Genomic DNA, 55937 nt, shown 5'->3' with positions numbered 1-55937 from the left:
AGACCCTCGCCCCCGAGGCGATCACCTCGGGCACCACCTTCCCGCAGGACCACAAGTGCGACCTGTGGGACGCTCCCACCGCCTCCGCGACCCGGTAGCCCGCGACCACGCGGAAGGGCAGCGCAGACGCCCCGCGCGCCCCCGCTGCCCTTCCCGGACGCCCGGACCGGGATCCGGCGGGACCGGCGTCAGCCGCCCCTGGGCCCCTCGCCCGGGTCCCGGTCCTCGCCCGTGTCCCTGTCCCTGTCTCCGTCGCCGTCCCCGTCCCTCTGCTTCTCCTCGCCGAGGGACTTCAGGAACTCGGGGTTGTCGTCGGGCGCGACCCACTGGCGGGACCGGGCGGTGGCGCCCCGCACACCGGACCAGCCCTCGGCGGCCGGGCTGCGCCGCTTGCCGGCGATGATCCAGGAAATCGAGCCCACCAGCGGGAACAGCAGCACGAGGATCGCCCACAGCGGCTTGGGGATGTGACGGACGTCCTCGTCCTTCGTGCTGATGCAGTCGATGAACGCGTAGACGCTCAACGCCAGCGGCACGAGGAACATCAGCACCCGGAGCATGGGGCCTCTCCAGCGAAGGTCGTCGGGGCCGGGGGCACGGCCCCCGGGTACAGGGTCAGGGTAACCGCTCGGGGATACTGGACCCCATGGCTTACGACGATCTTCGCTCCCTGCTCAGGGCACTGGAGCGCGAGGGGGACCTCAAGCGCATCAAGGCCGAGGTCGACCCGTATCTGGAGGTCGGGGAGATCGTCGACCGGGTGAACAAGGCCGGCGGCCCCGCCCTGCTCTTCGAGAACGTGAAGGGCTCGTCGATGCCGCTGGCGATGAACGTCTTCGGCACCGACCGGCGGCTGCTGAAGGCGCTCGGGCTGAAGTCGTACGGCGACATCTCCGACAAGATCGGCGGGCTGCTGAAGCCCGAGCTGCCGCACGGCTTCGTCGGCGTGCGCGAGGCGTTCGGCAAGCTCGGCGCGATGACGCACGTACCGCCGAAGAAGGTGAAGTCCGACAGCGCGCCCGTGCAGGAGGTCGTCCTCACCGGCGACGACGTCGACCTGGAGAAGCTGCCCGCCCTGTTCACCTGGCCCAAGGACGGCGGCTCCTTCTTCAACCTGGGCCTGACCCACACCAAGGACCCCGAGACGGGCATCCGCAACCTCGGGCTCTACCGCCTCCAGCGCCACGACAAGCGCACCATCGGCATGCACTGGCAGATCCACAAGGACAGCCGCAACCACTACCAGGTGGCGGCCCGGCGCGGCGAGCGCCTGCCGGTCGCCATCGCCTTCGGCTGCCCGCCCGCCGTGACCTACGCCTCCACCGCCCCGCTCCCCGGCGACATCGACGAGTACCTGTTCGCCGGTTTCGTCGCCGGCAAGCGGATCGAGATGGTCGACTGCAAGACGGTCCCGCTCCAGGTCCCGGCGCAGGCGGAGGTCGTGCTGGAGGGCTGGCTGGAGCCCGGCGAGATGCTGCCCGAGGGGCCGTTCGGCGACCACACCGGCTTCTACACCCCGCAGGAGCCCTTCCCGGCGCTCACCATCGACTGCGTGACCATGCGCAAGCGCCCGCTGCTCCAGTCGATCGTCGTCGGCCGGCCCCCGACGGAGGACGGCCCGCTCGGCCGCGCGACCGAACGTTTCTTCCTCCCCCTGCTCAAGATCATCGTCCCGGACATCGTGGACTACCACCTGCCCGAGGCCGGCGGCTTCCACAACTGCGCGATCGTCTCGATCGACAAGAAGTACCCCAAGCACGCCCAGAAGGTCATGCACGCCATCTGGGGCGCCCACATGATGTCCCTCACCAAGCTGATCGTCGTCGTGGACAGCGACTGCGACGTGCACGACCTGCACGAAGTCGCCTGGCGCGCGCTCGGCAACACGGACTACGCCCGGGACCTCACCGTCGTCGAAGGCCCCGTCGACCACCTGGACCACGCCTCCTACCAGCAGTTCTGGGGCGGCAAGGCGGGCATCGACGCCACGAAGAAGTGGCCCGAGGAGGGCTATACGCGCGACGGCGGCTGGCCCGACATGGTGGAGTCCGACCCCGAGACGGCGGCCAAGGTCAGCCGCCGCTGGAAGGAGTACGGCCTGTGAGTTCGGCTTCCGCGGCGATCCCGCAGCCGGGTCGCACCAAGGCGTTCCTGCGCCTGGTCATGATCGAGCACTCGGTCTTCGCGCTGCCCTTCGCCTACATCGCCACCCTCACCGCGATGCACCAGTGGGACGGGAACATCCACTGGGGCAGGCTGCTGCTGGTCACCGTCTGCATGGTGGGCCTGCGCACCTTCGCCATGGCCGTCAACCGGATCATCGACCGCGAGATCGACGCCCGCAACCCGCGCACCGCCCACCGCGAGCTGGTCACCGGCGCGATGTCGGTCAAGCACGCCTGGACCGGCGCCCTGATCGCGCTCGCCGTCTTCCTGGGCGCGGCGGCCCTGCTCAACCCGCTCTGCCTCGCCCTCGCCCCCGTCGCGGTGATCCCGATGGTGGTCTACCCCTACGGCAAGCGGTTCACGAACTTCCCGCAGGCCATCCTGGGTCTCGCCCAGGCCATGGGCCCCATCGGCGGCTGGCTGGCCGTCACCGGCGAGTGGTCCTGGGACGCGGTGATCCTCGGCCTCGCGGTCGGCGTCTGGATCGGCGGCTTCGACCTGATCTACGCCTGCCAGGACGTCGAGACCGACCGGGAGATCGGCGTGAAGTCGGTCCCGGCCCGGTTCGGCATCCCGGCCGCGATCCGGGGCGCCCGCGCCTGCCACACCGTCACCACCGCCCTGTTCGTCTGGTACGCCCTCGCCACCGGCGCCGGGGTCTTCTTCTGGCTCGGCTTGCTGATCGTCGCCGGCGCCTTCGTCTACGAGCACTCCATCGTGCGCCCGCACGACCTGTCCCGCCTGAACCGGGCCTTCTTCTCCGTCAACGGATTCATCGGCATTGCCCTGTTCGTGTGCGCGCTGCTGGATCTCCTGGTGCGCGGTCTGACCGTCTGACCGGGCGGCGCACCGCAGGCGTGCGCAGGCCGGTCCGGGTCACCGGCCGCCTCCCCGGCCGCCCCACAGAGGGCCGAAGGAGGCGGACCGGTCCTGATCTCCGATCCCCCCACCGGTACGCTCAAGACGTGAACGCAGGGGAATCGCAGCGCACGCCTTGGATCGTGGGGGTTTCCGGAGCATCCGGCACTCCATACGCCGCCGCGGTGCTGCGTGCCCTGCTCGCCGCCGGCGAGAGCGTCGACCTCGTCGTCAGCCGGGCCTCGCGGCTCACCCTGCTCGACGAGACCGGCATCTCCTACCGGGACGCCCACTGGCGGGACGACCTGCGCACCTGGCTGTCCCGGGGGGCCGACGGCACACCGGACGCCTTCGACGCGGACCTCGCCGGTGTCCGGCACTGGAGCGCGGGCGACCTGGCAGCCGGGCCGTCCTCGGGGTCGTACCCGGCCAAGGGCATGATCATCGTGCCCGCCTCGACGGCGTGTGTGGCCGGGGTCGCCCTCGGGCTGTCGAAGGACCTGCTCCAGCGGGCGGCGAGCGTGACCCTGAAGGAGAGGCGCCCGCTCGTCGTGGCCGTCCGGGAGACCCCGCTGGACGGCCGGACCCTGCGGCACCTGGTGACGCTGGACGACGCGGGCGCGGCCGTGGTGCCCGCCTCCCCGGCCTTCTACGCGGGGGCGACGCACATCCAGGACCTGGTGGACTTCGTCGCCGGGCGGGTCCTGGACGCGGCGGGCGTCGGCCACCGGCTCTACCGGCGCTGGAAGGGCGACCTCGGCGGCGGGGCACGTACGGCGACCGGGGGCGGATCACCCACGACCGACTGAGCCCCACTCCACCGGCCCTCCATCCCACCGGGCCGCACGTCACCGGACCCCCACCCATCCCATCCCACCTCACCGAGCATCACGCACAGAGCACCAACCTCCCCCACACGTTTCAGGAACTCCTCAGGTCTCAGACGGACCTCTTCAGCGGAAGGCTTCGATCGCATGGACGCGGTGGACAGGCAGCTCATCCAGGCCCTGAGGGAGAACGGCCGGGCCTCCTACGCGGAGCTGGGGCGCCTCGTCGGCCTGTCGGGACCCAGTGTCACCGACCGCATCAACCGGCTCGAGGCGGCCGGGGTGATCACCGGCTACCGGGCCACCGTGGACTCCGCCTCGCTCGGTCTCGGCGTCACCGCCCTGATCGGCATCTCGCTCTCCGACGCCGCCGACCACGAGGACGTGGCGCGCCGGCTGAAGGACCTGTCGGAGATCGAGGACTGCTGGTTCATCGCGGGCGACGACTCCTACATGCTCAAGGTGCGCGCGACCGACGTGGACGGCCTGGAGAAGACCATCCGCCGGCTCAGCGGTACCCGGGGCGTCTCCCGCACCCGTACCACCATCGTGCTGTCCACCAAGTGGGAGAACCGGGTGGGAGAGCTGCCGGAAGAGGTGTAGGGGACGGGGCGCGGGGCGCCGTCGTGCGGGTCCCTCCCCCCGAAGGGCGGGGGAGTACGGTGGTCCGAGTCTGTCACGGGCTGTCACAGGAAAGAGGTAACGGCATGGACGTCGGGCTCAAGCGCGAGCTGGAGGAGAAGGTCCGCTCCGGTGAGCGGCTGACCCGCGAGGACGGCATCGCGCTGTACGAGTCGGACGACCTGGCCTGGCTCGGCGGCCTCGCGCACGAGGTGCGGACGCGGAAGAACGGCGACGTCGTCCACTTCAACGTCAACCGCCACCTCAACATGACCAACGTCTGCACGGCCTCCTGCGCCTACTGCTCCTTCCAGCGCAAGCCGGGGGAGAAGGACGCGTACACGATGCGCATCGAGGAGGCCGTGAAGCTGGCCAAGGCGATGGAGTCGGAGAACCTCACCGAGCTGCACATCGTCAACGGCCTGCACCCGAACCTGCCGTGGCGCTACTACCCGCGCTCGCTGCGGGAGCTGAAGGCGGCCCTGCCGAACGTGTCCCTGAAGGCGTTCACCGCCACCGAGATCCACCACTTCGAGACGATCTCCGGGCTGAGCGCGAGCGAGATCCTCGACGAGCTGATCGACGCCGGTCTGGAGTCCCTGACCGGCGGCGGCGCGGAGATCTTCGACTGGGAGGTCCGGCAGCACATCGTGGACCACCGCACCCACTGGGAGGACTGGTCCCGCATCCACCGCCTGGCGCACGAGAAGGGCCTGAAGACCCCGTGCACCATGCTGTACGGGCACATCGAGGAGCCCCGCCACCGCGTCGACCACGTGCTCAGGCTGCGCGAGCTCCAGGACGAGACCGGCGGCTTCCAGGTCTTCATCCCGCTGCGCTACCAGCACGACTTCGTCGACATGAAGGACGGCAAGATCCGCAACCGCCTCCAGGCCCGGACGCAGATGGCGACCGGCGCCGAGGCGCTGAAGACCTTCGCGGTCTCCCGGCTGCTGTTCGACAACGTGCCGCACGTCAAGGTCTTCTGGGTCATGCACGGCGTGCGGACCGCCCAGCTCGCCCTCCAGCACGGCGCCGACGACATGGACGGCTCGGTCGTCGAGTACAAGATCACGCACGACGCCGACAACTACGGCACGCCGAACAAGCTCACCCGCGAGGACCTGCTGGAGCTGATCCGCGACGCCGGTTTCCGGCCGGTGGAGCGCAACACGCGGTACGAGATCATCCGGGAGTACGACGGTCCGGACCCGGCCCGCCGCGACTCCCCGCAGCCGATGCGGGTGTGACGTCGGGACGGGCGCGGGGTACCCGGCGGGGATGACCCCCCGTACCTCCGCGCCCGAGGACGCCTACACCGCCGCGCCCTTCGTCCCGGACGGCGCCGGTCTCGCCGCGCTGCGCGAGGCCGCCGCCGGGTGCCGGGGCTGCCCGCTGCACCGGGACGCCACCCAGACCGTCTTCGGCGCCGGGAACACCGGCGCCCGCGTGATGCTGGTCGGCGAACAGCCCGGCGACCAGGAGGACCGGCGGGGCCGGCCGTTCGTCGGGCCCGCGGGCCAGCTGCTGGACCGCGCCCTGGCCGAGGCGGGCATCGATCCCGGTGAGGCGTATGTCACCAACGCCGTCAAGCACTTCAAGTTCACACAGGCCGAGCCCCGCAAGCGCCGGATCCACAAGGCGCCGACCCTGCGGGAGACGACCGCGTGCGGGCCGTGGCTCGCCGCCGAGCTGGCGCTGGTGGAACCCGAACTGATCGTGGTGCTTGGCGCCACCGCCGGCAAGGCGCTGCTCGGGTCGTCGTTCCGGGTCACCCAGGTGCGCGGCACGGTCCTGGAGGCGGAGATCCACGGCCGCCCGGAACGGCTGGTGCCGACCGTCCACCCCTCGGCGGTGCTGCGGGCGGAGGACCGGGAGGGCGCCTACCAGGGGCTGGTGTCGGACCTGCGGGTAGCGGCCCGGGCCCTGGGCTGAGGGTGTGTGAGGGACGCCATGGGGCCGGGGCCGGCGCGGGGCGCCGAACCCCTGGGGGCCTGACCAGGTAATGGCTACGATGGCCGTGTGTCCCTTACTTTCACTTTCGATCCGGCCCTCACGACCGAGTTGCGCGAAGGCGTCCTGGACCTGTGGACCGATGTCTCCAACGCGGGCGGCTCCGTGGGTTTCGTGCCGCCGGTGACGCGCGAGGACATCCGTCCGGAGCTGGTCAAGCACATGGTGGCCATGGCGGAGGGGCGGACCCGGCTGCTCGTCGGCCACGACGAGGCGGGCGAGGTGGCCGCCACCGCGTTCCTCACCTTCAACACGCACCGGCTGATGACCCACTGGCTGTGGCTCTACACGGTGATGGTGCACCCCCGCCACCAGGGCAGGGGGTACGGCCGGGACCTGCTGGCCGCCGCCGAGCGGGCGGCCCGCGGCCTGGAGGGGATCGAGGCGATCCGGCTGACCTGCCGGGGCGGACTCGGTCTGGAGCGGTTCTACGCGGCCTGCGGTTACAAGGAGGTCGGCCGCGTCCCCGACGCGATCCGGGTGGCGCCGGGTGACGACCGCGACGACATCACGATGCTGCTGCCGCTGACCTGAACCGCGCACCCCCACCGCATGATCGGGATCCCGGCGTGTTTCACTGGAGGCCGGGTGCCCCTTTGGGGACGTACGGACCCTTCGGAACGGAAGAGTGGATTGAGATGCTCCGCTACACGCTGAAGCGCCTCGGGATCTTCGCGGGCTGCCTCGTGGTCGTCTGGGGCCTCGTCTACTCCGGTGTCTTCCCCCGCGGACTCGGTGACTCCAACGGCATGTGGATCATCCTGCTCGCCCTGGTGATCTCGGCCCCGATCAGCTTCGTCGTACTGCGCCAGGAGCGGGACCGGGCCTCCGAGCAGGTGGTGCGCCGGGTGGACCGGATGAAGGCGAACCTGGAGGCCAACCGCAGCCAGGAGGACCTGGCCGACGACTCGGCGCGCGCGCAGGGCCAGACCTCGTGAGTGACCGTACGGTCCGTAGGGACCGCGAGGACCGCGAGGACTGTGTAAGGGCCGCGTAAGGTCCGTCACATACGCCGACGCCCCGGTTTCCGAACACCCCGGAAACCGGGGCGCTTTGCGTTCAATGGGCGGAATCGTCCCCGGCCTCTCAAAGCGAGGCTTTGGGGGTCTCAAAGGCCAAGTGTTAAAGTCTTGTGCATGTACTCAGCAGCCGCGCCCACCGCACTCCCGAGCGTCGCGCTCGTGGCGCGCCTGCACGTGGACCTCTGTCGGTGCGCGTCCGCGACCTGTCGTCCCTGACGTCGTTCCTCCTCCCGACCCGCCGTCCGCCACGTCAGTCTCTGCGCGTCCCCAACGGAGCTTGCCCGTGTCCACGAACACGAAGTCCTTCAAGGTGCCCTTCTGGGCCCAGATAATCGCCGGTCTCTTCCTCGGTGTCGCACTGGGCTGGATAGCCCGCAGCCAGGACGTGTCCTGGCTGGTCACCACCCTGGAGAAGATCGGCGACGTCTTCGTCGGCCTGCTGAAGCTGGCCGTCGCCCCGCTCGTCTTCTTCGCGATCCTCGTCTCGATCACGAACCTGCGGAAGGTCAACAACGCGGCCCGCCTGGCGAGCCGCACCCTCCTCTGGTTCATGATCACCTCGCTGATCGCGGTCGCCATCGGCCTCGTCATCGGCCTGGTCACCAACCCCGGCGCCGGCACCGGTCTCACCCCCAGGGACGGTGAGCTGCCGGAGAAGACCGGTTCCTGGCTCGACTTCCTCACCGGCATCGTGCCCACCGACGTGATCACGCCGTTCACCGAGCTGAACGTGCTCCAGATCGTCTTCATGGCCGCCGTCGCCGGTATCGCCGCCCTCCAGCTCGGCGAGAAGGCCCAGCCGATCCTCACCCTGAGCGAGTCCGTCCTCGAACTCCTCCAGAAGGCCCTGTGGTGGGTCATCCGCCTCGCCCCGCTCGGCACCGTCGGCCTCATCGGCACGGCCATCGCCACCTACGGCTGGGACCTGATCGGCAAGTACGCCACCTTCACCGCCGACATCTACGTCGGCTGCGCGATCGTCCTGTTCGTGGTCTACCCGGCGCTGCTCGCCACCGTCGCCAAGGCCAACCCGCTCCAGTTCTTCAAGGGCGCCTGGCCCGCGATCCAGCTCGCCTTCGTCTCCCGCTCCTCCGTCGGCACCATGCCGCTGACCCAGAAGGTCACCGAGCGCCTCGGCGTCCCGAAGGAGTACGCGTCCTTCGCCGTGCCGTTCGGCGCGACCACCAAGATGGACGGCTGCGCCGCGATCTACCCGGCGATCGCCGCGATCTTCGTCGCGCAGATCTTCGACATCCAGCTGAACGTCGGCGACTACCTGCTGATCGCGTTCGTCTCGGTGGTCGGCTCCGCCGCCACGGCCGGTCTGACCGGCGCCACGGTCATGCTGACCCTGACCCTGTCCACGCTCGGCCTGCCCATGGAGGGCGTCGGTCTGCTGCTCGCGATCGACCCGATCCTGGACATGATGCGCACCGCGACCAACGTCGCCGGCCAGGCCCTGGTGCCGGTCATCGTCTCCGCCCGCGAGGGCCTGCTCGACCGCGAGGCGTACGACAGCGCCCACAGCTCGCCGATCGACGAGCCGGAGCAGCGCGACCGGGAGCCGGTTCCGGCCGCCGCCTGAGGGCCGCCCGCCGCCGCCCGACGGTGTCCTGACGACCGCCGCACGGACCGTACGCTGATCCGCATGGGTGCCGGAAAGACCAAGCGGATGCCGCGTGCGGTCCGTGAGCAGCAGATGCTGGACGCCGCCGTACGGATCTTCGGGGAGCGCGGCTACCGGGCCGCGTCGATGGACGAGATCGCGGAACTGGCGGGCGTGTCCAAGCCGCTGGTGTACCTGTACCTGAACTCCAAGGAAGACCTCTTCACCGCCTGCATCCGCCGCGAGGCGCGGGCGCTGACCGAGGCCGTCCGCGCCGGGGTCCGCCCCGGTCTGCCCGCAGACCGCCGCCTCTGGGCCGGTCTGCGGGCCTTTTTCACGCACACCGCCCGGCACCCGCACGGCTGGAGGGTGCTGCACCTCCAGGCCCGTACGCACGGCGAGCCGTTCGCCGCCGAGGTCGCCGCCATGCGCCAGGAGATCGTGGCGTTCGTGACGCGGCTGATCGCCGCCGCGGCCCGGGAGGCCCCCGCCCAGGGGCCCGGCTCCGGCTGCGCCGCCCTGCCCGAGCGGGACGTCGCCGGGCTCGCCGAGGCCCTGGTCGGCGCCGCCGAGTCGCTCGCCGACTGGGCGGGCGGCACCGAGGGCGTCACCGCGAAGCAGGCGGCGGCGACCTTGATGAACTTCGCCTGGGCGGGCCTGGGCGACCTGATGGCGGGCCGCCCCTGGACCCCGCCGCGGGACGACGAGTACGAGGGCGAGGGCGAGGGCGAGCGGGAGGCCGAGGGCGCGCGGGTCGTCCTGGCCGGGTAGGCGTCCGGCACCGGGACCGGCCGTGACCGGCCCGGACCGGCGGGTCAGGCCGGGTCGACGGTCCCCGTCAGGTGCGGCCGGCCGCCCCGGCCGCGCAGCTCGAACCGCCCGTCCCGCGCCCCGTACGTCACCGTCCCCGGCAGCGGCACCGGGGCCCGGAACGCGGCCCGGACCGTCACCGCCTCGGGCGCGCCGTGCGCGGCGAGGCACCGGGCGAGGGTCCACATGCCGTGCGCGATGGGACGGGGGAAGCCGAACAGCCGGGCCGTGAGCGGATGCAGGTGGATCGGGTTCCGGTCGCCGGACACGGCACCGTAGCGGCGCCCCACGTCGGCGGCCAGCCGCCACTCGGCCCGGGCGGGCAGCGGCCGCTGCTCCTGCGCGCGGCGCTCGCCGCTGCCCGGCGCGGTGCGGTGCCGCGCCAGATACGTGCTCGCCGACTCCCAGACGACGGTCCCGCCCGCCCGCGCCTCGGTGACGACCGTGGCCTCGGTGCCCCGCCGGTGCGGCGCCAGCCCGGCGACGCGGACGGCGATGTCGTACGCCTCACCGGCCGGCATCGCCGCCCGCCGGGTCACGGTGACCGAGGTGTGGACGAGCCCGAGCAGCGGCAGGGGGAAGTCCCGGCCGCTCATCAGGCGCATCGCCAGCGGGAAGCCGAGTACGTGCGGATAGGTGAGCGGCAGGCCGCTCTCCCCGGCCGGGAAGCCGCACACCCGCTCGTAGGCGGCCAGCCGGGCGAGGTCCGCGCGGACCCGGGGCAGCAGCAGCCGGGTGCGGGGGAAGGCGGCGTCCGGGCGGGGCCGCTTGACGGGGGACAGCAGGGCCCCGCGGGCCAGCAGCGGCGGCAGGGCGGGCGCCCTGGTGAGGGTGGTGACCACCGTCGATGAGGACGACGAGGACGACGAGGACGACGACGAGGGTGAGGACGGCGAGGCGGGCGTGGTCATCAGGCCCCCAGCAGGCTCTGGCCGCAGACCCGGACGACCTGCCCGTTGACCGCGCCGGAGGCGGGGTGGGCGAGCCAGGCGGTGGTCTCGGCGACGTCGACGGGCAGTCCGCCCTGGGCGAGGGAGTTCATCCGGCGGCCGGCCTCGCGGATGACCAGGGGGATCGCCGCGGTCATCCGCGTCTCGACGAAGCCCGGGGCGACCGCGTTGACCGTCACCCCGTGCTCGGCGAGCGCGCGCGGCGCCAGCGACCGGACCAGCCCGACGACGCCCGCCTTGCTCGCCCCGTAGTTGGTCTGGCCCGCGTTCCCGGCCAGGCCCGCGATGGAGGCCGTCGCCACGATCCGCCCGCCCGGCCGGAGCGTCCCGGCCGCGAGCAGCGCGTCGGTGGTGCGCAGCACGCTCGCCAGGTTGACGTCGAGGACGGAACTCCAGCGCTCGGCGGGCATGTTGACCAGCCTCCGGTCCCGGGTGATGCCCGCGTTGTGGATGAGCAGGTCCAGCCCGTCGGGCAGGGCGCGGGCGATCCGCTCGCCCGCGTCGGCGGCGGTGACGTCGAGGGCGAGGGCGGTGCCGCCGAGCCGTTCGGCGACCCGGCGGGCGTCCTGCCCGGCCCCCGGCACGTCGAGGACGACGACCCGTGCGCCGTCCCGGGCCAGGGTCTCGGCGACCGCCTCGCCGATGCCGCGCGCGGCGCCGGTGACCAGGGCGGTGCGCCCGGCCAGCGGGCGTGCCCAGTCGTCCGGCGCGGTGACCTGCCCCGCGCCGACCTCGATGACCTGGCCGCTGACGTAGGCGGACTTGGGGGAGAGCAGGAAGCGGAGGGTCGACTCGGCGGACGCCGCGTCGGTGAGCCGGACCAGGTTGACGGTCCTGCCCCGGCCGATCTCCTTGCCGAGCGAGCGGGTGAAGCCCTCCAGCGCCTGCTGGGCGGCGGCCTGGTGGTGGTCGGCGGGGTCGGGCGGGGCGCCCAGGACGACCACCCGGCCGCTGTCCGCGACCGACCGCACCACCGGATGCAGCGCCGCGTGCACCGCGTCCAGCCCCGCCACGTCCCGCACCCCGGTGGCGTCCAGGACGACGGCGGCGGGCCGGCCGGTGTCCGCGCCGAGCCCGGCGCGGGCGAGGACGGCCGGCAGACCGGTCTCCGGCGCGTCCGAGGGCAGGGCGGACGCGCCGGCGGTGAGGTGGCGCAGGCCGCCGTCCAGCGCGGGCCGCTCGGGGGACCAGCGCCGCAGGGCCGCGGGCTGCGGAAGGCCCAGGCGGCGGGTCAGGAAGCGGCCGGGCGCGGTGCCGGTGAAGCTCAGATAGCGGTCGGCCATGTGCGTCTCCCAGACTGCCGAACGATGTCCATGTGCTTACTCTGGAGTAAGGTTACCGGAGGTAATCCCCCAGTCGGGCAACGGTGGAGGAGCAGGTCGAGATGAGCCCCCTTGAGCCGCCGCAGGCACGCCGCGTCGCGATCGTGGGCGGCGCCCGCATCCCCTTCGCCCGCTCCGACGGCCCGTACGCCACCGCCTCCAACCAGGAGATGCTGACGGCCGCCCTGGACGGGCTCGTCGAGCGGTACGGGCTGCGCGGGCCCGGCGCGGTGGGGGAGTTCGCCGCCGGGGCGGTGCTCAAGCACAGCCGGGACTTCAACCTCGCCCGCGAGACGGTCCTCGCCTCGCGGCTCGACGCCCGCACCCCCGCCTACGACGTCCAGCAGGCGTGCGGCACCGGCCTCCAGGCCGTCATCACCGCCGCCAACAAGATCGCCCTCGGCCAGATCGAGTCGGCGGTCGCGGGCGGCGCCGACACGGCGAGCGACGCGCCGCTCGGCGTCAACGACGCACTGCGCCGCATCCTGCTCGAAGTCCGCCGGGCCAGGACGCCCGGCGCCCGGCTCAAGGCGCTGGCCAAGATCCGCCCCGCCCAGTTGGTCCCCGACATCCCGCGCAACGCCGAGCCGCGCACCGGCCTGTCGATGGGCGAGCACGCCGCCGTCACCGCCCGCGCCTGGGGCATCACCCGCGAGGCCCAGGACGATCTGGCGGCGGCCAGCCACCAGCGGCTCGCGGCGGCGTACGAACGCGGCTTCTTCGACGATCTGGTCGTCCCGTTCCGGGGGCTGGACCGCGACCAGAACCTGCGCCCGGACTCGACACCGGAGAAACTGGCCGCGCTGAAGCCGGTGTTCGGGCTCGACCGCCCCGGACCCACCATGACGGCGGGCAACTCCACCCCGCTGACCGACGGCGCGGCGACGGTGCTGCTCGCGTCCGAGGAGTGGGCGGCGGCCCGCGGACTGGAACCCCTCGCCTATCTGACCGCCTGTGAGACGGCGGCCGTCGACTTCGTCTCCGGCGATGTCGCGGGCGGCGAGGACGGGCTGCTGATGGCCCCGGCCTACGCGGTCCCGCGCCTGCTGGAGCGGACCGGGCTCACCCTCGCGGACTTCGACTTCGTGGAGATCCACGAGGCGTTCGCCTCCCAGGTGCTGGCGACGCTCGCGGCCTGGGAGAAGCGGGGCCTGGGCCCGGTGGACCGCGCCCGCCTGAACGCGGCCGGGTCCTCCCTGGCCACCGGCCACCCCTTCGCGGCGACCGGCGCCCGGATCGTGGCGACACTGGCCGCGCTGCTCGCCGAACGCGAGCGCCCGGGGCGGGGCCTGATCTCGATCTGCGCGGCGGGCGGTCAGGGCGTGGTGGCCGTCCTGGAGCGCGCCTGACCGCCGCACCCGACCCGATGGCCGGAAACCGGCCGTACGCGGCTGGAACTGACCGCCCCGCGCGGCCGGTTGTGAGGGCCGTTCACAAGTCGACGCGGCGACTCGCCCGGTGCGAACCGGACTTACTCACGCGTAACCCCCGGAGCTGCACAGCCCCGCCGCCGGACCGTCTCCGAATTCGCACGAACTCCCCACGCGGGCGCCGTACGATCCCGTAGCCGACCGCCGGTAACCCCTCTCCCTCTCCTGCCGGTGAACGCCCCGCCGCGCGGGGCACGTTCGTACGCCATGCAGTACGGCGATGACGCCGCTGCACGTTCCAGGAGCCGCCCGTGTCCACCCCGCTTCCCTCCTTCGCGCCCTCCGCGGCCTACGACGACGCTCCCGGCCCCGTGCTGGTGGAGCCGGAGCTCCGGAGGCTCGACGGGGCGGTACGGGAGGCGTACGTGCCACCGCTCGCGCCACCCGTGCGGCACGGCTCGCTCGCCGACCTGCCCTTCGAGAACGCCGCCGCCGTCCCCGGCACGGTGGTGCTCAGCCGCAAGACGCGGGACGGGCACTGGACGGACGTCACGGCGGCCGAGTTCGCCGCGCAGGTGCGGGCGGTGGCCAAGGGCCTGATCGGCGAGGGCCTGAGGCCGGGCGACCGGATCGCCGTCATGGCGCGGACGCGCTACGAGTGGACCCTGCTCGACTTCGCCGCGTGGGCGGCGGGCCTGGTGACCGTCCCCGTCTATCCGACCTCCTCCGTCTTCCAGACCCGCTGGATCCTCCAGGACTCCGGCGCGGTCGTCCTCGTCACCGAGACGGCCGCGCAGGCCGCGGCGATCGGACCCGAACTCGACCGCCTCCCGGACCTGCGCCACGTGTGGACGATCGAACAGGGCCACGTGGAGCAACTGGCCCAGGCGGGCGCCCCGCTGCCGGACACGGAGGTGGACGTCCGCCGGGGCATGCTCGGCCCGGACACCCTCGCCACCCTGATCTACACCTCCGGCACGACCGGCCGCCCCAAGGGCTGCGCGCTCACCCACGGCAACTTCTTCGCCGAGGTCGACAACGCGATCGAACTCCTGTACCCGGTGTTCCGGGCCCAGTCCGGCGAGGAGCCGTCGGTCCTGCTTTTCCTCCCCATGTCCCACGTCTTCGGCCGCATGGTGGCCGTCGCCTGCGTCCGCGCCCGCGCCCGGCTCGGCCACGCGCCCAGCCTGAAGGCGGAGGACCTGCTGCCGGACCTGGCGGCCTTCAAGCCGACCTGCCTGCTGACCATCCCGTACATGCTGGAGAAGGTCTTCAACACCGCCCGCGCCAAGGCCGAGGCGGGCGGCCGGCTCACGGCGTTCGACCGGGCCGAGTCGGTCGCCGTGCGCTACGGCGAGGCGATGGAGGCCCGGCAGGCCGGCCGGAGCGGCGGCCCGGGCGGCACCCTGAAGACGGCCCGCGCCTTCTACGACCCCCTCGTCTACCGCAAGATCCGGGGTGCCATGGGCGGCCGGGTCCGTTACGCGATCTGCGGCGGCTCCCCGCTCGGCCGGCGCCTGGCCGCCTTCTACGCCGGGGCCGGCATCCAGATATTCGAGGGCTACGGCCTGACCGAGACGACCGGCGCGGCCACGGTGACCCCGCCGCTCCGACCGCGTCTGGGCACGGTGGGCTGGCCGCTGCCCGGCACCCGGGTCCGCATCGCCGCCGACGGCGAGATCCTGATCTCCGGGGGCCAGATCCTGCACGGCTACTGGGATCCGCAGGCCGGTGGCGTGGTCCCGGCCGCCCCCGACGGCTGGCTGGCCACCGGCGACCTCGGCAGCCTGGACGACGAGGGCTACCTGACCATCACCGGCCGCAAGAAGGAGCTGCTGATCACGGCGGGCGGCACCACCGTGGCCCCGGCGCCCCTGGAGAACTGGCTGCGCGCCCACCCCCTCATCTCCCAGTGCCTGGTCCTGGGCGACCGCCGCCCCTACGTCACGGCGCTCCTCACCCTCGACCCGAACGGCGTCAGCCACTGGCGCCGCATGAACGGCAAGCACCCGGTCCCGCCGGAACTCCTCGTCGACGACCCGGAGCTCCGGGAGGTCCTGCAACGCGCCGTCGACGAGGCGAACAAGCTCGTCTCCCGCCCGGAGACCATCCGCCGCTTCGCCGTCCTCCCCCGCGACTTCACGGAGGAGGCCGGCCACCTGACACCGTCCATGAAGCTACGGCGCGATCTGGTGCTACGGGACTACGCGGACGTGGTGGAGGGCTTGTACGAGGACTGAGGCGGGCCGACGCTCAGCCCGCGACGGGCTCCCAGCCGAGGAAGGCCGACCAGGCGGTGGGGGAGAGGGCGAGGCGGGGACCGGTGGGGTTCTTGGAGTCCCGGATGTGCACGGTGTGGGCGCAGGCGGCGATTTCTACGCAGTCGCCGCCTTCGCCGTCGCTGCGGGTGGACTTGTGCCAGGGGTAGGCGACCTCGACGCATTCGCCGCCCTCGCCACCGCTGTGGGTGGACTTGCGCCAGGGGTACCCAACCTCCAGGCATTCGCCACCAGCGCCACTGCTGTGGGTGGACTTGCGCCAGTGATAGGCCGCTTCCAGGCAGTCACCGCCTTCCCCGCCGCTGTAGCTGGACTTGCGCCAGGTGTAGGCGGCTTCCAGGCAGTCACCGCCCTCGCCGCTGCTGTAGCTGGACTTGAACCACATGAGTTCCTCGTTGCTCATAGCGCCTCCAGCTTCTGTTCGATCAACGCCCGGGATTCCCTGGGCGGGAGTGCCATCGCCCGCATGATCCCATAGCGATCGGCGATCTTGCGGACCTCTTCCGCATCGGTGATCAAGTTCGGAAATCCCTGTGCCTCGGTGTACGCAACTTGCGAATGACCCTTGGGAGTCAGCAGGTTGAACGCACTGTCCAGACTGGGATGCTCCTCCACGCGGGTCGGCATCACCTGAATTTCCACGTTCCGCATGCTGCTGACGCTCAGCAGGCGCCGTAGCTGCTCCGCATGGACTTGTTTCCCTCCGATGGGCCGGTCCAGCACCACTTCTTCGAGCACGTAGCTGACGGCGGGTGGCGGCCAGCGGTCGAAAATCTGCTGTCGGGAAAGCCGGTCGAGGACCCGCTTCTCGATGGTCTCCTCGCTCAGGAACGGACGCCGTTTGGCGAACACCGCACGTGCGTGGTCCTCGGTCTGGAGAAGCCCGTGCACGGCATGGTTGGAGTAGTGATGCAACTCCACGGCCTCCGCCTCCAGCACCGCATAGCCCCGGTACCACTCCGGATGCCGAGTCCGCGCCCTCTTCATCGCCTCCTTCACCTCGGGAATCGCCTGCTTCAGCAAACCCCCCGCGTCCAGGATCTCGTCCGCCTTCTCCAGCAGCTCCGGGCGCGGAACCCGCACCCCCCGCTCCATGGCCGACACCGCGTCCGGCCCGTACCCCACGAGCTGGCCGAACTCCTTCTGGGTGAGCCCCTTCCGTTCCCGCAGCAGCTTGAGCATCTTGCCCAGGGCGGTGAACAGCCCCGTCGTGCCCTCCGCCTCGGCCGGGGTCTCCGGCCTCCGCTCCCGTTCCTCCGTCACGCACCCACCGCCTTCCTGTCGTCGTGGTCACGCCCGACGCCCCGTACGCCTCACCCAGCGCAGGCGTACGACTACGTAACGTCGCGTCGTCGTGCCTGGTCAGAGTAGGGACAACCCGCCACGCTCAGTGCCGTGAACGCCGAAATCTCCACCCCCACCGACGAACTGGCCCAGCGCCTCAGCGCCACCCCGCGCGGCGCCCGCCTGGCCCGGCACCTGGCCGGGCAGCAACTGGACGCCTGGGGCTTTCCGTACGGCGGCGAAGTGAACGACGCCGCCCAGCACGTCGTCGCGGAGCTGGCCGCCAACGCCGTCACCCACGGCCGCGTGCCCGGCCGGGACTTCCAGTTGCGGCTGCTGCTGTTCGCGCCCGACGCCACCCTCCGTATCGAGGTGAGCGACGCCCGGGAGGACCGCCTCCCCGCCCCCGCGACGCCCGGCGACGGCGACGGTGAGGGCGGCCGGGGGCTGCACCTCGTACGCGCCTTCTCCCGCGCCTGGGGCGTCGCCGGGCGGAGTGTCGGCAAGACGGTCTGGGCGGAACTCCCGCTCAAGGGGCCGGGGATGGAGGACCACGATATTGGAACCATCGATCTAAAATCGTGTTAGTCTCCTGCCATGGCCCGACCGAGGACCTTCGACGAGGAGCGGGCCCTGGACGCGGCGATGCGCACCTTCTGGGAGAAGGGCTACGAGGCCACCTCGACCCAGGATCTGTGTGACGCCACCGGTCTGGGGCGCAGCAGCATCTACAACACGTTCAAGAGCAAGCACGACCTGTTCGAGCGGGCGCTCGCGCACTACCTCGACACCAAGCGCGCACCCCAGGAAGCCGTCCTGGAGGACGCCGGGCGGCCGGCCGCCGAGCGGGTCCGGGCGCTGCTCTCCGGTGTGGTCGAGGGAGAGACGGAGCACCGGGCGACCGCCGGGCGGGCGCTCGGCTGTCTCGGCGTCAACACCATCGTCGAGCTGGGTGAACGCGACGGCGGGGCGGCGTCGCTGCTGAAGCGGGACGCCGACCGCCGCCTCGCCGCCTACCGGGCCGTCATGGAGGCGGGCCGGCGGGACGGCAGCATCACCTCCACGCGCGACCCCGAGGCGCTGGCGCGCTTCCTCAACGCGGTCATCGCCGGACTGCGGGTCTCCAGCCAGGGCGGTGCCGACCGGTCCGTCCTGGAGGCCGTCGCCGACACCGCGATGGACGCGCTGACGGCCTGAGAAGCCCCCTCGTCCAGGGGGCGCTTCTCCTGCCCATGTTTTGCACTGATCGTTACAGAACCTCTGTGTCCCACGTTTCCGGCTTTTCGAGCGAACGACAGGAGTGGACCGTGCCCCGAGCCGTATACGTCCTGGCCCTTGGCATCTTCGCCATGGTGACCAGCGAGTTCGTCGTCGCCGGGCTGATGCCGCAGATGGCGGACGGCCTGAACACCACCGTCCCGCGGATCGGCTACCTGATCACCGCCTTCGCGGTGGCCATGGCCTTCGGCGGGCCGTTCCTGACCGTGGCGCTGATGAAACTGCCCCCGCGCAGAGCGCTGATGGTGCTGTTCGCCGTCTTCCTCACGGGCAACGTCCTGGCCGCCACCGCGACCGGTTACGGCGTGATGATGGCCGCCCGGATCATCACCGGTGTCGCCTCCCAGGCGTTCTTCGGCATCGGCATCTCGCTGTGCGCCCGGCTCACCCGGCCCGAGGTGCGCGGCCGGGCGATGGGCGTCGCCATGAACGGGCTGATGCTCGGCACGCTGCTGGGCCTGCCCCTGTCCACCCTGGTCGGCGAGCGGTACGGGTGGCGCGCGGCGTTCTGGGTGATCTCGGCGCTCGCCCTGGCGGCGGCCGTGGTGACCCTGGTGGGCGTGCCGCGCCTGGACGCCGCCGGAAGCGAGGGCGGCTTCCGGCAGGAGGCCAGCGTCTTCCGCAATCCGAGGCTGTGGCTGGTGCTGTCCACCAGCATGCTCGTCATCGGCGCCACCTTCTCCGCCTTCAGCTACTTCAACCCGATCCTCACGGAGGTCACCGGCTTCTCCACGGGCACCGTCCCCGTGCTGCTCATCGCCTACGGCGCCGCCACCGTCGTCGGCAACACCGTCGTCGGCCGCCTCGCCGACCGGTACGCCGTCCCGGTCCTGGCCGCCGGTCTGGCGCTGAACACGGCGTTCCTGGCGGGCTTCGCTCTTTTCGCCGACCTGCCGGCACCGGCCGTGCTGTGCATGCTGGGCATCGGCCTGGTCGGCGTGACCATGAACCCGGCGATGATCACCCGGGTGCAGCGGACCGGCAACGCGGGTCCGCTGGTGAACACGGTTCACTCCTCCTTCATCACGCTCGGCATCATCGTCGGCTCCTCGCTCGGGGCCGTCGGGATCGACGTCTGGGGCCTGCGCGCTCCCCTCTGGCTGGGCGCCGCCATGGCTGTCCTGGGCCTGGTCACCCTGGTGCCCGAACTCACCGGCGGGCGATCAGGAAGGCCTGCGGAGCCGACTCCGCCTCGCCCGGTCCCCGCAGCGTCCGCGAGTGAAGGGTGAAACCGGCGTCCTGAAGCAGCTCGGCCATGCGCTCCGGCCGCCGCCGCTGGAAGTCGAGGCCGACCGGCCGGTCGAAGGGCCGGTCGAGGCGGAGCGGCGCGTCACCGGCCTGGAAGGCGAGCAGCAGATGCCCGCCGGGAGCCAGCACCCGCCGGAACTCGGCGAACAGGGCCGGGAGTTCCTCCGCCGGGGTGTGGATGCTGGAGTACCAGGAGACCACGCCCGCCAATGACCCGTCCGGCAGGTCCAGCTCCAGCATCGAACCCTGCTCGAAGCGCAGGTGCGGGTGCTCGCGGCGGGCGACGGCGAGCATCGAGGCGGACAGGTCGACGCCGAAGACGCGCAGCCCCAGCCCGGCCAGGTGGGCGGTCACCCGGCCGGGCCCGCAGCCCAGGTCGGCGACCTCGGCCCCCGGCCCGGCGAGCCGGGCGAAGGCGGCGAGCACCTCCAAGTCCTCGGGCGCTGCGGCCACCTGGCCGCGGAAGTGCTCGGCGTAGTCCTCGGCGATGGCGTCGTAGAAGGTGCGGGTGGCGGTGAGGTGATCGGTCTCGGTCATGGGCGCGGACCCTACCGTCCGGCGCCGGCAACCGGGCCCTTCCTCACTCGCCCCTCACTCCACCCCGACCGCCCGCAGCAGCGCCGTCACGCCCGCCGCGCCCAGGACGACCACCGCGAACGGCGCCCGACGCCAGGCCAGTACGCCGCCCGCCAGCACCCCGGCCGGACGGGCCCAGCCCGCGAAGCCCCCGCCCTCCGTCAGCGCCCCGGTGGCCAGCAGCGCGACCAGCAGCACCACCGCGCCGGCGGACAGCAGCTCCCGCACCCGCGCCGGGAGGGTGACCCGGCCGTGCAGCACCGGACCGGCCAGCCGCAGGACGTACGTCCCGGCCGCCAGCGCCAGGATCACCGCGACCGTCGCGCTCATGCCGTCCGCCCTCCGCGCCGGGCACCGCCGCGGTGCAGCAGGAGCCCCGCGAGCGCCAGCAGCACCGGCACCCCCGCCGGGACGGCCGGGGTCACCGCCAGCGCCAGCGCGGCCCCGGGCAGGGCGGCCCGGCGCAGGCGGGCGTCCTCGCGCAGGGCCGGCAGCACCAGGGCGGCCAGGACGGCGGGGAAGGCGGCGTCCAGACCGTAGACGGCCGTGTCGCCGAGGGCGGTGCCGGCCAGCGCCCCGGCCACGACCCCCACGTTCCACAGCGCGAACAGCGCGCAGCCGGAGAGCCAGAACGCCGCCCGGCGCCGCGCCGGGTCCGGCTGGGCGAGCGCGAACGCCACCGTCTCGTCAGTGACCAGATGGGCCCCCAGCAGCCGCGCCGGCCAGCCCCGGCCGAGGATCTCCGCGACCGCCAGGCTGAAGGCCGCCAGCCGGGTGTTGAGCAGCAGGCCCGTCGCCGCCGCGGCGAGCGGACCGCCCCCGGCGAGCAGCACGCCGACCGCGCTGAACTGGGCCGATCCCGCGTACACCACCAGTGACATCACCACCGGCACCCACACCGGCAGCCCCCCGGCGACGGTGATCGCACCGAACGACACGCCGACGATCCCACCGGCGAGACCGACGAGGACGACATCCCGGAGAAGCTCGGGATCACGGACGGGGGAGGAGGAAGAGGACGAGGAGGCGGAACCGCCGCTTGTTCGCTGTGCCGAACGCATGTTTTCTACCATGGACAGCGAGAGTCCCGTTCGTCAAGACGAACGATCATACCGATGGAGCGAACGACATGCCGGATGACGCCGCCGCCCTACCGTCCCGCCTCCCCCTCGACTGGATCGCCGCCTCGCTGCGCCGCGAACGCAACCGGGCCGGGCTGTCGCTGTCCGAGCTGGCCAAGCGGGCCGGCATCGCCAAGTCCACGCTGTCCCAGCTTGAGGCGGCGGGCGGCAACCCGAGCATGGAGACGATCTGGGCGCTCGCGGTGGCACTGGGCGTGCCGTTCAGCGCCCTGGTGGAGCCGCCGGTCCCGGCGGTGCAGGTGATCCGGGCCGGGGAAGGACCCCAGGTCACCTCGGAACAGGCGAGTTTCGTCGGTACGCTGCTCGCCGCCTGCCCGCCCGCGGCCCGGCGGGACATCTACCGCATGCGGGCCGAGCCGGGGCCGGCACGGGAATCGGACGCCCACATTCCGGGAACGGTCGAGCATCTCGTCGTCAGTACGGGACGGATGAAGGCGGGGCCGCGCGGCGAGAGCGTGGAGCTGGGGCCCGGGGACTACATGGCGTATCGCGGCGATGTGCCGCACTCCTACGAAGCGCTCGAACCGGGCACGACGTTCGTGCTGATCATGCAGCACGTATGAGAAGAATTCGCCGGGAATTCACCGAGGGGAGGGGACGGAAGGCCGGGCCGGAAGCGGGCGGAATGGTCCGGTCCGGAAAGAGGGGGGCAGGAAAGGGCAGGAGCCCCGTCGCCGGAACGGCGCGGGGCTCCTTGGGTGCTGCTTCTCAGACCGGCGTGACGTTCTCAGCCTGCGGGCCCTTCGGACCCTGCGTGACGTCGAAGGACACCTGCTGGTTCTCCTCAAGCGACCGGAAGCCGGACGCGTTGATCGCGGAGTAGTGGACGAAGACGTCGGGGCCGCCGCCCTCCTGGGCGATGAAACCAAAGCCCTTTTCGGCGTTGAACCACTTAACGGTTCCGGTAGCCATAAGCCCTCCTTGGGCTCAAAAGGGTTGCCCTGCTCCAGAACCAGCAAGTGTGAAGAGTTGAATTCTGCACAACTGCATACGTCCAAGAACGACGAGAGCCCGCGGTCACATGCTCCGCAGGCTCTGTACTGCAAGGGAAACCAAACTGCAACTTGCTGCGAGCCTAGCACGCGGGCACCGGAAAGCAATAGAGGTCAAGATCACGTCACCCGAATGTTTGAAGGTTCCACCCGTCCGGCGGACGGCCGGGCCGACGCCGGGCCAACGTCAGGCCGACGCCGGGCCGTCGGCGGGCCGCGGGGGGACGAGGGCTAGCCTCGCGATGTGGACAATTCTCGCACCCGGCCGCGCGTCGGCCACATCCAGTTCCTGAACTGCCTGCCCCTGTACTGGGGGCTCGCGAGAACGGGCACGCTCCTCGACTTCGAGCTGACGAAGGACACCCCGGAGAAGCTCAGCGAGCAGCTGGTGCAGGGAGACCTCGACATCGGGCCGATCACCCTGGTCGAGTTCCTCAAGCACGCCGACCGGCTCGTCGCCTTCCCCGACATCGCCGTCGGCTGCGACGGCCCGGTGATGTCGTGCGTGATCGTCTCGCAGGTCCCGCTGGAGCGCCTGGACGGCGCCCGGGTCGCGCTGGGCTCGACCTCGCGCACCTCCGTCCGCCTCGCCCAGCTGCTGCTGGAGGAGCGCTTCGGCGTACGGCCCGACTACTACACCTGCCCGCCCGACCTCGGCATGATGATGCGGGAGGCCGAGGCGGCCGTCCTGATCGGCGACGCGGCGCTGCGCGCCAACATGCTCGACGGCCCGCGCTACGGCCTGGACGTGCACGATCTGGGCGCGCTGTGGAAGGAGTGGACGGGCCTGCCGTTCGTCTTCGCGGTCTGGGCGGCCCGGCGCGAGTACCTGGAGCGCGAGCCGGACATCACGCGCCAGGTGCACGAGGCGTTCCTCGCCTCGCGGAACCTCTCCCTGGAGGAGGTCGACAAGGTCGCCGAGCAGGCGGCCCGCTGGGAGGCGTTCGACGAGCGGACCCTCGCCCGGTACTTCACGACCCTGGACTTCCGCTTCGGGGCCCCGCAGCTCGCGGCGGTCGCCGAGTTCGCCCGCCGGGTCGGCCCGACGACGGGCTTCCCGGCGGACGTGAGGGTGGAACTGCTCCAGCCGTGAGCCCGGCGGCCCTTCCGCCTGGGGCGCCTGGGCCGCCGTGCGCCGCGAAGCCGCCCGCCGGGAGACGGATTGCCGCCCGGCGGGTGCCGGATCGCCGTCCCTCGGAGCCTGATTCCGGTACACGCGACGGGAGTTGCGGGGTCGGCGGCGGCCCGCCCGGCCGGGGAGCGTCCCGCCCGCCCCGCCGCCGTCTCGGAATATCCGGCGGATCTGCACACTGTTCACGGGTGTCCCATGTCCGAACTGAACACCAGTCAACGAGTCGGCCCGGTGCCCGGTTTGCCATGACACGTCCGCCCCGGAATCGCCGGGCACGCACTCACCGGCGCGGCGGAGCGCCGGACGGTGTGAAGAAAGCCGGGGGTATTCGGTGATGTCTTCCTCACGCTGGTGAAATCGGTTACCCGGTGAGTCCGCACATCGACACCGGGTGACTGGCCGTCCCTCCTGCGGCGTGCTTTGATTCGGCACGCGGAACGCCGGCGACGAGCCCCGTTCGGGAATCCGAGAAATTCGTGAACCTCGGCGAGATCCGCCGTTGTCAATTTGTTTCTACGAAGGGAATTGTGCGTCGTGAACCTCACCCCCCAGGTTGAGACGGCCGAGATGTCCGAGGCGGACCTGGACAACATCGCCGGTGGCCTCGCGGCCGGTGCCTCCGCGGGCGTCTTCGCGGAGGTCGGCTCCCTCCTCACCGTCTGCGCCGGTGTCGGCGCCGGCGTGAACGTCGAGGGCGTCTCGGCGGATGTGGCCGCCCACGTCACCGCTCTCTGACCAGCCGCGCCAGGCCCCGGTCCCCAGGGACCGGGGCCTCGCCGTTTTCCGGGGCGGGCGGCCGGGCAGGTCATCGCCCGTGCACGGGAATTCCGGTGTCCTCGCTCCCTGGTCCTGCGACCTGCTGACGGCCGTCGCCGCGGCGCTGTGGGGCGCGGTGACGGGCGCGCTGCTGCCGCGGGCCGCCTACCGGTTCTCCGTGCCGTCCGGCCAGCCCTGGCGGACGCGCTGCGCGGGCGGGCACCCGGTCCGCGGCTGGCTCGGCCCGGCGCGGTGCGGCCCGTGCGCGGCGGCCGGAGCACCGCCCGGCTCCGGCCCGGGACCGTCGTACGGCCCGGGCGCCCCCGCCTACGCCACCGTCACCCTCCTGGTCTGCGCCGCCCTCGCCGCCGCCACCGGCCCCCGCCCCGAACTGGCCGTCTGGCTGCTGCTCGCCCCCGCCGGCGTGCTGCTGGCGGCCGTCGACCTCCGGGTGCGGCGGCTGCCCGACCCCCTCACCCTCCCGTTCGCCGGGGCCGCGCTCGTCCTCCTCGGCCTGGCCGCGCTGGTGCCGGGACGCGGCGGCGCGTGGACCACCGCCCTGCTGGGCACCCTCGCGCTCGGCGGCGGCTACTTCGTGCTCTTCCTCGTCAACCCGGCGGGCATGGGCTTCGGCGACGTGAAACTCGCCCTCGGCGCGGGCGCCGTCCTCGGCTGGTACGGCTGGCCGGTGCTGATGCTGGGCGCCCTGGCCGGGCTCCTGCTCGGCGCGCTGTACGGCGGGGCGCTGGTCGTCGCGCGGCGGGCCGGACGCGGGACCGCCGTCCCGTACGGGCCCTTCCTGATCGCCGGGGCCCTCCTCGGGGTGCTGGCCGGCGCCTGCCGCGACGGCCGGCTCCCGCTCTTCCCCTCCGCGTAGACGGGCTGGTCAGCTGGCCGCATATCCCGCCTGAATGACCCTGCGAAGAGATTACTAATACAGGTAATCGTTCACCCATTTGCCGCGCATCCGGCGGAGTGGGGCGGCGTTAGTCGGGATATGACGACGGCAGCCAGGGACGGTCTTCTGAGTCTGATCTCCAGTCCGCGAAGAAGACCCATACTGCGGCATTTTCCGACGGTGATGGCGGAGCTGGAATCCGAACTCGCCCGGCGATGGGTCACTTCCCGGAACGCGCCCGCCCTCTCGTCGGCGGAATAAGAGGCCGCGTGTCATGGACCACGGACGAATCGACCAACGACGAGAGCACGCGGCCACCACCATGAAGACGTCCAACGATATGGGCTCCGGCCGGCACCGGCGGACCGCCGAAGCGTTCACCGGTCACCTGATGCCGCCGGACTGGAACTGGGACCCCGCCGAAGAGCTGGCCTTCATGCTGCGGGACGCGCTGGAGGAGCAGGCCCCGGCCGACCCCTACACGGAGACGTCGGCCACCGCCCCCGCCCCCGGCACCCCCCTGGGGAACCTCCAGGAAATCACGGCGGAACTGCCCCCGCTGAAGGACTCCTCGAAAGGCCACCGCAAGGCGCGCGAGCCCCGAAGGCTCGACGGGCGCCGGGCGGTCAGCCACCTCCTCGCCGCCTCGGTGGCGGTCATCGCCTGCGCCGTCAGCGCGTTCGGCGGGATGTTCTCCTACGACTTCCTGCTCCAGGCCGCCGTCTCCCGCACCGGGAGCGGCATGGTCTCCTGGTGGCCCTTCCTGGTCTACGGGCCCTGGATGGCCGCCTCGCTCTCCGTGCTGCGCGCCGCGCTGCACCAGCGGCGCGCGGTCCACTCCTGGTCCGTCGTCCTCTTCTTCTCCTGCATGGCGATGTTCCTGTGCCTCGCCCAGCTGCCCATCACGGTCGTCGACGCCGCCACGGCGACCCTGCCCGGCCTCGCCTCCCTGGCCTGCTTCCAGCAGCTCGTACGCCAGATCACGCTGACCCGTCCGCCCCGGCGGGCGATCCCCCGCCACCGCCTGCGGCCGATGCCGGCCCCGGCCCGTGACGAGGCGGCCCGCGCCACGTCCCGCGAGAGCGCCTCGCTGCCCAGGCAGCGCACCAGCACCATGGTCCGCGGCGGTGAGGAGCGGGCCCGGCGGACCGGGCTCGGCGGCGCCTGACGTCGGCCGCGGAAAAGGGCTGGCGTACGCTGGTTCGGTCCGTCCACAACCCTTACGAAAGGGACGCCCGGTGACCGAGAAGGCCGACCTTCAGCCCATCCTCGACCGTGCTGCCGCCGGTGGGCGGATCACCCCGGACGAGGCGCTCGCGCTGTACCGCGACGCCCCGCTGCACGCGCTGGGCGCCGCCGCCGACGCCGTACGCCGCCGCCGGTACCAGGGGACCGAGCACATCGCGACGTACATCATCGAGCGGAACATCAACTACACGAACGTGTGCGTCACGGCGTGCAAGTTCTGCGCCTTCTACGCCCCGCCCAAGAGCGACAAGGGCTGGACCCGCGACCTCGACGACATCCTGCGCCGCTGCGCCGAGACCGTGGAACTCGGCGGTACGCAGATCATGTTCCAGGGCGGCCACCACCCCGACTTCGGCGTCGAGTACTACGAGGAGCACTTCGCCGCCATCAAGAAGGAGTTCCCGCAGCTCGTCATCCACAGCCTGGGGGCGAGCGAGGTCGAGCACATGGCCCGGATCTCCGGCGTGAGCGTCGAGGAGGCCATCACCCGCATCCGCGACGCCGGACTGGACTCCTTCGCCGGGGCCGGCGCGGAGCTGCTGCCCGAGCGGCCGCGCAAGGCCATCGCGCCGCTGAAGGAGTCCGGCGAGCGCTGGCTGGAGATCATGGAGATCGCGCACCGGCTGGGCGTGGAGTCGACGACGACCATGCTGATGGGCACCGGCGAGACCAACGCCGAGCGCATCGAGCACCTGCGGATGATCCGCGACGTGCAGGACCGCACGGGCGGCTTCCGCGCCTTCATCCCGTACACCTACCAGCCCGAGAACAACCACCTGAAGGGCCGCACCCAGGCCACCATCTTCGAGTACCTGCGGATGATCGCCATCGCCCGCCTGTTCCTCGACAACGTGGCCCACATCCAGGGCTCCTGGCTGACCACGGGCAAGGAGACCGGCCAGCTCTCCCTGCACTACGGCGCCGACGACCTCGGCTCCATCATGCTGGAGGAGAACGTCGTGTCCTCGGCCGGCGCCCGGCACCGGTCCAACCGCCTGGAGATCATCGACCTGATCCGCAAGGCGGGCCGCGTCCCGGCGCAGCGGTCGACGACATACGAGCACCTCGTCGTCCACGACGACCCGGCCAACGACCCCGCCGACGACCGGGTGGTCTCCCACATCTCCTCCACGGCGATCGAGGGCGGCACCGCGCACCCCGAGCTGAAGCTGCTCGCCTCGAACTGACCCGACCGTGCTGACGATCCACGCCGACTCCAGGGGCCGGGCACTCGCCGTCGACGGCGAGTGGATCGCCGACGCCGGCCCCCTGGAGGAGCTCACCGCCGCCCACCCGCGGGCCAGACTGCGCCGGTGGCACGGCATCCTCACCCCCGGGCTCGTCAACATGTACGGCGACGAGCTGCTGGAGGGCGCCTACCACCCCGACCCGCGCGAGGCCGCCGAGCTGGGCACCGAACCGCTGACCGGGCGGGCGCTCGCCGCCCTGGCACCGGACGAGGCCCGCCGGGGAGCCAGCGCCCGGCGCGGGGTGCAGCGCATGCTGAGCCACGGCACGGTGGCCGTGGCCTGCGAGGAACTGCGCAGCCGCGCGGTACGCGACGCCGTGCGCCGTTCCGGCCTGGCGGTGGTCGGGCGCAGCGGGCGCCCCGGCGGGGTGCCCTCGCTCGACCCGTACGCCTCCGGCCCGCCGGTGACGTTCGCGCCCCCGAGGGAGCGCGGCTCGGCGGCCCGGTTCGCCGTCTTCGACGTCTCCGACGAGGCCGCGCTCGCCGCCCACGGAGCCACGGCCTGCGTGGCGACCGTCCTCGCGGGGCGCCTGGTGTACCGGCGGCGCTGACCGGCCCGGCGGGCGCGCGGGGCCGGGCCCCGGCCGAGCCCCGCGGGCCCGGCCCGGGAACGCCTGGGCGGTGCCGCCGCGCGGGCGGGAAGGGGGACCCGGCGGCGCACCGGAAGCCGAGGCCGCTGCCGTGCCGCCGTACCCCTTGCTGCCACAATGGGCCCGTGACCCGCGCTTCCCTGGACAAGCAGCCGCACGAAGTCGCCTCGATGTTCGACGACGTGGCGGAACGGTACGACCTGACCAACGACGTGCTCTCGCTCGGCCAGGCCCGGCTGTGGCGCAAGGAGGTCGCCCGCGCCGTCGACGCCCGCCCGGCGCAGAAGGTGCTGGACCTGGCCGCCGGCACGGCGACCTCCTCGCTCCCCTTCGCCCGCACCGGCGCCTACGTCGTGCCCTGCGACTTCTCCCTCGGCATGCTGCGGGTCGGCAAGCAGCGGCACTCCTGGCTGCCGTTCACGGCCGGCGACGCCACCCGGCTGCCCTTCAAGGACGACACCTTCGACGCGGTGACGATCTCCTTCGGGCTGCGCAACGTGCACGACACGGACGCCGCCCTGCGCGAGCTGCACCGGGTGACGCGGCCCGGCGGACGCGTCGTCATCTGCGAGTTCTCGCACCCGACGTGGGCGCCGTTCCGCACCGTCTACACCGAGTACCTGATGCGGGCCCTGCCGCCGGCCGCCCGCGCGGTCTCCTCCAACCCGGACGCCTACGTCTACCTCGCCGAGTCCATCCGCGCCTGGCCCGACCAGCCCGCCCTCGCCGCGCGCCTGCGCGAGGCCGGCTGGACGAAGGTGGCCTGGCGCAACCTCACCGGCGGCGTGGTGGCGCTGCACCGGGGGTTCAAGGCGGGCTGAGGACCCAGGGCCCTTCCGACGGATCAGCGGGGCCCTGGCGGGGAGCCTCCGGCTCCTCCAGGACGCGCCGCATCCCGCCGCCGGGCGGACCCGGCACGCGCGGTTCGCGCACGCCCCCGCCGCCCTCGCCGTCGGGGAAGTCGAACCACACGTGGACCGTCGTCTCGCGCGGCACCTCGGTCCCGGGCCGCGGGTACTGGCGTACGACGTAGTCGACGACGGCGAGGTGGAAGTCGGGCCGGTCCGGCGCGTCGAGGACGAGGCCCTGGGCGCGGGCCGCCGCCCGCGCGTCCACGGCCATCAGGCCGACCAGGCGCGGCACGCGCACTTCCGGTGTCTTGGGTGTCAGGCGCACGGACGTCACCCCCAGCGGTACGGGCAGCGTAACTCCGCCGGCGTACCGCCGGAAGCGCCGGATGGCGTTCTGTGACAATCGACTACAGTGTGTCACTGTCGCAGGGCGCGGGTGCCGGCGTCCGTGTCACAGGGCGAGCCGGTAGCAGTGCCCCTCCCGCCGGGTCGGGGTCGTGTAGACCTCCGCGAGGTTCATGCCCAGCCGCCGGGTGACCGCGAGCGAGCGGGCGTTGCGGGCGTCGACCATGGCCACCACGCCCGGCACGCCCGCCGCGCGCAGCCGTCGCAGCGTCTCCCGGGCCGCCGCCGTGACGTACCCCCGGCCCCAGTGGGCCCGCCCCAGCCGCCAGCCGATCTCGATGTCGCCCGCCGGGCCCCAGTCCCACGGCCAGGGCTGGGCGCCCGTGAAGCCGACGACGTCCCCGGCCTCGTCGAGCACGGTCCACAGGCAGAACCCGCGCTCGGCGTCGTGCCGGCGCTGGCGGGCGGTCAACTCCTCGTAGACGGACAGTTCGGCGGACCTGCCGCCGTGGAACTCCATGACGTCCGGGTGGTCGAACACCCGATGCCAGGCGACCGCGTCCTCATGGGTGGGGACACGGAGCCGTACCACGGGGAGAGCTCGGTTCACGGGGCAGCCCTTCAGCCGGTGATCGATGATCCTGAATAGACTGCCCATGTCCAGTGCCGGTCGGCACGCAGATTTCGAGCCCTGGGGAGATCCCGCCGTGACCGAGCCCCTCTCCGACAACACCGCCGATGTGATCGTCGTGGGCGCGGGGCCAGCCGGCTCCACGACCGCGTACCACCTGGCCAGGGCCGGGCTCGACGTACTGCTGCTGGAAAAGACGGAGTTCCCGCGCGAGAAGGTCTGCGGTGACGGGCTCACCCCGCGCGCCGTCAAGCAGCTCGTGGCGATGGGCATCGACGTCTCCGAAGAGGCCGGCTGGCTGCGCAACAAGGGCCTGCGCATCATCGGCGGCGGTGTCCGCCTCCAGCTCGACTGGCCGGAACTCGCCTCCTTCCCCGACTACGGCCTGGTCCGCAAGCGCGACGACTTCGACGAGCAGCTCGCCCGGCAGGCCCAGAAGGCGGGCGCCCGCCTCTACGAGCGCTGCAACGTCGGCGCCCCGGTCGTCGACGACCGCACCGGGCGCATCACCGGCGTCCGCGCCAAACTCGGCGAGGAGAAGCGGGAGGTCACCTTCCACGCGCCGCTGGTCGTCGCCGCCGACGGCAACTCCACCCGGCTCTCCCTGGCGATGGGCCTGCATCGCCGCGAGGACCGCCCGATGGGCGTCGCGGTCCGCACCTACTTCACCTCCCCGCGCCACGACGACGACTACCTGGAGTCCTGGCTGGAACTGTGGGACCGCCGCGGCCCCCAGGACCGGCTGCTGCCCGGCTACGGCTGGATCTTCGGCATGGGCGACGGCACGTCCAACGTCGGCCTCGGCGTCCTCAACACCTCCGACTCCTTCAAGGAGCTGGACTGGCGCGAGGTCCTGAAGGCGTGGTGCGCCTCCATGCCCGAGGACTGGGGCTACACCCCGGAGAACATGACCGGCCCGATCCGCGGCGCGGCCCTCCCCATGGCCTTCAACCGGCAGCCGCACTACACGCGCGGCCTGCTCCTCGTCGGCGACGCCGGCGGTCTGGTGAACCCCTTCAACGGCGAGGGCATCGCCTACGCCATGGAGTCCGGCCAGATCGCCGCCGACGTCATCGTCCAGGCCCACGCGCGCACGACGCCGGACGGGCGCGAGCGGGCCCTCCAGCGCTACCCGCGCGTCCTGAAGGACACCTACGGCGGCTACTACACGCTCGGCCGCGCCTTCGTGAAGCTCATCGGCAACCCGAAGGTCATGCAGATCGCCGCCCAGCGCGGCCTCACCCACCCGCTGCTGATGAAGTTCACCCTCAAGCTCCTCGCCAACCTGACCGACCCGACCGGCGGCGACGCGATGGACCGCATCATCAACGGCCTGACCAAGGTGGCGCCGAAGGCCTGACCCCGCTCCTACGGCGACGTACCGCGCGGACGCACAGCCCGAAGGGCCGCACCCCGGAAACGGGTGCGGCCCTTCGTACGGTCGTATCCGCGCGTACGGGTAAGTCCGTGGCGTACGGGTGCGTCCGCGCCTTACAGCACGCGCACCGCGCCGCTCGGCGGGTCGTACGACAGGGACTTCAGGGCGACGCCGGTGGACGGGTTCTGCGCGCCGACGAACATGCCGTCACCGACGTACACGCCCACGTGGTAGGCGCTGCCCGCGCCGCCCCAGTACAGGATGTCGCCCGGCTGGAGGTTGCTCAGCGACACCTGGGTGCCCGCGGTCGACTGGGCCTGCGAGACACGCGGCAGGTCGATGCCGACCTGGCGGAAGGCGGCCTGCACCAGGCCGGAGCAGTCCCAGGAGTTCGGGCCGGTGCCGCCGGAGACGTAGGCGTCGCCGACCTGCGCCCGGACGAAGGCGACGACCGCGGCGGCCGAACCGGAGGCGGTGGAGGTGCTCACGCCGGCGCTCGCGTCGACGCTCGCGGAGGCGGAGCCGGAGCCGGAGCCGGAGCCCGATCCGGACTCGGCGGAGATCTCCACGGAGGCGCTGAGCGCGGCCCGCTCGGCGTCGCGCGAGGCGCGCTCGGCGGCGGCCTTGCGGGCGGCCTCCTCGGCCTTCCGCTTCTCCTCCGCGGCCTTCTTCTTGGCCTCGGCCAGGTCCGCCTTGGCCTCCTTGGCGGCCTGGGCGGCGGCCGCGTCGCGCTCGGCCCGCAGCTCGTAGTTCGCGGCCGCCTGCTGGGTGGCGTCCGCGGACTGGGCGACCTGAGCGGCCAGGTCGGCCGTCAGGGTGGGCAGCTCAAGGGTCTGCGTCACCGGTTCGGCCGCGTTGGCCGGACCGGACGCCCCGGCCACTGCCAGGGTGCTGAGGACGCCACCGGCAACTCCGGCCCGCACGGCGATGGTCGACGCGCTGCGGCGGGGCTTCCGGTGGCTGCGTATGTGAGCGGTGTGGGACATGAGTACAAGCGGTACCAGGGGCTCCTTCATACCTTCAAGAAACGTGTCGTCCGCCACAGTTGCCCATCCAGCCCCCCGAATCCCGGGCGTGTCGCCCTTTATTGACGCCGTAACGGACATTGCGGACGCGACGTAACCCCCCTGTGATCACGGACTTTCGTCGATACGCCCGAATTGCCCTTCGCTTACCACTTGTTGGGGCAGATGGCCAACCCCCGCTTTCACAGAGCTCTCATGGATGTGGCGGAGGTCACGGAACGATTACCGTCATGGCCGCGTCGGGCGCGCGCGCTCGCGCCGGGCGGAGTTCGTGAACGCGCGCACGCGTCCCTGTCCCGCTCCGCCCTCCCTCTGATGCGTGCAGGAGCCCTCTATCAAGAGATCAAGTCCAGCGCCAATTTGCATGCAAGGGAAGACTCTTGATAGTGAGACGAACCGCCTGACCAGCGGCGACGAGTGAATTTGTCACATATCGTGACCGCTCGGATGCTTCCTGTGCGAAGATCGCCGCTCATCCGACTTCATGATCCTTCGTCAGGTGGTGGAGATCACAAAGCTCGTGGGATACCCCGTGTCGCAGATCACAGAGTGGCAGGCATAAGATGCGAGGCAGTTGGGCTTGTGACCTGCTTCACATGTTCGCGATCTTCGCCGGGAACCAGCGGGGTTCGTGGGACTGCTGAGGCGGCTGTGAGTCCAGTGCAACCGCCAGCAGTCAGTGCCGACTGAGAGGAGCGAGGAGCGGTGAACGCGTATGCGCCCATCCTCGTACTGGGAGCCCTCGGGGCAGGCTTTGCGATCTTCTCCGTGGTGATGGCCACGCTGATCGGTCCGAAGCGGTACAACCGGGCGAAGCTCGAGGCCTACGAGTGCGGCATCGAGCCGACCCCCACGCCGGCCGGCGGCGGGCGCTTCCCCATCAAGTACTACCTGACGGCGATGCTCTTCATCATCTTCGATATCGAGATCGTCTTCCTCTACCCCTGGGCGGTCAGCTTCGACGCCCTGGGGCTTTTCGGGCTCGTGGAGATGCTGCTCTTCGTGCTCACCGTCTTCGTCGCGTACGCGTACGTATGGCGGCGCGGCGGCCTGGAATGGGACTGAGGGGCCTTTAGTCATGGGACTCGAAGAAAAGCTGCCGAGCGGATTCCTGCTCACCACCGTCGAGCAGGCCGCGGGCTGGGTGCGGAAGTCGTCGGTCTTCCCCGCCACGTTCGGCCTCGCCTGCTGCGCCATCGAGATGATGACCACCGGCGCCGGCCGCTACGACCTGGCGCGCTTCGGCATGGAGGTCTTCCGCGGCTCGCCGCGCCAGGCGGACCTGATGATCGTCGCGGGCCGGGTCAGCCAGAAGATGGCGCCGGTGCTGCGGCAGGTCTACGACCAGATGCCGAACCCCAAGTGGGTGATCTCCATGGGCGTGTGCGCCTCCTCGGGCGGCATGTTCAACAACTACGCGATCGTCCAGGGCGTCGACCACATCGTCCCGGTCGACATCTACCTCCCCGGCTGCCCGCCGCGGCCCGAGATGCTGATGGACGCCATCCTCAAGCTCCACCACAAGATCCAGAACTCCAAGCTGGGCGTGAACGCCGAGGAGGCGGCCCGCGAGGCGGAGGAAGCGGCGCTCAAGGCCCTGCCCACGATCGAGATGAAGGGGCTGCTGCGGTGAGCGACGCGCACAAGGACGCCGACGGCGTCAACCCGGAGAAGGCGCTCTCCGCCGACAACCTCCCCGGCCAGCGCGGCCAGGGCGGCGAGGAGATCCGCGTCCAGCGCGGCATGTTCGGCGCGGACAACGGCGGCGACACCTCCGGCTACGGCGGCCTGGTCCGCTCGGTCCGACTCCCGGGGCCGGCGAGCAGGCCGTACGGCGGCTGGTTCGACGAGGTCGCCGACGAGCTGGAGGGCGCGCTGGAGGAGCAGGGCCTGCTGCCCGGCAACGCCATCGAGAAGACGGTCGTCGACCGCGGCGAGCTGACCTTCCACATCGAGCGCGAGCACCTGGTCCGCGTCGCCCGCACCCTGCGCGACGACCCGGCGCTCCGCTTCGAGCTGTGCACCGGCGTCAGCGGCGTCCACTACCCGAACGACAGGGGGCGCGAGCTGCACGCCGTCTACCACCTGCGCTCGATCACCCACAACCGGGTGATCCGCCTGGAGGTGAGCTGTCCGGACGCCGATCCGCACATCCCGTCGCTGTTCTCCGTCTACCCGACCAACGACTGGCACGAGCGCGAGACGTACGACTTCTTCGGCATCGTCTTCGACGGTCACCCGGCCCTGACGCGGATCATGATGCCGGACGACTGGCAGGGCCACCCGCAACGCAAGGACTACCCCCTCGGCGGCATCCCCGTCGAGTACAAGGGCGCCCAGATCCCGGCTCCGGACCAGCGGAGGTCGTACTCATGAGCACGTCACACGCCTCTCCCCGGGAGACCACCGAGGGCACCGTCTACACGGTCACCGGCGGCGACTGGGACGAGGTCGTCCAGTCCGCGGCCCGCGCCGACGACGAGCGCCTCATCGTCAACATGGGCCCGCAGCACCCCTCCACGCACGGCGTGCTCCGCCTGATCCTGGAGATCGACGGCGAGACCGTCACCGAGGCCCGCTGCGGCATCGGCTACCTGCACACCGGCATCGAGAAGAACCTCGAGTACCGCACGTGGACCCAGGGCACCACGTTCGTGACGCGCATGGACTACCTGACGCCGTTCTTCAACGAGACGGCGTACTGCCTGGGCGTCGAGAAGCTCCTCGGCATCGAGGACGAGGTGCCGGACCGGGCCTCGGTCATCCGGGTGCTCCTGATGGAGCTGAACCGGATGTCGTCGCACCTGGTGTGCATCGCCACCGGCGGCATGGAGCTCGGTGCCACCACGATCATGATCTACGGCTTCCGCGACCGGGAACTCATCCTCGACATCTACGAGCTGATCACCGGCCTGCGGATGAACCACGCCTACATCCGCCCCGGCGGACTCGCCCAGGACCTGCCGCCCGGCGCGGTGGACCGGATCCGCGAGTTCGTGAAGCAGATGAAGAAGAACCTCCCGGAGTACGACAAGCTCGCCACCGGGAACCCCATCTTCAAGGCCCGGATGCAGGACATCGGCTACCTGGACCTGGCCGGCTGCATGGCCCTCGGCGCCACCGGTCCGGTCCTGCGCTCCACCGGCCTGCCGCACGACCTGCGCAAGGCACAGCCGTACTGCGGTTACGAGACGTACGACTTCGAGGTGCCGACCGCCGACACCTGCGACGCCTACGGCCGCTTCCTGATCCGCCTGGAGGAGATGCGCCAGTCCCTGCGGATCATCGAGCAGTGCCTGGACCGGCTCCAGCCCGGCCCGGTCATGGTCGCCGACAAGAAGATCGCCTGGCCCGCCCAGCTCGCCCTGGGGCCGGACGGGCTCGGCAACTCCCTCGACCACATCAAGAAGATCATGGGCACCTCCATGGAGGCCCTGATCCACCACTTCAAGCTGGTCACCGAGGGCTTCCGCGTCCCGCCGGGACAGGCGTACGCGGCGGTCGAATCGCCCAAGGGCGAGCTCGGGGCGCATGTCGTCTCCGACGGCGGCACCCGCCCCTACCGGGTCCACTTCCGCGACCCGTCCTTCACCAATCTTCAGGCCATGGCGGCGATGTGCGAGGGCGGCCAGGTCGCCGACGTCATCGTCGCCGTCGCGTCCATCGACCCCGTGATGGGAGGCGTCGACCGGTGACCACCTCATCCTCGGAGCGGGGCGTCAGCCTGGGCATGCCGGAACCGCCCGCGCCCGCCTACCCGGACGACGTCCGCGTCCGTCTGGAGGCCGACGCGCGCGAGGTCATCGCCCGCTACCCGGACTCCCGCTCCGCCCTGCTGCCGCTGCTGCACCTGGTGCAGTCGGAGGAGGGCCACGTCACCCGCACCGGCATGCGGTTCTGCGCGGACATGCTCGGCCTGACCACGGCCGAGGTCACCGCGGTCGCCACCTTCTACACCATGTACCGGCGCAAGCCCAGCGGCGACTACCAGGTCGGGGTCTGCACCAACACCCTGTGCGCCGTCATGGGCGGCGACGCCATCTTCGAAGAGCTCCAGGAGCACCTGGGCGTCGGCAACGGCGAGACCACCGACGACGGCAAGGTCACCCTGGAGCACATCGAGTGCAACGCGGCCTGCGACTACGCGCCGGTCGTGATGGTCAACTGGGAGTTCTTCGACAACCAGACCCCGGACAGCGCTCGGCGGCTCGTCGACGACCTGCGCGCGGGACGGCCGGTCACGCCCACGCGCGGAGCGCCGCTGTGCACCTTCAAGGAGACGGCGCGGATCCTGGCCGGCTTCCCCGACGAGCGCGAGGGCGCCGTCGAGGCGGGCGGCAGCGCCGGCCCCGCCTCCCTCGTCGGCCTGAAGCTGGCCAAGGGCGAGAGCGCTCCCGCGCGCGTGGTGCACCCGCGCGGCGCGGCATCCCAGGACGCACCGCCGCACGACCCGTCCCCGGCCGAGCACCTGAGCTCGCACGACGCGCCCCAGGACACCTCGGCCTCCGACCCCGCGCACCCCGCCGGTCCCACCGCCGAGGAGGGGGAGTGATGACCTTGGCAACCCAGATCAAGGACACCAGCCCGGAGAAGCTGCTCGCACCCGTGCTGTCGGCCTTCTGGGACGAGGACAGGTCCTGGACGCTCGACGTCTACCGGCGGCACGAGGGGTACGAGGGGCTGCGCGCGGCGCTGGCCATGTCACCGGACGAGGTGATCGCCTACGTGAAGGACTCCGGCCTGCGCGGACGCGGCGGCGCCGGCTTCCCCACGGGAATGAAGTGGCAGTTCATCCCGCAAGGGGACGGCAAGCCCCACTACCTGGTGGTCAACGCCGACGAATCCGAGCCGGGCACCTGCAAGGACATCCCGCTCCTGTTCGCCAACCCGCACAGCCTCATCGAGGGCATCGTGATCGCGTGCTACGCCATCCGGTCCTCGCACGCCTTCATCTATCTGCGGGGAGAGGTCGTCCCCGTCCTGCGGCGGCTGCACGCGGCCGTGCGCGAGGCGTACGCGGCGGGCTACCTCGGCACCGACATCCTCGGCAGCGGACTCGACCTCGAACTCACCGTGCACGCGGGCGCGGGCGCGTACATCTGCGGTGAGGAGACCGCGCTGCTGGACTCGCTCGAAGGCCGGCGCGGACAGCCGCGGCTGCGTCCCCCCTTCCCCGCCGTCGCGGGCCTGTACGCGTGCCCCACCGTGGTGAACAACGTCGAGTCGATCGCCTCGGTTCCCGCGATCATGCACCGGGGCAAGGAGTGGTTCCGCTCGCTGGGCAGCGAGAAGTCCCCGGGCTTCACGCTCTACTCCCTCTCCGGCCACGTCGCCAGCCCCGGCCAGTACGAGGCGCCGCTCGGGATCACGCTGCGCCAGCTCCTGGAGATGAGCGGCGGCATGCGCCCCGGGCACCGCCTGAAGTTCTGGACCCCGGGCGGCTCCTCGACCCCGATGTTCACCGACGAGCACCTCGACGTCCCCCTCGACTACGAAGGGGTGGGCGCCGCGGGTTCCATGCTCGGCACGAAGGCCCTCCAGTGCTTCGACGAGACGACCTGCGTCGTCCGCGCCGTCACCCGCTGGACCGAGTTCTACGCCCACGAGTCCTGCGGCAAGTGCACGCCCTGCCGCGAGGGCACGTACTGGCTCGTGCAGCTGCTGCGCGACATCGAGGCCGGCAAGGGCGCCATGTCCGACCTCGACAAGCTGAACGACATCGCCGACAACATCAACGGCAAGTCCTTCTGCGCCCTCGGCGACGGCGCCGCCTCGCCGATCTTCTCCTCGCTCAAGTACTTCCGCGAGGAGTACGAGCAGCACATCACGGGCCGCGGCTGCCCCTTCGACCCCGCCAAGTCCACGGCCTGGGCCGATCACCGTACGGAGGTGAACGCATGACTGTGACCACCAGCGCTCCCTCCCCGGGGGGCGAGGCTGCGCTCCCGCCGGAAGACCTCGTGACGCTGACGATCGACGGCATCGAGATCAGCGTGCCCAAGGGCACCCTGGTCATCCGGGCCGCCGAGCAGCTCGGCATCGAGATCCCCCGGTTCTGCGACCACCCGCTCCTCGACCCGGCCGGCGCCTGCCGCCAGTGCATCGTCGAGGTCGAGGGCCAGCGCAAGCCCATGGCGTCCTGCACCATCACCTGCACGGACGGGATGGTGGTGAAGACCCACCTGACCTCGCCCGTCGCCGAGAAGGCGCAAAAGGGCGTGATGGAGCTGCTGCTCATCAACCACCCGCTGGACTGCCCGGTCTGCGACAAGGGCGGCGAGTGCCCGCTCCAGAACCAGGCCATGTCGCACGGCAACGCCGAGTCCCGCTTCGAGGGCAGGAAGCGGACGTACGAGAAGCCCGTGCCGATCTCCACGCAGGTGCTGCTCGACCGGGAGCGGTGCGTGCTGTGCGCCCGCTGCACCCGCTTCTCCCACCAGATCGCGGGCGACCCGATGATCGAGCTGGTCGAGCGGGGCGCGCTCCAGCAGGTCGGCACCGGCGAGGGCGACCCGTTCGAGTCGTACTTCTCCGGCAACACCATCCAGATCTGCCCCGTCGGCGCGCTGACCTCGGCGGCGTACCGGTTCCGCTCCCGCCCCTTCGACCTGGTCTCCTCGCCGTCGGTGTGCGAGCACTGCTCCGGCGGCTGCGCCACCCGCACCGACCACCGGCGCGGCAAGGTCATGCGGCGCCTGGCCGCCCACGACCCCGAGGTCAACGAGGAGTGGATCTGCGACAAGGGGCGCTTCGCGTTCCGGTACGCGCAGCAGCGGGACCGGCTCCAGACGCCGCTGGTGCGCAACGCGGAGGGCGAGCTGGCACCGGCCTCCTGGCCGGACGCCCTCCAGATCGCCGCGCAGGGGCTGCTCGCCTCCCGGGGCCGCACCGGCGTCCTGACCGGCGGGCGGCTCACCGTGGAGGACGCCTACGCGTACAGCAAGTTCGCGCGCGTGGCGCTCGACACCAACGACATCGACTTCCGCGCGCGCGTGCACAGCGGCGAGGAGGCCGACTTCCTGGCCGCCCGGGTCGCCGGGCACGGCCGGGACCTCGACGGCGACGGGGTCACGTACGCCGCGCTGGAGAAGGCGCCCGCCGTGCTGCTGGCCGGCTTCGAGGCCGAGGAGGAGGCGCCCGGCGTCTTCCTGCGGCTGCGCAAGGCGTGGCGGGGGCACGGACAGCGGGTGTTCGCGCTGGCCACGCACGCCACGCGGGGCCTGGAGAAGGCCGGGGGCACGCTGCTGCCGGCCGCTCCCGGCACCGAGACCGAGTGGCTGGACGCGCTCGCCGGGGGCGTCGGGCTGGACGAGGACGGCGGCCGGGCCGCCGAGGCGCTGCGCGCCGAGGGCGCCGTGATCGTCGTCGGTGAGCGCCTGGCGGGCGTCGCCGGCGGTCTCACCGCGGCCGTGCGGGCCGCCGCCGCGACCGGCGCCCGCCTGGTGTGGATCCCGCGCCGGGCGGGCGAGCGCGGTGCCATCGAGGCGGGTGCGCTGCCGTCGCTGCTGCCGGGCGGCCGGCCGGCCACCGACCCGCGCGCGCGGGAGGAGGTCGCCGCCGTCTGGGGCGTCGCCGGACTGCCGCACCGCTACGGCCGCGACACCGGCCAGATCATCGAGGCCGCCGCCACCGGCCAGCTCCAGGCGCTGCTGGTGGCGGGCGTGGAGGTGGCCGACCTGCCCGACCCGGACCGCGCGCGTGCCGCGCTCGCCGAGGCCGGGTTCCTGGTCTCGCTGGAGCTGCGGCCCAGCGAGGTCAGCCGACTCGCCGACGTGGTGCTGCCCGTGGCGGCGGTCGCGGAGAAGGCCGGGACCTTCCTCAACTGGGAGGGCCGGGCCCGCTTCTTCGAGGCGGCGCTCAAGCCCGACCAGATGACGCACCGGCTGCCGCCCACCGACGCGCGGGTGCTCCAGATGCTCGCCGACGCCATGGACGTCCACCTGGGCCTGCCCGACCTGCGGACCGTGCGCGCGGAACTGGACCGGCTCGGCGTCTGGGACGGCCCGCGGGCCACCGAGCCCCTGGAGACGGCGGGCGCGCTGCCCCGGCCGGCCGCCGGGGAGGCGGTGCTCGCCGGGCACCGGCTCCTGCTCGACCAGGGCCTGCTCCAGGAGGGCGACGAGGCGCTCGCCGGGACCCGGCACGCCGCACACGCGCGCGTGTCGCCCGCCACGGCCGCCGAGGCGGGCGTCGGCGACGGCGACGTCCTCGCGGTGACCGGTCCCGCCGGATCCGTCGCGCTCCCGCTGCGGATCACCGAGATGCCCGACCGCGTGGTGTGGCTCCCGCTGAACTCCACCGGCGGCGGCGTCGCCGCCGACACCGGGGCGCTGCCCGGCTCCCTGGTCCGCATCGGCCCGGCGAAGACCGCCGGCGAGGCTCCCCAGGAGGTGGAGGCATGAGCCCGTACCTCGCCGCTGAAGACCTCTCGATGTTCGGCCGCGACCCGTGGTGGCTGGTCGCCGTCAAGGCGGTGTTCTGCTTCGCCTTCCTGATGGTGACCGTGCTGATCGCCATCGTCATGGAGCGCAAGGTCGTCGCCTGGATGCAGCTGCGCATCGGCCCCAACCGGCACGGCCCCTGGGGCATGCTCCAGTCGCTCGCCGACGGCATCAAGCTGATGCTCAAGGAGGACGTCGTCGTCAAACGCGCCGACAAGGCGGTGTACGTCCTCGCGCCGATCGTCGCGGCCATCCCGGCCTTCATGGCGATCGCGGTGATCCCCTTCGGCCCCTCCGGCAACGAGATCTCCATCTTCGGCCAGCGCACCACCATGCAGCTCACCGACCTGCCGATCGCGATGCTGTACATCCTCGCGGTCGCCTCGGTCGGCATCTACGGCATCGTGCTGGCGGGCTGGAGCTCGGGATCGACGTACCCGCTGCTCGGCGGGCTCCGCTCCTGCGCGCAGATGATCTCCTACGAGATCGCCATGGGCGCCGCGTTCGCCTCGGTGTTCCTCTACTCGGGCTCGATGTCGACGTCGGCGATCGTCGAGCAGCAGGCCGACCGCTGGTACATCCTGCTGCTGCCGGTCTCCTTCCTCCTGTACATCGTCACGATGGTCGGCGAGACCAACCGCGCCCCCTTCGACATGCCGGAGTCCGAAGGCGATCTGGTCGGCGGCTTCAACACGGAGTACTCGTCGATCAAGTTCGCGATGTTCATGCTCGCCGAGTACGTGAACATGGTGACGGTCTCGGCGGTGACCGCCACCCTCTTCCTCGGCGGCTGGCGGGCGCCCTGGCCCGTCAGCACCTTCTGGGAGGGCGCCAACCACGGCTGGTGGCCGCTGCTCTGGTTCGTCGTCAAGGTCCAGCTGCTGCTGTTCTTCTTCGTCTGGCTGCGCGGCACGCTCCCGCGCGTCCGCTATGACCAGCTGATGAAGCTCGGCTGGAAGGTCCTCATCCCGGTCTCCCTGGTGTGGCTGATGCTCGTCGCCACCATCCGGGCCCTCAGGAACGAGAACTACGACTTCGCCGACATCGCCCTCTACGTCGCCGCCGGCGTCCTCGCCGTGCTGCTGCTGTCCTTCGTCGCCGACATGTACCGCGACAAGGCCAAGCGGGCCGAGCCGCCGGCCGGGGAGCCGGCCGCCTTCGATCCGATGGCCGGCGGGTTCCCCGTACCGCCGCTGCCCGGGCAGGAGTTGCCGCCGGTGCCGCGCCGCCGCCCGCGCCGGGAGCGGGAGCTGATTGTCAGTGGCGGGCCCGATACTCAGAGTGACGAATCTCTGGGCGGATCTACGGATGGAAAGGAGGCGTCCGATGGCTGAGGAGCCCCAGGAGGCCGGGCAGGCCAAGCCCGGCTTCCAGAACCCGGTGGCCGGCTTCGGCGTGACCTTCAAGGCCATGTTCAAGAAGCGGCTGACCGAGCAGTACCCGGAGCAGCAGAAGACCACCGCTCCGCGCTTCCACGGACGGCACCAGCTCAACCGCCATCCGGACGGCCTGGAGAAGTGCGTCGGCTGCGAGCTGTGCGCCTGGGCGTGCCCGGCGGACGCGATCTATGTCGAGGGCGCGGACAACACCGACGAGGAGCGCTACTCCCCGGGCGAGCGGTACGGCCGCGTCTACCAGATCAACTACGCCCGCTGCATCCTGTGCGGGCTGTGCATCGAGGCGTGCCCCACGCGCGCGCTGACGATGACCAACGAGTTCGAGCTGGCGGACTCCAGCCGCGCCGACCTCATCTACACCAAGGAACAGCTCCTCGCCGGCCTGGAGGAGGGCATGGTCGAGCCGCCGCACGCCATGTACCCCGGCACGGACGAACAGGACTACTACCGGGGAGCGGTGACCGGGGCCGCGCCCGGGACGACGCGCCAGGACGCCCACTCCGAGGGCGAGGTCGTCCAGGAGGCCGCCTCCACCTTCGGCGCGGAGGAACCGGCTTCGAAGAAGGTGATCGGCCGATGACCGCGCAGCTCGCCGCCTACTCCACGTCCACCGGAGAGGCCGTCCAGTTCTGGGTCCTCGGCACGGTCGCCGTGATCGGCGCCCTGTGCACCGTCTTCATGAAGAAGGCCGTGCACAGCGCGCTCTGCCTGGCCGGGACCATGATCGTGCTGGCGGTGTTCTACCTCGCCAACGGCGCCTACTTCCTCGGCGTCGTGCAGATCGTCGTCTACACCGGCGCGATCATGATGCTGTTCCTCTTCGTGGTGATGCTCGTCGGCGTCACCGCGGCGGACTCCCTGAAGGAGACCATCAGGGGCCAGCGCTGGCTCGCCCTGCTGTGCGGGCTCGGCTTCGGCATCCTGCTGATCGCGGGCATCGGCAACGCCTCCCTCAAGGAGTTCAGCGGCATCGGCCAGGCGAACGCGGGCGGCAACGTGGAGGGCATCGCGTCCCTCATCTTCACGAAGTACGTCTTCGCCTTCGAGATCACCGGCGCCCTGCTCATCACCGCGGCGGTCGGCGCCATGGTGCTCACCCACCGGGAGCGCACCGAGCGCGCCAAGACCCAGCGCGAGCTGGCCGAGCAGCGGGTCCGGGAGGGCACGTACCTGCCGCCGCTGCCCGCGCCCGGGGTGTACGCCCGGCACAACGCCGTCGACATCGCCGGCCTGCTGCCCGACGGCACCCCGTCCGAGCTCACCGTCAGCAAGACGCTGCGCGAGCGCGGCCAGATGCGCGACGTGTCGCAGGAGGCCCTGGGCGACCTGCGGGCCCTGGAGCAGCGCGCCGAGGAGCGCCTGGAGCGCAAGGGCGTCGCTCCGGCGACCTTCAAGCGGTCCGAGGAGGCGCCGAAGTGAACCCCGTCAACTACCTCTATCTCGCGGCCCTGCTCTTCACGATCGGTGCCACGGGCGTGCTGATCCGGCGCAACGCGATCGTCGTGTTCATGTGCGTGGAGCTGATGCTCAACGCGTGCAACCTCGCGTTCGTCGCCTTCTCCCGGATGCACGGCAACCTCGACGGCCAGATCATCGCGTTCTTCACGATGGTCGTCGCCGCCGCGGAGGTCGTGGTCGGGCTCGCGATCATCGTGTCCCTGTTCCGTTCCCGCCACTCGGCCTCGGTCGACGACGCCAGCCTGATGAAGCTGTAAGGGGCGCTGGACCCGAATGAACACTGAGAACCTGATTGCGCTGCTGGTGGCGGCGCCCCTGCTCGGCGCGGCGGTCCTGCTGTGCGGCGGACGCCGGCTGGACGCCGTCGGCCACTGGGTCGGCACGCTGCTGGCGGCCGTGTCGTTCGCGCTCGGCCTCGTGCTCTTCACCGACATGCTCGGCGAGGACGCCGCCCACCGCACCCTGACGCAGCACCTGTTCAGCTGGATCCCCGTCGAGGGCTTCCAGGCCGACGTCGCCTTCCGGCTCGACCAGCTCTCGATGACGTTCGTGCTGCTGATCACCGGCGTCGGCTCCCTGATCCACCTGTACTCGATCGGGTACATGGAGCACGACGAGCGCCGCCGCCGCTTCTTCGGCTATCTGAACCTGTTCCTCGCGGCGATGCTGATCCTCGTCCTCGCCGACAACTACCTGCTGCTGTACGTCGGCTGGGAGGGCGTCGGCCTCGCCTCCTACCTGCTGATCGGCTTCTGGCAGCACAAGCCCAGTGCCGCCACGGCCGCGAAGAAGGCGTTCCTGGTCAACCGCGTCGGCGACATGGGTCTGTCGATCGCGATCATGCTGATGTTCCTCTGGTTCGGCACCTTCGCCTTCGGGCCGGTGCTCGGCACCCACGAGGAGGCCGGGCTCGCCGGCAGCGCAGGTGAGGGCAAACTGACCGCGATCGCCTTGATGCTGCTGCTCGCGGCCTGCGGCAAGTCCGCCCAGGTGCCGTTGCAGTCCTGGCTCGGGGACGCGATGGAGGGCCCCACCCCGGTCTCGGCCCTCATCCACGCCGCGACCATGGTGACCGCGGGCGTCTACCTGATCGTCCGCTCCGGCGCGATCTTCAACGGCGCCCCCGACGCGCAGCTCGTCGTCGCCATCGTGGGCGCGGTCACGCTGCTGTTCGGTGCGATCGTCGGTTGCGCGAAGGACGACATCAAGAAGGCGCTGGCCGGGTCGACCATGTCGCAGATCGGCTACATGGTGCTGGCCGCGGGCCTCGGCCCCATCGGCTACGTCTTCGCGATCATGCACCTGGTGACGCACGGCTTCTTCAAGGCCGGGCTGTTCCTCGGCGCCGGCTCCGTCATGCACGGCATGAACGACGAGGTCGACATGCGCCGCTACGGCGGCCTGAGGAAGTACATGCCGGTCACCTTCGTCACCTTCGGCCTCGGCTACCTCGCCATCATCGGCTTCCCGGGCCTGTCCGGCTTCTTCTCCAAGGACAAGATCATCGAGGCGTCCTTCGCCAAGGGCGGCACCGAGGGCTGGATCCTCGGCGCCGTGGCCCTGCTCGGCGCGGCCATCACCGCGTACTACATGACGCGCGTGATGCTGATGACGTTCTTCGGCGAGGAGCGCTGGCGCAACGCCCCGACGCCGTCCCCGGCCGAGCCGGACGTGGAGCCGGCCGCCGCGACGCGCGGCGAGTACAGCGCCCCGCACCCGCACGAGTCGCCGAAGGTCATGACGGTCCCGATGATCGTGCTGGCCGTCGGATCGGTGGCCGCAGGCGCCTTCTTCAGTGTCGGTGACCGCTTCCTGCACTGGCTGGAGCCCATCACCGGCCACGACCACGGCCACGCGCCGATCAGCGCCCTGACGGTCACGCTCGCCACGGTCGCCGTGATGGTCCTCGGCGTGGCGCTCGCCTGGGCGCAGTACGGCCGCCGCCCGGTCCCGGCGGTCGCCCCGCGCGGGTCGCTGCTCACCCGGGCCGCCCGGCGCGACCTGCTCCAGGACGACTTCAACCACGTCGTGCTGGTCCGCGGCGGCGAGCACCTCACCCGCTCCCTGGTGTACGTCGACCACACCCTGGTCGACGGCGTCGTCAACGGCACGGCGGCCTCGGTCGGCGGCCTGTCCGGGCGGATGCGCAGGCTCCAGAACGGCTTCGCGCGCTCGTACGCGGTCTCGATGTTCGGCGGTGCGGCGGTCCTCGTCGCCGCGACCCTGCTGATGAGGGCGGTCTGATACCGATGTCCTTTCCCCTGCTGACAGCGACGGCGGTGCTCCCCGCCGTCGGGGCGATCGCCACGGCCGCCGTGCCGGCCGCCAAGCGCACCGCCGCCAAGTGGCTGGCGCTGCTGTTCTCGCTGGCCACGCTCGCCCTCGCGATCGCGATCCTGGTCCGCTTCGACCCGGACGGCCGCCGCTACCAGCTCACCGAGTCCCACTCCTGGATCGAGGAGTTCGGGGTCCGCTACGAGCTGGGCGTGGACGGCATCGCGGTGGCGCTGATCGCGCTGACCGCCGTGCTCATCCCGTTCATCGTCCTGGCGGGCTGGCACGACGCCGACCCGCTGGAGACGGGAAGCAAGCGGTGGCGGCCGACGCAGGGCTTCTTCGCCCTGATCCTGGCCGTCGAGGCGATGGTGGTCATCTCCTTCGCGGCCACCGACGTCTTCCTCTTCTACATCTTCTTCGAAGCCATGCTGATCCCGATGTACTTCCTCATCGGCGGCTTCGGGGACCGTGCCCACGAGCACGGCGAGAAGACGGCGGCGACGCAGCGGTCGTACGCGGCGGTGAAGTTCCTCCTGTACAACCTGGCCGGCGGTCTGATCATGCTGGCCGCGGTGATCGGCCTGTACGTGGTCGCCGGGAACTTCTCCCTCACCGAGATCGCCGAGGCGCGGGCCAGCGGCGAGCTGACCATGGCGACCGGCACCGAGCGCTGGCTGTTCCTCGGCTTCTTCCTCGCCTTCGCGGTGAAGGCGCCGCTGTGGCCGCTGCACACCTGGCTGCCCAACGCGATGGGGGAGGCCACCGCCCCGGTCGCCGTGCTCATCACGGCGGTCGTCGACAAGGTGGGCACCTTCGCGATGCTCCGCTTCTGCCTCCAGCTCTTCCCGGAGGCGAGCACGTGGGCGACGCCCGTCATCCTCGTCCTCGCCCTGATCAGCATCATCTACGGGGCGCTGCTCGCGGTAGGCCAGCGCGACATCAAGCGGCTGGTGGCGTACGCGTCGATCTCGCACTTCGGCTTCATCATCATGGGCATCTTCGCGATGACCAGCCAGGGCCAGTCCGGGGCGACGCTCTACATGGTCAACCACGGCATCTCCACCGCCGCGCTGATGCTGGTGGCGGGCTTCCTGATCTCGCGGCGCGGCTCGCGGCTCATCGCCGACTACGGCGGAGTGCAGAAGGTCGCCCCGGTCCTCGCCGGCACGTTCCTGATCGGCGGCCTGGCGACCCTGTCGCTGCCGGGCCTGGCGCCCTTCGTCAGCGAGTTCCTCGTCCTGGTCGGCACGTTCACGCGCTACCCGGTGATCGGCGTCATCGCCACCTTCGGCATCGTCCTGGCCGCGCTCTACACCCTCGTCCTGTACCAGCGGACGATGACCGGCCCGGTGAAGCCCGAGGTCGCCACCATGCCCGACCTGCGGGTGCGGGAGCTCGCGGTCGTCGCGCCGCTGATCGCCCTGCTGCTCTTCCTGGGCGTCTACCCGAAGCCCGTTACGGACATCGTGAACCCGGCGGTCGAGCAGACCATGTCCGACGTACAGAAGAAGGACCCCCAGCCCGAGGTGGAGGCGGCCAAGTGAGCGCATCAGCCGTCCACAGCCTGTGGACAACGGCGGCAACCGCGGCCGACCCGATCACGAAGATCGACGCGCCGAAGTTCGAGTACGGGCAGATGTCGCCCACCCTGATCGTCGTCGGCGCGGCGATCGTCGGGGTCCTCGTCGAGGCGTTCGTGCCGCGCAGGACCCGCTACCACGCCCAGATGTTCGTGTCCGTCGTCGCGCTCGCCGCCGCCTTCGCCGCGGTGGTCGCGCTCGCGGCCGACGGGTACGGCACGACCAAGGCGCGGATCGCGGCGATGGGCGCGATCGCCGTCGACGGACCGGCCCTGTTCCTCCAGGGCACCATTCTGCTGGCCGCGCTGGTCGGCCTGTTCACCTTCGCCGAGCGGCGGCTGGACCCCGCGGCGCACGGTAACCGGGTCGACTCCTTCGCCGCGCAGGCCGCCTCCGTGCCGGGCAGCGACAGCGAGAAGGCGGCCGTGAAGGCCGGCTTCACCACCACCGAGGTGTTCCCGCTGCTGCTGTTCGCGGTCGCCGGCATGCTGGTCTTCCCGGCCGCCAACGACCTGCTGACCCTGTTCGTGGCCCTGGAGGTCTTCTCCCTCCCGCTGTACCTGCTGTGCGCGCTGGCCCGCCGCAAGCGGCTCATGTCGCAGGAAGCGGCCGTCAAGTACTTCCTGCTCGGCGCGTTCGCCTCCGCGTTCACCCTGTTCGGCATCGCCCTGCTGTACGGCTACGCCGGCTCGATGTCGTACGCGCGGATCGCCCAGGTCGTCGACGGCTCGGCCATCGACATCACTCCCGCGCTCGCCGACACCATGGGCAACGACGCGCTGCTCCTGGTGGGCGCCGGGCTGCTCGTGATGGGCCTGCTGTTCAAGGTGGGCGCGGTGCCGTTCCACATGTGGACGCCGGACGTGTACCAGGGCGCGCCGACGCCGGTGACCGGGTTCATGGCGGCGGCGACGAAGGTGGCCGCGTTCGGCGCGCTGCTGCGGATCCTGTACGTCGTCCTGCCCGGCCTGCGCTGGGACTGGCGGCCGGTGATGTGGGGCGTGGCGATCGTCACCATGCTGGGCGGCGCCATCGTGGCGATCACGCAGACCGACATCAAGCGGCTGCTGGCGTACTCGTCGATCGCCCACGCGGGCTTCATCCTGGCGGGCGTCATCGCGACCACCCCGGACGGCGTGTCGTCGGTCCTCTTCTACCTCGCGGCGTACTCGTTCGTGACGCTCGGTGCCTTCGCCGTGGTGACGCTGGTGCGGGACGCGGGCGGCGAGGCGACGCACCTGTCGGAGTGGGCCGGCCTGGGCCGCCGGTCGCCCCTGGTCGCGGCGGTGTTCGCGGTGTTCCTGCTGGCCTTCGCCGGGATCCCGCTGACCTCCGGTTTCGCGGGCAAGTTCGCCGTGTTCAAGGCGGCGGCCGAGGGCGGCGCGGCGCCGCTGGTCGTGGTCGGCGTGATCTCGTCGGCGATCGCGGCGTTCTTCTACATCCGCGTGATCGTGCTGATGTTCTTCAGCGAGCCGCGGCCGGAGGGCCCGACGGTGGCCGTGCCGTCGCCGCTGACGGTGACGGCGATCGGGGTGGGAGTCGCGGTGACGCTGGTGCTGGGTGTGGCACCGCAGTACTTCCTGGATCTGGCGGGACAGGCGGGAGTGTTCGTGCGCTGACGCGGCCTTCGCGGCGCCTGCCCGCCATGGGAGCGGCCCGGACACCTTTGGGGGGTGTCCGGGCCGCTCCCTTCGCCGGGGGGCTACCGGTCGCCGCCCCGGCGAGGCTTGATCGCGGTGAGGTCCAGGTCCACCGGGAAGGGCACGCTCACCTTCATCCGCTCGCGGAAGATGCCCACGCTGGCGTACGCGCCGGTGGTGGGCTCCAGCTCGAAGGCGTGGACCGCGGCGACTCCCTTCTCGTGTTCCACGCGCCAGTAGTGGGGGATGCCGGCCCGGGCGTACTTCAGGGGCTTCGTCTCGCGGTCCCGGGAGACGGAGTCGGCGGAGACGACCTCGATGGCGAGGAGGACCGCCTCGGCCGGGTAGCGGGTCTGCTCGGGGTCCTCGACGACGTCCCCGCGCACGACGATGACGTCCGGCTCGGGCCGGTTCTGGCGGTCGATGTCGATCGTGAACTCACGGACGACCTCGTAGTCCGCCGGGGCCAGGGACTGGAGCTGCCATTCGAAGAAGCTCACAGCGCGAGAATGGAAAAGAGTCTGCGGACTCACGAAGACCAGGCTCCCGTCGATCAATTCCGTGTGCGGAGGAAGATTCGGGAGGCGTTCCAGGTCGTCGGCGGTCCAGCCGCCTTCCGGCGGGATCGGCCAGGTGGGCGTGGACGCCTTCGGTGCGACGCTCATCAGTGCTCCCATGGGACGGAATCTCGCCGGTGCTTCCAGGCTATCCGGGGGAACGCTCGGGTCTCCCACGCACGTGTGAACGAGGGCGTGTCCTTGACCGGACCTGTGGATAACTCCGGCGCTGTCGGCGCCGCCGCCTATCGTGGACGCGGTGGACGCAGTGGACGAGGCAGGACATACGGGGGACGGGACGATGAGCGGGACGGGCGTGATCGGCGAGATGGCAGGGACGACGGCGAGCGAGGCACTGGCCACGCTGCACCGGGTCTTCGGGTACGAGTCCTTCCGCGGCGAGCAGGAGGCCGTGGTCGATCATGTGATCGCGGGCGGCGACGCCGTCGTGCTCATGCCCACCGGCGCCGGCAAGTCGCTGTGCTATCAGGTCCCGGCCCTGGTCAGGCCGGGTACGGGCGTCGTGGTGTCCCCGCTGATCGCGCTGATGCAGGACCAGGTGGACGCGCTGCGGGCGCTCGGGGTGAACGCCGGGTTCATGAACTCCACGCAGGACTTCGACGAGCGGCGGGTGGTGGAGGCCGAGTTCCTCGCCGGTGAGCTGGACCTGCTGTACCTGGCCCCGGAGCGGCTGCGCCTGGACAGCACCCTCGACCTGCTCTCACGCGGCAAGATCTCGGTCTTCGCGATCGACGAGGCGCACTGCGTGTCCCAGTGGGGCCACGACTTCCGGCCCGACTACCTGGCCCTGTCGCTGCTCGGCGAGCGCTGGCCGGACGTCCCCCGCATCGCCCTCACGGCGACCGCCACGCGCGCCACGCACGCGGAGACCACCGAGCGGCTGAACATGCCGGCGGCGCGGCACTTCGTCGCCAGCTTCGACCGGCCCAACATCCAGTACCGGATCGTGCCCAAGACCGACCCGAAGAAGCAGCTGCTGAGCTTCCTGCGCGAGGAGCACCCCGGCGACGCGGGCATCGTGTACTGCCTCTCGCGGAACTCCGTCGAGAAGACGGCCGAGTTCCTGACCCGCAACGGCGTCGAGGCGGTGCCGTACCACGCGGGCCTGGACGCGGGCACCCGCGCGGCGCACCAGTCCCGCTTCCTGCGGGAGGACGGCCTGGTGGTCGTGGCGACGATCGCCTTCGGCATGGGCATCGACAAGCCGGACGTGCGCTTCGTCGCCCACCTGGACCTGCCCAAGTCGGTCGAGGGCTACTACCAGGAGACGGGACGTGCCGGACGCGACGGGCTGCCGTCGACGGCGTGGATGGCGTACGGGCTCAACGACGTCATACAGCAGCGCAAGCTGATCCAGTCCGGCGAGGGCGACGAGGCGTTCCGCCGCCGGGCCGCCCAGCACCTGGACGCCATGCTCGCGCTGTGCGAGACGGTGCGGTGCCGCCGGGGCCAGCTGCTCGCCTACTTCGGGCAGGAGGCCGACGCGGCGGCCTGCGGCAACTGCGACACCTGCCTCACCCCGCCGGAGACCTGGGACGGCACGATCCCGGCGCAGAAGCTGCTGTCGACGGTGGTGCGGCTGAAGCGGGAGCGCGGGCAGAAGTTCGGCGCCGGGCAGATCATCGACATCCTGCTGGGCAAGCGGACCGGCAAGGTGATCCAGTTCGACCACGACCAGCTCTCCGTCTTCGGCATCGGCACGGAGCTGACCGAGGGCGAGTGGCGGGGCGTCGTCCGGCAGCTGCTGGCGCAGGGGCTGCTCGCGGTCGAGGGGGAGTACGGCACCCTGGTGCTGACCGAGGCCAGCGGGGCGGTGCTGCGGCGGGAGCGGGAGGTGCCGCTGCGCAAGGAGCCGAAGAAGCCGACGGCCTCCCGGACGGCGGCCGCCGGATCCGGGCGCGGCGAGCGCAAGCCGCGGGCCGCGGCGGCCGAGCTGCCGGAGACGCTGCTGCCCGCGTTCGAGGCGCTGCGGTCCTGGCGTGTCGAGCAGGCCCGCGAACAGGGCGTCCCGGCCTACGTCATCTTCCACGACGCCACGCTCCGGGAGATCGTCACGGCCTGGCCCACGTCGGTGGCGGAGCTCGGGGGCATCAGCGGGGTGGGGGAGAAGAAGCTGGTGACGTACGGGGAAGGGGTCCTTCAGGTGCTGGCCTCGGCGGGCGGACCGGACGAGGGACCGGCAGGCGGACCGGCGGACGGACCTGCCGCCGGGCCGGATGCGGCGCGGCCGGAGGCGGCCGGGGACGCCGGTCCGGAGCGGGACGCCTGGCCCGAGCCGGAGGCGGAGCCGGACGAAGAGCCGGTGGACTGGTGACGGGGGCTGCCAGCGTGCCGCGCCCCGTGTGAGGCCGGGCCCGCGGCGACGGCGCGGGACCGGCCGGGCGGGGCCGGGCCGCCGTCACGCCAGTGCCGTCAGTCCCGGCGCGAAGGTGATCAGTACGGGGAGCAGGGGGACCAGCGCCGCCACCGTCGTCGTCAGGGCCCGGTGGCGGCGGCCGAGGCGGGGCGGGGGCTCCAGGAGGCGGTCCACCCGCTCGCCGAGGAGGCGGTGGCTGGAGGCGCAGGACAGGACGCCCCGGTGCTGGTTGAGCTCGATCAGGGCCAGGGCGGTGGTCAGGTGGCCGCAGCGCCGGGAGGCGGTGTCGTCGGCGGCGAGCTCGACCAGGCGGTGCGTCTGGTCGCAGAAGTGGGCGAAGAGCGGGATGCGGGGGAATCCGGTGGCCAGTGCGGTGGACAGGTGCAGCAGCCAGTCGTGGCGGGCGCGGGCGTGGCCGCGCTCGTGGGTGAGGACGGCGTCGAGCTGGTGGTCGGTGAGGCGGTGCAGGGCGCCGGTGGTGACGATCAGCTGGGGAGGGTTGCCGGGCATCCACCAGGCGTCCGGGTACTCCTCCTCCAGGACCAGGAGGGGGCCGCGCGCGCCGGGGAGGCCGGCGGGCAGATCGGGGGCGCGTTCCCGCAGGTGGGCGCGGGCCTGGGCGTGGCGTCGGCGGGCCTCGACGAGCTGGCGGGCCAGCATCGCGGTCGTCCAGGCCGCGCCGCAGGCCAGCAGCAGCGTGAGGGCGGCGGCCCAGGGGGAGCCCGAGGAGAGGTCGTACGCCGCGGTCACCGCGGGCGGCGCCGGGGCGAACAGCTGGGCGCGGACGGTGCCGAAGACGGCCGCGGCGGCCAGCGCCAGCGCGGTCAGGCAGCACAGCAGGACGGTCGCGACCAGGCACTGCCACACCCAGAGCGCGACCACGGGTTCCCGCTCGGGCCACGCGGCCCGCGTCAGGGCACGCGGGACCGGTACGGCGGCGGTCAGGGCGACGGCGCTCAGCAGGAGCAGGCAGACGGTCATGCCACAGGCTCCGGATCCTCGGAAGGGACGGCTTCGGCTCTGGGTCGTGCTCGGCGGGCGGACGGTCGCGGCGAGAGCCACGACCGCGAGGATTGCGACCGGCGTGCCGCCGCGCACACCGCCCGCCGTCAGTATGACGGGGGCGGGCGGCGCGAGTCAGGCGTCAACGGCCACCAATCCGGGAGGGCGGCCGGACGCGCGCGGTCTCACCCGGCGACCACGCGTCCGGTCACCTCGCCGAGGCCCACCCGGGTCCCGGCCGGTCCCGGCGCCCACGCCGAGAGGGTCACCACGTCACCGTCCTCCAGGAACGTGCGCTTGCCGTCGGGGAGTTCCAGCGGGTCGCGGCCGTTCCAGGTCAGTTCCAGCAGGGAGCCGCGCTCCCGCTCGGCGGGGCCGCTGACGGTGCCGGAGCCGTAGAGGTCGCCGGTGCGCAGGCGGGCGCCGTTGACGGTCATGTGGGCCAGTTGCTGGGCGGCCGTCCAGTACATGGTGGAGAAGGGCGGCTCGGACACGACGTGACCGTTGACGGCGACGGAGATGCGCAGGTCGTAGCCGCCGGGTTCCTCGCCGGTGTCGTCGAGATAGGGCAGCAGGGCGTGCGTCCGCTCCGGCGGTGCCACCCGCGCCTCCTCCAGGGCGTCCAGCGGGGTGATCCAGGCCGACACCGAGGTGGCGAAGGACTTGCCGAGGAAGGGGCCGAGGGGCATGTACTCCCAGGCCTGGATGTCCCGCGCGGACCAGTCGTTCAGCAGGCACAGGCCGAAGACGTGCTCGCGGAAGTCGCCGAGCGGGACCGGGCGGCCCGGTTCGGAGGGCACACCGACCACGAAGCCGACCTCCGCCTCGATGTCCAGGCGCACGGAGGGTCCGAAGACGGGAGCGGGGTCGGTGGGTGCCTTGCGCTGCCCGGAGGGCCGTACGACGTCCGTGCCCGAGACGACGACCGTGCCGGAGCGGCCGTGGTAACCGATCGGCAGATGCTTCCAGTTGGGGGTGAGGGAGTCCTCGGCGTCGGGGCGGAAGATGCGGCCGACGTTCCGGGCGTGGTTCTCGGAGGCGTAGAAGTCGACGTAGTCCGCGACCTCGAAGGGCAGGTGCAGGGTCACCGAGGACAGCGGGTGGAACAGGGGCTCGACGACCTCGCGGTGGGAGGGCACCGTCACCCACGCCGTCAGCGCGCGCCGGACGTCCGACCATGCGGTGCGGCCCGCGGCCAGCAGCGGGTTGAGGGTCGGCCGGGCGAGCAGGGAGGCGTACGGCGAGCCGAGCGCCCGGGCCGCCGCACCGGCGTCCAGCACGTGGTCGCCGAGGCGGACGCCCACCGTCCGCTCCTGGGAGCCGGGACGGGAGAACACGCCGTACGGAAGGTTGTGCGGACCGAAGGGGTCGCCCTCGGGGACATCGAAGGGGGGCATCGGGTGCTGCCTCGCTTTCGTGCTCGCCGTGTGCGCGGGTGCGCGGTGCGCCGTACGCCACGTGATCCGTGGCCGGGCCACACGTTACGTGCGCCACCCCGCTCTTGGGCAGAGCACGGCGACCGCGGCGGGGCGTGGCGGGCGAGACGGCCGGTGGGGGTTCGCGTACCGCCGAGCGGAGACGGGCACGCGCGGAGACGGGGCACCCACGGAGACGGGGCACCCACGGAGACGGGCACCGGCGGAGATTGGCACGCGCGGAGACGGGCAGTCGCGCTCCGCTTCCGCTCGTGTGCGGGAGGTCGCCACAGGCCGGTCCGCATTCTTGACGGAGCGGTGCGAACCGGGTGACTCTGGGCGGGTGCCGGAAGGTCTCGGGGAGGGGGCGTTCCGTTGGCACACAGGGGGGCGAATGGCCATGCGGGAGGGGGCCCGCCCGGGTTCGGCGCGGCCGGGATCACAGCCGGGACGGCTGGAAGAGACCATGCGCCGCAGACTCGGCCGGGAATGCGTGTACGTGCCGTCGTGCCGGTACGGGCTGTACGTGGCGCTGCGTCACTGGTGCCCGCCCGGAGGCAGGGTGCTGATGTCGCCGGTCAACGATGACGTCATCTTCTTCGTCGTGCTCGCCGCGGGACTGCGGCCGGTGCAGGCGCCGGTGAACCCGCTGGACGCGTCCATCGACGTCGACGCGGTGCCCGGCGAGGTGTGGGGTTCGCTCTCCGCCGTCCTCACGACCAACCTGTACGGCAACCCCGACCCGGCGCCCGAATTGCGGCGCAGATGCGACGCGTTGGGCATTCCGCTGTTCGAGGACGTGGCGCACGCCATCGGCAGTGACATCGGCGGGCGGTCCGTCGGGGCCTGGGGCGATGCCTCGGTCTTCAGCCTGTCCAAGCACGTCGGCGCCCAGGCCGGGGGCATGCTGGCCGTCGCCGATCCGGGCCTGCGGGAAACCCTCGCCAAGTCCTGTGAGGACCTGCTCCTGCCGCGGCGGGCGGCGTCCGAGGCCGCGTACGCGGTGCGGCCCTATGCGGAGGCCGCCGTGCGGGCGCTGGGGCTGCGGCGCGCCGCCTGGGCGACGGTGCGGCTGCTGGGGCTGATGGAGCGCGAGGAGATCCGGATGCCGCTGCGTCCCCGGGAGCTGGCCCGGGCGGGCGCCACGGCGCCGGATCTGGGAGCGTACGACCCCTGGGTGCGGGTGGACATGCACGACTACCGGCTGCGCTCCGGTCCGCTGCGGCTGGCCCGCATCGGCCGCAGGCTCGACCGGCTGGACGAGGTGCTCGCGGCGTGCCGGGCGGGGACGGAGCTGCTGCTGTCGACGTCCTGGGCGCCGCCCGC

Annotated in this window: 57 protein-coding genes and 1 pseudogene (2 of these 58 only partly in view); 42 read left to right on the top strand and 16 right to left on the bottom strand. The window is 71.8% G+C overall.

Annotated elements, in window-relative coordinates; genetic code table 11:
• On the top strand, positions 1–98 hold the 3' portion of the coding sequence (locus AB0L74_RS20955) for a carboxylesterase/lipase family protein (RefSeq protein ID WP_365654218.1). The gene continues 1444 nt to the left of window position 1, outside the view; 98 of the gene's 1542 nt are visible here — the last part of the coding sequence; the start codon falls outside the window, past its left edge; its stop codon occupies positions 96–98.
• Between the two features lie 90 nt (positions 99–188).
• On the opposite strand, the gene AB0L74_RS20950 is transcribed toward AB0L74_RS20955, so the two are convergent.
• Positions 189–560, bottom strand: a complete 372-nt coding sequence (locus AB0L74_RS20950) for a PLD nuclease N-terminal domain-containing protein (protein ID WP_365654215.1) — start codon at positions 558–560, stop codon at positions 189–191.
• Positions 561–646: 86 nt separating this feature from the next.
• Between AB0L74_RS20950 and AB0L74_RS20945 the strand changes: the two genes are divergently transcribed.
• The 11 genes from AB0L74_RS20945 (at position 647) to AB0L74_RS20895 (ending at position 9884) form a co-directional block, all read left to right on the top strand.
• The gene (locus AB0L74_RS20945) at positions 647–2104 is read left to right on the top strand and encodes a menaquinone biosynthesis decarboxylase (protein ID WP_365654212.1); all 1458 of its coding nucleotides are present in this window, start codon (positions 647–649) and stop codon (positions 2102–2104) included.
• The gene (gene mqnP / locus AB0L74_RS20940) at positions 2101–3003 is read left to right on the top strand and encodes a menaquinone biosynthesis prenyltransferase MqnP (RefSeq protein WP_365654209.1); all 903 of its coding nucleotides are present in this window, start codon (positions 2101–2103) and stop codon (positions 3001–3003) included. Before AB0L74_RS20945 ends, mqnP begins: the two co-directional genes overlap by 4 nt.
• A 128-nt stretch (positions 3004–3131) precedes the next feature.
• Positions 3132–3833, top strand: coding sequence for a UbiX family flavin prenyltransferase (locus AB0L74_RS20935; RefSeq protein ID WP_365654206.1), 702 nt, complete (start codon positions 3132–3134; stop codon positions 3831–3833).
• A gap of 165 nt (positions 3834–3998) precedes the next feature.
• Entirely contained in the window at positions 3999–4454 is a 456-nt protein-coding gene (locus tag AB0L74_RS20930; protein WP_365654203.1) for an Lrp/AsnC family transcriptional regulator, read from the top strand.
• A 104-nt stretch (positions 4455–4558) separates the two neighbouring features.
• Entirely contained in the window at positions 4559–5722 is a 1164-nt protein-coding gene (mqnE, locus tag AB0L74_RS20925; RefSeq protein ID WP_365654200.1) for an aminofutalosine synthase MqnE, read from the top strand.
• A 31-nt stretch (positions 5723–5753) separates the two neighbouring features.
• Positions 5754–6407: a UdgX family uracil-DNA binding protein gene (locus AB0L74_RS20920; protein WP_365654197.1), complete on the top strand. Its 654-nt coding sequence runs from the start codon at positions 5754–5756 to the stop codon at positions 6405–6407.
• Between the two features lie 87 nt (positions 6408–6494).
• Complete coding sequence (locus tag AB0L74_RS20915) at positions 6495–7019, top strand: GNAT family N-acetyltransferase (protein ID WP_365654194.1); 525 nt, start codon at positions 6495–6497, stop codon at positions 7017–7019.
• 104 nt (positions 7020–7123) lie between these two features.
• Positions 7124–7423: a DUF4229 domain-containing protein gene (locus tag AB0L74_RS20910; RefSeq protein ID WP_365654191.1), complete on the top strand. Its 300-nt coding sequence runs from the start codon at positions 7124–7126 to the stop codon at positions 7421–7423.
• A 198-nt stretch (positions 7424–7621) separates the two neighbouring features.
• Entirely contained in the window at positions 7622–7723 is a 102-nt protein-coding gene (locus AB0L74_RS20905; protein WP_365654188.1) for a putative leader peptide, read from the top strand.
• A 61-nt stretch (positions 7724–7784) separates the two neighbouring features.
• A complete protein-coding gene (locus AB0L74_RS20900; protein WP_365654186.1) occupies positions 7785–9092 on the top strand; it encodes a dicarboxylate/amino acid:cation symporter in 1308 nt (435 codons plus the stop codon).
• Positions 9093–9155: 63 nt separating this feature from the next.
• Positions 9156–9884 (top strand): TetR/AcrR family transcriptional regulator, encoded by a 729-nt coding sequence (locus tag AB0L74_RS20895; protein ID WP_365654183.1) that lies wholly within the window; start codon positions 9156–9158, stop codon positions 9882–9884.
• Positions 9885–9928: 44 nt separating this feature from the next.
• On the opposite strand, the gene AB0L74_RS20890 is transcribed toward AB0L74_RS20895, so the two are convergent.
• Both AB0L74_RS20890 and AB0L74_RS20885 read right to left on the bottom strand, forming a co-directional pair.
• Positions 9929–10834 carry a MaoC/PaaZ C-terminal domain-containing protein gene (locus AB0L74_RS20890; protein ID WP_365654181.1) on the bottom strand — a complete coding sequence of 302 codons (906 nt, stop codon included), beginning with the start codon at positions 10832–10834 and terminating at the stop codon, positions 9929–9931.
• A complete protein-coding gene (locus AB0L74_RS20885; protein WP_365654178.1) occupies positions 10834–12156 on the bottom strand; it encodes a 3-oxoacyl-ACP reductase in 1323 nt (440 codons plus the stop codon). The genes AB0L74_RS20890 and AB0L74_RS20885 overlap by 1 nt, the downstream gene beginning before the upstream one ends.
• A gap of 101 nt (positions 12157–12257) precedes the next feature.
• Between AB0L74_RS20885 and AB0L74_RS20880 the strand changes: the two genes are divergently transcribed.
• Together AB0L74_RS20880 and AB0L74_RS20875 are read left to right on the top strand one after the other, a co-directional pair.
• Positions 12258–13544, top strand: coding sequence for an acetyl-CoA C-acetyltransferase (locus tag AB0L74_RS20880; RefSeq protein WP_365654175.1), 1287 nt, complete (start codon positions 12258–12260; stop codon positions 13542–13544).
• Positions 13545–13876: 332 nt separating this feature from the next.
• The gene (locus tag AB0L74_RS20875) at positions 13877–15805 is read left to right on the top strand and encodes an AMP-binding protein (protein WP_365654172.1); all 1929 of its coding nucleotides are present in this window, start codon (positions 13877–13879) and stop codon (positions 15803–15805) included.
• Between the two features lie 13 nt (positions 15806–15818).
• Here AB0L74_RS20875 and AB0L74_RS20870 read toward each other — a convergent pair whose 3' ends face one another.
• The 3 genes and pseudogenes from AB0L74_RS20870 to AB0L74_RS20860 form a co-directional block, all read right to left on the bottom strand.
• Positions 15819–16064 carry a DUF397 domain-containing protein gene (locus tag AB0L74_RS20870; protein ID WP_365654284.1) on the bottom strand — a complete coding sequence of 82 codons (246 nt, stop codon included), beginning with the start codon at positions 16062–16064 and terminating at the stop codon, positions 15819–15821.
• A 48-nt stretch (positions 16065–16112) separates the two neighbouring features.
• Positions 16113–16247, bottom strand: a pseudogene (locus AB0L74_RS20865) (DUF397 domain-containing protein); the annotation flags it as partial.
• Positions 16244–17107, bottom strand: coding sequence for a helix-turn-helix transcriptional regulator (locus AB0L74_RS20860; protein WP_365654169.1), 864 nt, complete (start codon positions 17105–17107; stop codon positions 16244–16246). The pseudogene AB0L74_RS20865 and the gene AB0L74_RS20860, both read right to left, overlap by 4 nt.
• A 132-nt stretch (positions 17108–17239) precedes the next feature.
• On the opposite strand from AB0L74_RS20860, the gene AB0L74_RS20855 reads away from it, so the two are divergent.
• The 3 genes from AB0L74_RS20855 (at position 17240) to AB0L74_RS20845 (ending at position 19635) form a co-directional block, all read left to right on the top strand.
• Positions 17240–17716: an ATP-binding protein gene (locus tag AB0L74_RS20855; protein ID WP_365654166.1), complete on the top strand. Its 477-nt coding sequence runs from the start codon at positions 17240–17242 to the stop codon at positions 17714–17716.
• 9 nt (positions 17717–17725) lie between these two features.
• Positions 17726–18325 (top strand): TetR/AcrR family transcriptional regulator, encoded by a 600-nt coding sequence (locus AB0L74_RS20850; protein ID WP_365654163.1) that lies wholly within the window; start codon positions 17726–17728, stop codon positions 18323–18325.
• A gap of 110 nt (positions 18326–18435) precedes the next feature.
• Positions 18436–19635 carry an MFS transporter gene (locus AB0L74_RS20845; protein WP_365654160.1) on the top strand — a complete coding sequence of 400 codons (1200 nt, stop codon included), beginning with the start codon at positions 18436–18438 and terminating at the stop codon, positions 19633–19635.
• Here the strand turns inward: AB0L74_RS20845 and AB0L74_RS20840 are convergent.
• The 3 genes from AB0L74_RS20840 to AB0L74_RS20830 are packed head-to-tail and all read right to left on the bottom strand — an operon-like array spanning position 19556 to position 21291.
• A complete protein-coding gene (locus AB0L74_RS20840) occupies positions 19556–20191 on the bottom strand; it encodes a methyltransferase domain-containing protein (protein ID WP_365654157.1) in 636 nt (211 codons plus the stop codon). The two genes, AB0L74_RS20845 and AB0L74_RS20840, sit on opposite strands and share 80 nt — an antisense overlap.
• 54 nt (positions 20192–20245) lie before the next feature.
• Positions 20246–20560, bottom strand: a complete 315-nt coding sequence (locus AB0L74_RS20835) for an AzlD domain-containing protein (protein ID WP_365654154.1) — start codon at positions 20558–20560, stop codon at positions 20246–20248.
• Positions 20557–21291, bottom strand: coding sequence for an AzlC family ABC transporter permease (locus tag AB0L74_RS20830; protein ID WP_365654151.1), 735 nt, complete (start codon positions 21289–21291; stop codon positions 20557–20559). The genes AB0L74_RS20835 and AB0L74_RS20830 overlap by 4 nt, the downstream gene beginning before the upstream one ends.
• Positions 21292–21359: 68 nt before the next feature.
• Here AB0L74_RS20830 and AB0L74_RS20825 point away from each other — a divergent pair, with 68 nt between their 5' ends.
• Entirely contained in the window at positions 21360–21935 is a 576-nt protein-coding gene (locus AB0L74_RS20825) for an XRE family transcriptional regulator (RefSeq protein ID WP_365654148.1), read from the top strand.
• 145 nt (positions 21936–22080) lie between these two features.
• Here AB0L74_RS20825 and AB0L74_RS20820 read toward each other — a convergent pair whose 3' ends face one another.
• Positions 22081–22284: a cold-shock protein gene (locus tag AB0L74_RS20820; protein WP_003992177.1), complete on the bottom strand. Its 204-nt coding sequence runs from the start codon at positions 22282–22284 to the stop codon at positions 22081–22083.
• 324 nt (positions 22285–22608) lie between these two features.
• On the opposite strand from AB0L74_RS20820, the gene AB0L74_RS20815 reads away from it, so the two are divergent.
• The 7 genes from AB0L74_RS20815 to AB0L74_RS20785 all read left to right on the top strand — a co-directional run bounded on the left by AB0L74_RS20815 (position 22609) and on the right by AB0L74_RS20785 (position 29058).
• A complete protein-coding gene (locus AB0L74_RS20815) occupies positions 22609–23457 on the top strand; it encodes a menaquinone biosynthesis protein (protein ID WP_365654144.1) in 849 nt (282 codons plus the stop codon).
• Positions 23458–24030: 573 nt separating this feature from the next.
• Positions 24031–24231, top strand: coding sequence for a hypothetical protein (locus AB0L74_RS20810; protein ID WP_365654141.1), 201 nt, complete (start codon positions 24031–24033; stop codon positions 24229–24231).
• Between the two features lie 79 nt (positions 24232–24310).
• Complete coding sequence (locus AB0L74_RS20805) at positions 24311–25129, top strand: A24 family peptidase (RefSeq protein WP_365654138.1); 819 nt, start codon at positions 24311–24313, stop codon at positions 25127–25129.
• A 295-nt stretch (positions 25130–25424) separates the two neighbouring features.
• Entirely contained in the window at positions 25425–26318 is an 894-nt protein-coding gene (locus AB0L74_RS20800) for a hypothetical protein (protein WP_365654135.1), read from the top strand.
• A 70-nt stretch (positions 26319–26388) separates the two neighbouring features.
• A complete protein-coding gene (mqnC, locus tag AB0L74_RS20795) occupies positions 26389–27585 on the top strand; it encodes a cyclic dehypoxanthinyl futalosine synthase (protein WP_365654133.1) in 1197 nt (398 codons plus the stop codon).
• Between the two features lie 7 nt (positions 27586–27592).
• Positions 27593–28198, top strand: a complete 606-nt coding sequence (locus tag AB0L74_RS20790) for a hypothetical protein (protein WP_365654130.1) — start codon at positions 27593–27595, stop codon at positions 28196–28198.
• Between the two features lie 164 nt (positions 28199–28362).
• Positions 28363–29058, top strand: a complete 696-nt coding sequence (locus AB0L74_RS20785) for a demethylmenaquinone methyltransferase (RefSeq protein ID WP_365654127.1) — start codon at positions 28363–28365, stop codon at positions 29056–29058.
• Here the strand turns inward: AB0L74_RS20785 and AB0L74_RS20780 are convergent.
• Both AB0L74_RS20780 and AB0L74_RS20775 read right to left on the bottom strand, forming a co-directional pair.
• Entirely contained in the window at positions 29045–29413 is a 369-nt protein-coding gene (locus AB0L74_RS20780) for a PASTA domain-containing protein (RefSeq protein WP_365654124.1), read from the bottom strand. The two genes, AB0L74_RS20785 and AB0L74_RS20780, sit on opposite strands and share 14 nt — an antisense overlap.
• 126 nt (positions 29414–29539) lie before the next feature.
• Positions 29540–30043, bottom strand: a complete 504-nt coding sequence (locus AB0L74_RS20775) for a GNAT family N-acetyltransferase (RefSeq protein WP_365654122.1) — start codon at positions 30041–30043, stop codon at positions 29540–29542.
• 46 nt (positions 30044–30089) lie between these two features.
• Between AB0L74_RS20775 and AB0L74_RS20770 the strand changes: the two genes are divergently transcribed.
• Positions 30090–31424 carry a geranylgeranyl reductase family protein gene (locus tag AB0L74_RS20770; RefSeq protein ID WP_365654118.1) on the top strand — a complete coding sequence of 445 codons (1335 nt, stop codon included), beginning with the start codon at positions 30090–30092 and terminating at the stop codon, positions 31422–31424.
• 131 nt (positions 31425–31555) lie between these two features.
• On the opposite strand, the gene AB0L74_RS20765 is transcribed toward AB0L74_RS20770, so the two are convergent.
• Positions 31556–32428 carry a C40 family peptidase gene (locus AB0L74_RS20765; protein ID WP_365654116.1) on the bottom strand — a complete coding sequence of 291 codons (873 nt, stop codon included), beginning with the start codon at positions 32426–32428 and terminating at the stop codon, positions 31556–31558.
• Positions 32429–33172: 744 nt separating this feature from the next.
• Here AB0L74_RS20765 and AB0L74_RS20760 point away from each other — a divergent pair.
• From AB0L74_RS20760 to nuoN, 14 genes are read left to right on the top strand one after another with little or no spacing between them, the layout of a single operon-like run.
• Positions 33173–33532, top strand: a complete 360-nt coding sequence (locus AB0L74_RS20760) for an NADH-quinone oxidoreductase subunit A (protein WP_073792966.1) — start codon at positions 33173–33175, stop codon at positions 33530–33532.
• Positions 33533–33545: 13 nt separating this feature from the next.
• Entirely contained in the window at positions 33546–34100 is a 555-nt protein-coding gene (locus AB0L74_RS20755) for an NADH-quinone oxidoreductase subunit B family protein (RefSeq protein WP_029381065.1), read from the top strand.
• Complete coding sequence (locus AB0L74_RS20750) at positions 34097–34843, top strand: NADH-quinone oxidoreductase subunit C (protein WP_365654112.1); 747 nt, start codon at positions 34097–34099, stop codon at positions 34841–34843. The genes AB0L74_RS20755 and AB0L74_RS20750 overlap by 4 nt, the downstream gene beginning before the upstream one ends.
• Positions 34840–36162: an NADH-quinone oxidoreductase subunit D gene (locus AB0L74_RS20745; protein WP_365654109.1), complete on the top strand. Its 1323-nt coding sequence runs from the start codon at positions 34840–34842 to the stop codon at positions 36160–36162. The genes AB0L74_RS20750 and AB0L74_RS20745 overlap by 4 nt, the downstream gene beginning before the upstream one ends.
• Positions 36159–37019: an NADH-quinone oxidoreductase subunit NuoE gene (gene nuoE / locus AB0L74_RS20740; protein WP_365654106.1), complete on the top strand. Its 861-nt coding sequence runs from the start codon at positions 36159–36161 to the stop codon at positions 37017–37019. Before AB0L74_RS20745 ends, nuoE begins: the two co-directional genes overlap by 4 nt.
• Complete coding sequence (gene nuoF / locus AB0L74_RS20735) at positions 37016–38368, top strand: NADH-quinone oxidoreductase subunit NuoF (RefSeq protein WP_365654103.1); 1353 nt, start codon at positions 37016–37018, stop codon at positions 38366–38368. The genes nuoE and nuoF overlap by 4 nt, the downstream gene beginning before the upstream one ends.
• A complete protein-coding gene (locus AB0L74_RS20730; RefSeq protein ID WP_365654100.1) occupies positions 38365–40869 on the top strand; it encodes an NADH-quinone oxidoreductase subunit G in 2505 nt (834 codons plus the stop codon). The genes nuoF and AB0L74_RS20730 overlap by 4 nt, the downstream gene beginning before the upstream one ends.
• Positions 40866–42242: an NADH-quinone oxidoreductase subunit NuoH gene (nuoH, locus tag AB0L74_RS20725; protein WP_365654097.1), complete on the top strand. Its 1377-nt coding sequence runs from the start codon at positions 40866–40868 to the stop codon at positions 42240–42242. The genes AB0L74_RS20730 and nuoH overlap by 4 nt, the downstream gene beginning before the upstream one ends.
• Complete coding sequence (nuoI, locus tag AB0L74_RS20720) at positions 42235–42885, top strand: NADH-quinone oxidoreductase subunit NuoI (RefSeq protein ID WP_365654094.1); 651 nt, start codon at positions 42235–42237, stop codon at positions 42883–42885. The genes nuoH and nuoI overlap by 8 nt, the downstream gene beginning before the upstream one ends.
• Positions 42882–43724, top strand: coding sequence for an NADH-quinone oxidoreductase subunit J (locus tag AB0L74_RS20715; RefSeq protein WP_365654091.1), 843 nt, complete (start codon positions 42882–42884; stop codon positions 43722–43724). The genes nuoI and AB0L74_RS20715 overlap by 4 nt, the downstream gene beginning before the upstream one ends.
• Positions 43721–44020 (top strand): NADH-quinone oxidoreductase subunit NuoK, encoded by a 300-nt coding sequence (nuoK, locus tag AB0L74_RS20710; protein WP_004927567.1) that lies wholly within the window; start codon positions 43721–43723, stop codon positions 44018–44020. Before AB0L74_RS20715 ends, nuoK begins: the two co-directional genes overlap by 4 nt.
• Positions 44021–44036: 16 nt before the next feature.
• The gene (gene nuoL, locus AB0L74_RS20705; protein WP_365654088.1) at positions 44037–46007 is read left to right on the top strand and encodes an NADH-quinone oxidoreductase subunit L; all 1971 of its coding nucleotides are present in this window, start codon (positions 44037–44039) and stop codon (positions 46005–46007) included.
• Between the two features lie 5 nt (positions 46008–46012).
• A complete protein-coding gene (locus AB0L74_RS20700; protein ID WP_365654085.1) occupies positions 46013–47584 on the top strand; it encodes an NADH-quinone oxidoreductase subunit M in 1572 nt (523 codons plus the stop codon).
• Positions 47581–49239 carry an NADH-quinone oxidoreductase subunit NuoN gene (gene nuoN / locus AB0L74_RS20695; protein WP_365654082.1) on the top strand — a complete coding sequence of 553 codons (1659 nt, stop codon included), beginning with the start codon at positions 47581–47583 and terminating at the stop codon, positions 49237–49239. The genes AB0L74_RS20700 and nuoN overlap by 4 nt, the downstream gene beginning before the upstream one ends.
• 83 nt (positions 49240–49322) lie before the next feature.
• Here the strand turns inward: nuoN and AB0L74_RS20690 are convergent, their stop codons facing one another.
• Positions 49323–49925: a Uma2 family endonuclease gene (locus AB0L74_RS20690; RefSeq protein ID WP_365654079.1), complete on the bottom strand. Its 603-nt coding sequence runs from the start codon at positions 49923–49925 to the stop codon at positions 49323–49325.
• 193 nt (positions 49926–50118) lie between these two features.
• Here AB0L74_RS20690 and recQ point away from each other — a divergent pair, with 193 nt between their 5' ends.
• A complete protein-coding gene (gene recQ, locus AB0L74_RS20685) occupies positions 50119–52152 on the top strand; it encodes a DNA helicase RecQ (RefSeq protein WP_365654076.1) in 2034 nt (677 codons plus the stop codon).
• An 84-nt stretch (positions 52153–52236) separates the two neighbouring features.
• On the opposite strand, the gene AB0L74_RS20680 is transcribed toward recQ, so the two are convergent.
• Together AB0L74_RS20680 and fahA are read right to left on the bottom strand one after the other, a co-directional pair.
• Positions 52237–53175: a M56 family metallopeptidase gene (locus AB0L74_RS20680; protein WP_365654073.1), complete on the bottom strand. Its 939-nt coding sequence runs from the start codon at positions 53173–53175 to the stop codon at positions 52237–52239.
• A gap of 206 nt (positions 53176–53381) precedes the next feature.
• Positions 53382–54593: a fumarylacetoacetase gene (fahA, locus tag AB0L74_RS20675; RefSeq protein WP_365654069.1), complete on the bottom strand. Its 1212-nt coding sequence runs from the start codon at positions 54591–54593 to the stop codon at positions 53382–53384.
• Between the two features lie 412 nt (positions 54594–55005).
• On the opposite strand from fahA, the gene AB0L74_RS20670 reads away from it, so the two are divergent.
• On the top strand, positions 55006–55937 hold the 5' portion of the coding sequence (locus AB0L74_RS20670; RefSeq protein ID WP_365654066.1) for a DegT/DnrJ/EryC1/StrS family aminotransferase. Its footprint extends 448 nt past the window's final position; the window shows 932 of its 1380 coding nt (coding positions 1–932); it begins with the start codon at positions 55006–55008; the stop codon falls past the right edge of the window.

The sequence above is a fragment of the Streptomyces sp. NPDC052020 genome, from assembly GCF_040680575.1.
In the GTDB taxonomy this organism is placed as follows: domain Bacteria; phylum Actinomycetota; class Actinomycetes; order Streptomycetales; family Streptomycetaceae; genus Streptomyces.
This window is presented reverse-complemented; position numbering and strand designations above follow the sequence as displayed.

Bases quoted from the DNA above. Each gene is read 5' to 3' on its own strand.
- nuoH (WP_365654097.1), top strand. From the start codon at position 40,866: ATGAGCCCGTACCTCGCCGCTGAAGACCTCTCGATGTTCGGCCGCGAC.
- nuoI (WP_365654094.1), top strand. From the start codon at position 42,235: ATGGCTGAGGAGCCCCAGGAGGCCGGGCAGGCCAAGCCCGGCTTCCAG.
- fahA (WP_365654069.1), bottom strand. From the start codon at position 54,593: ATGCCCCCCTTCGATGTCCCCGAGGGCGACCCCTTCGGTCCGCACAAC.
- AB0L74_RS20945 (WP_365654212.1), top strand. From the start codon at position 647: ATGGCTTACGACGATCTTCGCTCCCTGCTCAGGGCACTGGAGCGCGAG.
- AB0L74_RS20770 (WP_365654118.1), top strand. From the start codon at position 30,090: ATGTCCAGTGCCGGTCGGCACGCAGATTTCGAGCCCTGGGGAGATCCC.
- AB0L74_RS20745 (WP_365654109.1), top strand. From the start codon at position 34,840: ATGAGCACGTCACACGCCTCTCCCCGGGAGACCACCGAGGGCACCGTC.
- AB0L74_RS20910 (WP_365654191.1), top strand. From the start codon at position 7,124: ATGCTCCGCTACACGCTGAAGCGCCTCGGGATCTTCGCGGGCTGCCTC.
- AB0L74_RS20825 (WP_365654148.1), top strand. From the start codon at position 21,360: ATGCCGGATGACGCCGCCGCCCTACCGTCCCGCCTCCCCCTCGACTGG.
- AB0L74_RS20850 (WP_365654163.1), top strand. From the start codon at position 17,726: ATGGCCCGACCGAGGACCTTCGACGAGGAGCGGGCCCTGGACGCGGCG.
- AB0L74_RS20690 (WP_365654079.1), bottom strand. From the start codon at position 49,925: ATGAGCGTCGCACCGAAGGCGTCCACGCCCACCTGGCCGATCCCGCCG.
- AB0L74_RS20820 (WP_003992177.1), bottom strand. From the start codon at position 22,284: ATGGCTACCGGAACCGTTAAGTGGTTCAACGCCGAAAAGGGCTTTGGT.
- AB0L74_RS20680 (WP_365654073.1), bottom strand. From the start codon at position 53,175: ATGACCGTCTGCCTGCTCCTGCTGAGCGCCGTCGCCCTGACCGCCGCC.
- AB0L74_RS20830 (WP_365654151.1), bottom strand. From the start codon at position 21,291: ATGCGTTCGGCACAGCGAACAAGCGGCGGTTCCGCCTCCTCGTCCTCT.
- AB0L74_RS20890 (WP_365654181.1), bottom strand. From the start codon at position 10,834: ATGACCACGCCCGCCTCGCCGTCCTCACCCTCGTCGTCGTCCTCGTCG.
- mqnE (WP_365654200.1), top strand. From the start codon at position 4,559: ATGGACGTCGGGCTCAAGCGCGAGCTGGAGGAGAAGGTCCGCTCCGGT.
- AB0L74_RS20950 (WP_365654215.1), bottom strand. From the start codon at position 560: ATGCTCCGGGTGCTGATGTTCCTCGTGCCGCTGGCGTTGAGCGTCTAC.
- AB0L74_RS20905 (WP_365654188.1), top strand. From the start codon at position 7,622: ATGTACTCAGCAGCCGCGCCCACCGCACTCCCGAGCGTCGCGCTCGTG.
- AB0L74_RS20800 (WP_365654135.1), top strand. From the start codon at position 25,425: ATGGACCACGGACGAATCGACCAACGACGAGAGCACGCGGCCACCACC.
- AB0L74_RS20730 (WP_365654100.1), top strand. From the start codon at position 38,365: ATGACTGTGACCACCAGCGCTCCCTCCCCGGGGGGCGAGGCTGCGCTC.
- AB0L74_RS20715 (WP_365654091.1), top strand. From the start codon at position 42,882: ATGACCGCGCAGCTCGCCGCCTACTCCACGTCCACCGGAGAGGCCGTC.
- AB0L74_RS20700 (WP_365654085.1), top strand. From the start codon at position 46,013: ATGTCCTTTCCCCTGCTGACAGCGACGGCGGTGCTCCCCGCCGTCGGG.
- AB0L74_RS20840 (WP_365654157.1), bottom strand. From the start codon at position 20,191: ATGACCGAGACCGATCACCTCACCGCCACCCGCACCTTCTACGACGCC.
- AB0L74_RS20880 (WP_365654175.1), top strand. From the start codon at position 12,258: ATGAGCCCCCTTGAGCCGCCGCAGGCACGCCGCGTCGCGATCGTGGGC.
- AB0L74_RS20755 (WP_029381065.1), top strand. From the start codon at position 33,546: ATGGGACTCGAAGAAAAGCTGCCGAGCGGATTCCTGCTCACCACCGTC.
- AB0L74_RS20885 (WP_365654178.1), bottom strand. From the start codon at position 12,156: ATGGCCGACCGCTATCTGAGCTTCACCGGCACCGCGCCCGGCCGCTTC.
- nuoL (WP_365654088.1), top strand. From the start codon at position 44,037: ATGAACACTGAGAACCTGATTGCGCTGCTGGTGGCGGCGCCCCTGCTC.
- AB0L74_RS20765 (WP_365654116.1), bottom strand. From the start codon at position 32,428: ATGTCCCACACCGCTCACATACGCAGCCACCGGAAGCCCCGCCGCAGC.
- AB0L74_RS20920 (WP_365654197.1), top strand. From the start codon at position 5,754: ATGACCCCCCGTACCTCCGCGCCCGAGGACGCCTACACCGCCGCGCCC.
- AB0L74_RS20930 (WP_365654203.1), top strand. From the start codon at position 3,999: ATGGACGCGGTGGACAGGCAGCTCATCCAGGCCCTGAGGGAGAACGGC.
- recQ (WP_365654076.1), top strand. From the start codon at position 50,119: ATGAGCGGGACGGGCGTGATCGGCGAGATGGCAGGGACGACGGCGAGC.
- AB0L74_RS20895 (WP_365654183.1), top strand. From the start codon at position 9,156: ATGGGTGCCGGAAAGACCAAGCGGATGCCGCGTGCGGTCCGTGAGCAG.
- AB0L74_RS20835 (WP_365654154.1), bottom strand. From the start codon at position 20,560: ATGAGCGCGACGGTCGCGGTGATCCTGGCGCTGGCGGCCGGGACGTAC.